The organism is Alteromonas sp. ABH2_165 (assembly GCF_056159945.1).
In genome coordinates, this window is record NZ_JBSWWF010000006.1 from 230,686 (window position 1) to 287,335 (window position 56,650).

Annotated in this window: 61 protein-coding genes (1 of these 61 cut by a window edge); 34 read left to right on the top strand and 27 right to left on the bottom strand. The window is 48.8% G+C overall.

Features of this window, described 5'->3' with window-relative positions:
* Positions 1-132: 132 nt before the first annotated feature.
* The 4 genes from ACXAFQ_RS13405 to ACXAFQ_RS13420 all read right to left on the bottom strand — a co-directional run bounded on the left by ACXAFQ_RS13405 (position 133) and on the right by ACXAFQ_RS13420 (position 6,224).
* Positions 133-1,197, bottom strand: coding sequence for an HD domain-containing phosphohydrolase (locus ACXAFQ_RS13405; RefSeq protein WP_474823143.1), 1,065 nt, complete (start codon positions 1,195-1,197; stop codon positions 133-135).
* Positions 1,194-4,517, bottom strand: coding sequence for a PAS domain S-box protein (locus tag ACXAFQ_RS13410; RefSeq protein WP_474823147.1), 3,324 nt, complete (start codon positions 4,515-4,517; stop codon positions 1,194-1,196). The genes ACXAFQ_RS13405 and ACXAFQ_RS13410 overlap by 4 nt, the downstream gene beginning before the upstream one ends.
* Positions 4,510-5,658 carry an FIST signal transduction protein gene (locus ACXAFQ_RS13415; protein WP_474823151.1) on the bottom strand — a complete coding sequence of 383 codons (1,149 nt, stop codon included), beginning with the start codon at positions 5,656-5,658 and terminating at the stop codon, positions 4,510-4,512. Before ACXAFQ_RS13415 ends, ACXAFQ_RS13410 begins: the two co-directional genes overlap by 8 nt.
* A gap of 116 nt (positions 5,659-5,774) precedes the next feature.
* Positions 5,775-6,224 carry a hypothetical protein gene (locus ACXAFQ_RS13420; RefSeq protein WP_474823155.1) on the bottom strand — a complete coding sequence of 150 codons (450 nt, stop codon included), beginning with the start codon at positions 6,222-6,224 and terminating at the stop codon, positions 5,775-5,777.
* Positions 6,225-6,323: 99 nt separating this feature from the next.
* Between ACXAFQ_RS13420 and ACXAFQ_RS13425 the strand changes: the two genes are divergently transcribed.
* The 5 genes from ACXAFQ_RS13425 (at position 6,324) to ACXAFQ_RS13445 (ending at position 11,264) form a co-directional block, all read left to right on the top strand.
* The gene (locus tag ACXAFQ_RS13425) at positions 6,324-7,421 is read left to right on the top strand and encodes a PQQ-dependent sugar dehydrogenase (protein WP_474823158.1); all 1,098 of its coding nucleotides are present in this window, start codon (positions 6,324-6,326) and stop codon (positions 7,419-7,421) included.
* Positions 7,422-7,618: 197 nt separating this feature from the next.
* The gene (locus tag ACXAFQ_RS13430) at positions 7,619-8,065 is read left to right on the top strand and encodes a DUF192 domain-containing protein (protein WP_070123867.1); all 447 of its coding nucleotides are present in this window, start codon (positions 7,619-7,621) and stop codon (positions 8,063-8,065) included.
* A gap of 35 nt (positions 8,066-8,100) precedes the next feature.
* Positions 8,101-9,450: a lysine-sensitive aspartokinase 3 gene (gene lysC / locus ACXAFQ_RS13435; protein ID WP_474823163.1), complete on the top strand. Its 1,350-nt coding sequence runs from the start codon at positions 8,101-8,103 to the stop codon at positions 9,448-9,450.
* A 42-nt stretch (positions 9,451-9,492) separates the two neighbouring features.
* Positions 9,493-10,200, top strand: coding sequence for a helix-turn-helix domain-containing protein (locus ACXAFQ_RS13440; protein ID WP_474823166.1), 708 nt, complete (start codon positions 9,493-9,495; stop codon positions 10,198-10,200).
* A gap of 125 nt (positions 10,201-10,325) precedes the next feature.
* The gene (locus tag ACXAFQ_RS13445) at positions 10,326-11,264 is read left to right on the top strand and encodes a DMT family transporter (protein WP_474823171.1); all 939 of its coding nucleotides are present in this window, start codon (positions 10,326-10,328) and stop codon (positions 11,262-11,264) included.
* Here the strand turns inward: ACXAFQ_RS13445 and ACXAFQ_RS13450 are convergent.
* The 8 genes from ACXAFQ_RS13450 to ACXAFQ_RS13485 form a co-directional block, all read right to left on the bottom strand.
* On the bottom strand, positions 11,226-11,732 hold the full coding sequence (locus ACXAFQ_RS13450; RefSeq protein ID WP_474823175.1) for a GGDEF domain-containing protein: 507 nt from the start codon (positions 11,730-11,732) through the stop codon (positions 11,226-11,228). The genes ACXAFQ_RS13445 and ACXAFQ_RS13450 overlap by 39 nt on opposite strands.
* Positions 11,626-13,650 carry a HAMP domain-containing methyl-accepting chemotaxis protein gene (locus ACXAFQ_RS13455; RefSeq protein WP_474823177.1) on the bottom strand — a complete coding sequence of 675 codons (2,025 nt, stop codon included), beginning with the start codon at positions 13,648-13,650 and terminating at the stop codon, positions 11,626-11,628. The genes ACXAFQ_RS13450 and ACXAFQ_RS13455 overlap by 107 nt, the downstream gene beginning before the upstream one ends.
* Positions 13,651-13,880: 230 nt before the next feature.
* Positions 13,881-14,696 carry a symmetrical bis(5'-nucleosyl)-tetraphosphatase gene (locus tag ACXAFQ_RS13460; RefSeq protein ID WP_474823182.1) on the bottom strand — a complete coding sequence of 272 codons (816 nt, stop codon included), beginning with the start codon at positions 14,694-14,696 and terminating at the stop codon, positions 13,881-13,883.
* Positions 14,697-14,745: 49 nt separating this feature from the next.
* Positions 14,746-15,123: a Co2+/Mg2+ efflux protein ApaG gene (gene apaG / locus ACXAFQ_RS13465; RefSeq protein ID WP_070123874.1), complete on the bottom strand. Its 378-nt coding sequence runs from the start codon at positions 15,121-15,123 to the stop codon at positions 14,746-14,748.
* Position 15,124: 1 nt separating this feature from the next.
* Positions 15,125-15,946 carry a 16S rRNA (adenine(1518)-N(6)/adenine(1519)-N(6))-dimethyltransferase RsmA gene (gene rsmA / locus ACXAFQ_RS13470; protein WP_474823188.1) on the bottom strand — a complete coding sequence of 274 codons (822 nt, stop codon included), beginning with the start codon at positions 15,944-15,946 and terminating at the stop codon, positions 15,125-15,127.
* Positions 15,943-16,926, bottom strand: a complete 984-nt coding sequence (gene pdxA / locus ACXAFQ_RS13475) for a 4-hydroxythreonine-4-phosphate dehydrogenase PdxA (protein ID WP_474823192.1) — start codon at positions 16,924-16,926, stop codon at positions 15,943-15,945. The genes rsmA and pdxA overlap by 4 nt, the downstream gene beginning before the upstream one ends.
* A 19-nt stretch (positions 16,927-16,945) precedes the next feature.
* Entirely contained in the window at positions 16,946-18,226 is a 1,281-nt protein-coding gene (gene surA / locus ACXAFQ_RS13480; RefSeq protein ID WP_070123877.1) for a peptidylprolyl isomerase SurA, read from the bottom strand.
* Positions 18,227-18,286: 60 nt separating this feature from the next.
* Positions 18,287-20,530 (bottom strand): LPS-assembly protein LptD, encoded by a 2,244-nt coding sequence (locus tag ACXAFQ_RS13485; RefSeq protein ID WP_474823198.1) that lies wholly within the window; start codon positions 20,528-20,530, stop codon positions 18,287-18,289.
* A gap of 367 nt (positions 20,531-20,897) precedes the next feature.
* Here ACXAFQ_RS13485 and djlA point away from each other — a divergent pair, with 367 nt between their 5' ends.
* The 11 genes from djlA to ACXAFQ_RS13540 all read left to right on the top strand — a co-directional run bounded on the left by djlA (position 20,898) and on the right by ACXAFQ_RS13540 (position 31,505).
* Entirely contained in the window at positions 20,898-21,749 is an 852-nt protein-coding gene (gene djlA / locus ACXAFQ_RS13490; protein WP_474823202.1) for a co-chaperone DjlA, read from the top strand.
* Positions 21,750-21,752: 3 nt separating this feature from the next.
* Positions 21,753-22,667 (top strand): site-specific tyrosine recombinase XerD, encoded by a 915-nt coding sequence (xerD, locus tag ACXAFQ_RS13495; RefSeq protein ID WP_474823206.1) that lies wholly within the window; start codon positions 21,753-21,755, stop codon positions 22,665-22,667.
* Between the two features lie 127 nt (positions 22,668-22,794).
* Positions 22,795-23,568: a DsbC family protein gene (locus ACXAFQ_RS13500; protein ID WP_474823210.1), complete on the top strand. Its 774-nt coding sequence runs from the start codon at positions 22,795-22,797 to the stop codon at positions 23,566-23,568.
* A gap of 3 nt (positions 23,569-23,571) precedes the next feature.
* Positions 23,572-25,302 carry a single-stranded-DNA-specific exonuclease RecJ gene (gene recJ, locus ACXAFQ_RS13505; RefSeq protein ID WP_474823214.1) on the top strand — a complete coding sequence of 577 codons (1,731 nt, stop codon included), beginning with the start codon at positions 23,572-23,574 and terminating at the stop codon, positions 25,300-25,302.
* On the top strand, positions 25,295-25,567 hold the full coding sequence (locus ACXAFQ_RS13510; RefSeq protein ID WP_070123883.1) for a hypothetical protein: 273 nt from the start codon (positions 25,295-25,297) through the stop codon (positions 25,565-25,567). Before recJ ends, ACXAFQ_RS13510 begins: the two co-directional genes overlap by 8 nt.
* A gap of 5 nt (positions 25,568-25,572) precedes the next feature.
* Entirely contained in the window at positions 25,573-26,268 is a 696-nt protein-coding gene (gene recO / locus ACXAFQ_RS13515) for a DNA repair protein RecO (protein ID WP_474823220.1), read from the top strand.
* Positions 26,269-26,372: 104 nt separating this feature from the next.
* A complete protein-coding gene (gene pdxJ, locus ACXAFQ_RS13520) occupies positions 26,373-27,116 on the top strand; it encodes a pyridoxine 5'-phosphate synthase (protein ID WP_474823224.1) in 744 nt (247 codons plus the stop codon).
* A gap of 3 nt (positions 27,117-27,119) precedes the next feature.
* Positions 27,120-27,521 (top strand): holo-ACP synthase, encoded by a 402-nt coding sequence (gene acpS, locus ACXAFQ_RS13525; protein WP_474823228.1) that lies wholly within the window; start codon positions 27,120-27,122, stop codon positions 27,519-27,521.
* The gene (locus ACXAFQ_RS13530; protein WP_474823231.1) at positions 27,491-28,864 is read left to right on the top strand and encodes a TRAM domain-containing protein; all 1,374 of its coding nucleotides are present in this window, start codon (positions 27,491-27,493) and stop codon (positions 28,862-28,864) included. The genes acpS and ACXAFQ_RS13530 overlap by 31 nt, the downstream gene beginning before the upstream one ends.
* Positions 28,865-28,888: 24 nt before the next feature.
* Positions 28,889-31,075 (top strand): GTP diphosphokinase, encoded by a 2,187-nt coding sequence (gene relA / locus ACXAFQ_RS13535; RefSeq protein ID WP_474823235.1) that lies wholly within the window; start codon positions 28,889-28,891, stop codon positions 31,073-31,075.
* Positions 31,053-31,505, top strand: coding sequence for a MazG nucleotide pyrophosphohydrolase domain-containing protein (locus tag ACXAFQ_RS13540; RefSeq protein WP_474823239.1), 453 nt, complete (start codon positions 31,053-31,055; stop codon positions 31,503-31,505). Before relA ends, ACXAFQ_RS13540 begins: the two co-directional genes overlap by 23 nt.
* Here ACXAFQ_RS13540 and ACXAFQ_RS13545 read toward each other — a convergent pair.
* On the bottom strand, positions 31,468-32,385 hold the full coding sequence (locus tag ACXAFQ_RS13545) for a type 2 periplasmic-binding domain-containing protein (protein ID WP_474823242.1): 918 nt from the start codon (positions 32,383-32,385) through the stop codon (positions 31,468-31,470). The two genes, ACXAFQ_RS13540 and ACXAFQ_RS13545, sit on opposite strands and share 38 nt — an antisense overlap.
* 287 nt (positions 32,386-32,672) lie before the next feature.
* Here ACXAFQ_RS13545 and rplM point away from each other — a divergent pair, with 287 nt between their 5' ends.
* The 10 genes from rplM to ACXAFQ_RS13595 all read left to right on the top strand — a co-directional run bounded on the left by rplM (position 32,673) and on the right by ACXAFQ_RS13595 (position 40,238).
* Positions 32,673-33,101, top strand: coding sequence for a 50S ribosomal protein L13 (gene rplM, locus ACXAFQ_RS13550; RefSeq protein ID WP_070123948.1), 429 nt, complete (start codon positions 32,673-32,675; stop codon positions 33,099-33,101).
* A 12-nt stretch (positions 33,102-33,113) separates the two neighbouring features.
* Entirely contained in the window at positions 33,114-33,506 is a 393-nt protein-coding gene (gene rpsI, locus ACXAFQ_RS13555) for a 30S ribosomal protein S9 (protein WP_070123891.1), read from the top strand.
* A 494-nt stretch (positions 33,507-34,000) separates the two neighbouring features.
* Positions 34,001-34,630 (top strand): ubiquinol-cytochrome c reductase iron-sulfur subunit, encoded by a 630-nt coding sequence (gene petA / locus ACXAFQ_RS13560; protein ID WP_474823250.1) that lies wholly within the window; start codon positions 34,001-34,003, stop codon positions 34,628-34,630.
* 2 nt (positions 34,631-34,632) lie between these two features.
* Entirely contained in the window at positions 34,633-35,898 is a 1,266-nt protein-coding gene (locus tag ACXAFQ_RS13565; protein ID WP_070123893.1) for a cytochrome b, read from the top strand.
* On the top strand, positions 35,895-36,629 hold the full coding sequence (locus ACXAFQ_RS13570; protein ID WP_070123894.1) for a cytochrome c1: 735 nt from the start codon (positions 35,895-35,897) through the stop codon (positions 36,627-36,629). Before ACXAFQ_RS13565 ends, ACXAFQ_RS13570 begins: the two co-directional genes overlap by 4 nt.
* Before the next feature lie 113 nt (positions 36,630-36,742).
* Positions 36,743-37,375 carry a stringent starvation protein SspA gene (gene sspA / locus ACXAFQ_RS13575; RefSeq protein WP_474823259.1) on the top strand — a complete coding sequence of 211 codons (633 nt, stop codon included), beginning with the start codon at positions 36,743-36,745 and terminating at the stop codon, positions 37,373-37,375.
* A complete protein-coding gene (locus ACXAFQ_RS13580; RefSeq protein WP_170826560.1) occupies positions 37,372-37,830 on the top strand; it encodes a ClpXP protease specificity-enhancing factor in 459 nt (152 codons plus the stop codon). The genes sspA and ACXAFQ_RS13580 overlap by 4 nt, the downstream gene beginning before the upstream one ends.
* A 138-nt stretch (positions 37,831-37,968) precedes the next feature.
* Complete coding sequence (locus tag ACXAFQ_RS13585; protein WP_474823266.1) at positions 37,969-38,679, top strand: spondin domain-containing protein; 711 nt, start codon at positions 37,969-37,971, stop codon at positions 38,677-38,679.
* A 12-nt stretch (positions 38,680-38,691) separates the two neighbouring features.
* On the top strand, positions 38,692-39,396 hold the full coding sequence (locus ACXAFQ_RS13590; RefSeq protein ID WP_474823271.1) for a spondin domain-containing protein: 705 nt from the start codon (positions 38,692-38,694) through the stop codon (positions 39,394-39,396).
* Positions 39,397-39,467: 71 nt separating this feature from the next.
* Positions 39,468-40,238: a winged helix-turn-helix domain-containing protein gene (locus ACXAFQ_RS13595; protein WP_474823274.1), complete on the top strand. Its 771-nt coding sequence runs from the start codon at positions 39,468-39,470 to the stop codon at positions 40,236-40,238.
* Here ACXAFQ_RS13595 and mgtE read toward each other — a convergent pair.
* The 13 genes from mgtE to ACXAFQ_RS13660 all read right to left on the bottom strand — a co-directional run bounded on the left by mgtE (position 40,235) and on the right by ACXAFQ_RS13660 (position 50,343).
* Positions 40,235-41,593 (bottom strand): magnesium transporter, encoded by a 1,359-nt coding sequence (gene mgtE / locus ACXAFQ_RS13600; protein ID WP_474823278.1) that lies wholly within the window; start codon positions 41,591-41,593, stop codon positions 40,235-40,237. The two genes, ACXAFQ_RS13595 and mgtE, sit on opposite strands and share 4 nt — an antisense overlap.
* A gap of 121 nt (positions 41,594-41,714) precedes the next feature.
* Positions 41,715-42,479 (bottom strand): substrate-binding periplasmic protein, encoded by a 765-nt coding sequence (locus tag ACXAFQ_RS13605; protein ID WP_474823281.1) that lies wholly within the window; start codon positions 42,477-42,479, stop codon positions 41,715-41,717.
* A gap of 29 nt (positions 42,480-42,508) precedes the next feature.
* Positions 42,509-42,781, bottom strand: a complete 273-nt coding sequence (locus ACXAFQ_RS13610) for an HPr family phosphocarrier protein (RefSeq protein ID WP_070123901.1) — start codon at positions 42,779-42,781, stop codon at positions 42,509-42,511.
* Positions 42,781-43,626: an RNase adapter RapZ gene (gene rapZ / locus ACXAFQ_RS13615; protein ID WP_070123902.1), complete on the bottom strand. Its 846-nt coding sequence runs from the start codon at positions 43,624-43,626 to the stop codon at positions 42,781-42,783. Before rapZ ends, ACXAFQ_RS13610 begins: the two co-directional genes overlap by 1 nt.
* A 45-nt stretch (positions 43,627-43,671) precedes the next feature.
* Positions 43,672-44,115, bottom strand: a complete 444-nt coding sequence (gene ptsN / locus ACXAFQ_RS13620) for a PTS IIA-like nitrogen regulatory protein PtsN (RefSeq protein ID WP_070123903.1) — start codon at positions 44,113-44,115, stop codon at positions 43,672-43,674.
* A gap of 8 nt (positions 44,116-44,123) precedes the next feature.
* Positions 44,124-44,411: a ribosome hibernation promoting factor gene (gene hpf, locus ACXAFQ_RS13625; protein ID WP_070123904.1), complete on the bottom strand. Its 288-nt coding sequence runs from the start codon at positions 44,409-44,411 to the stop codon at positions 44,124-44,126.
* Between the two features lie 29 nt (positions 44,412-44,440).
* The gene (locus tag ACXAFQ_RS13630) at positions 44,441-45,919 is read right to left on the bottom strand and encodes an RNA polymerase factor sigma-54 (protein WP_474823292.1); all 1,479 of its coding nucleotides are present in this window, start codon (positions 45,917-45,919) and stop codon (positions 44,441-44,443) included.
* Between the two features lie 90 nt (positions 45,920-46,009).
* Positions 46,010-46,735, bottom strand: a complete 726-nt coding sequence (gene lptB / locus ACXAFQ_RS13635) for an LPS export ABC transporter ATP-binding protein (RefSeq protein ID WP_474823294.1) — start codon at positions 46,733-46,735, stop codon at positions 46,010-46,012.
* Positions 46,735-47,304, bottom strand: coding sequence for a lipopolysaccharide transport periplasmic protein LptA (gene lptA, locus ACXAFQ_RS13640; protein ID WP_474823296.1), 570 nt, complete (start codon positions 47,302-47,304; stop codon positions 46,735-46,737). Before lptA ends, lptB begins: the two co-directional genes overlap by 1 nt.
* Positions 47,273-47,836, bottom strand: coding sequence for an LPS export ABC transporter periplasmic protein LptC (lptC, locus tag ACXAFQ_RS13645; protein WP_070123907.1), 564 nt, complete (start codon positions 47,834-47,836; stop codon positions 47,273-47,275). Before lptC ends, lptA begins: the two co-directional genes overlap by 32 nt.
* The gene (gene kdsC, locus ACXAFQ_RS13650) at positions 47,833-48,387 is read right to left on the bottom strand and encodes a 3-deoxy-manno-octulosonate-8-phosphatase KdsC (protein WP_474823302.1); all 555 of its coding nucleotides are present in this window, start codon (positions 48,385-48,387) and stop codon (positions 47,833-47,835) included. The genes lptC and kdsC overlap by 4 nt, the downstream gene beginning before the upstream one ends.
* A complete protein-coding gene (locus ACXAFQ_RS13655) occupies positions 48,387-49,358 on the bottom strand; it encodes a KpsF/GutQ family sugar-phosphate isomerase (protein ID WP_474823305.1) in 972 nt (323 codons plus the stop codon). Before ACXAFQ_RS13655 ends, kdsC begins: the two co-directional genes overlap by 1 nt.
* Before the next feature lie 28 nt (positions 49,359-49,386).
* Positions 49,387-50,343 (bottom strand): calcium/sodium antiporter, encoded by a 957-nt coding sequence (locus ACXAFQ_RS13660; RefSeq protein WP_070123910.1) that lies wholly within the window; start codon positions 50,341-50,343, stop codon positions 49,387-49,389.
* Between the two features lie 557 nt (positions 50,344-50,900).
* Here ACXAFQ_RS13660 and ACXAFQ_RS13665 point away from each other — a divergent pair.
* The 8 genes from ACXAFQ_RS13665 to ACXAFQ_RS13700 all read left to right on the top strand — a co-directional run bounded on the left by ACXAFQ_RS13665 (position 50,901) and on the right by ACXAFQ_RS13700 (position 56,365).
* Positions 50,901-51,701 (top strand): ATP-binding cassette domain-containing protein, encoded by an 801-nt coding sequence (locus tag ACXAFQ_RS13665; RefSeq protein ID WP_474823312.1) that lies wholly within the window; start codon positions 50,901-50,903, stop codon positions 51,699-51,701.
* Positions 51,698-52,474, top strand: a complete 777-nt coding sequence (mlaE, locus tag ACXAFQ_RS13670) for a lipid asymmetry maintenance ABC transporter permease subunit MlaE (RefSeq protein WP_474823316.1) — start codon at positions 51,698-51,700, stop codon at positions 52,472-52,474. The genes ACXAFQ_RS13665 and mlaE overlap by 4 nt, the downstream gene beginning before the upstream one ends.
* 13 nt (positions 52,475-52,487) lie before the next feature.
* Positions 52,488-52,973 carry an outer membrane lipid asymmetry maintenance protein MlaD gene (mlaD, locus tag ACXAFQ_RS13675; RefSeq protein ID WP_474823320.1) on the top strand — a complete coding sequence of 162 codons (486 nt, stop codon included), beginning with the start codon at positions 52,488-52,490 and terminating at the stop codon, positions 52,971-52,973.
* A 72-nt stretch (positions 52,974-53,045) separates the two neighbouring features.
* Positions 53,046-53,705 carry an MlaC/ttg2D family ABC transporter substrate-binding protein gene (locus ACXAFQ_RS13680; RefSeq protein ID WP_474823325.1) on the top strand — a complete coding sequence of 220 codons (660 nt, stop codon included), beginning with the start codon at positions 53,046-53,048 and terminating at the stop codon, positions 53,703-53,705.
* Positions 53,702-54,010 carry an STAS domain-containing protein gene (locus tag ACXAFQ_RS13685; RefSeq protein WP_070123915.1) on the top strand — a complete coding sequence of 103 codons (309 nt, stop codon included), beginning with the start codon at positions 53,702-53,704 and terminating at the stop codon, positions 54,008-54,010. Before ACXAFQ_RS13680 ends, ACXAFQ_RS13685 begins: the two co-directional genes overlap by 4 nt.
* 58 nt (positions 54,011-54,068) lie before the next feature.
* Positions 54,069-54,326, top strand: coding sequence for a BolA family protein (locus ACXAFQ_RS13690; protein WP_070123916.1), 258 nt, complete (start codon positions 54,069-54,071; stop codon positions 54,324-54,326).
* A 14-nt stretch (positions 54,327-54,340) separates the two neighbouring features.
* Positions 54,341-55,603 carry a UDP-N-acetylglucosamine 1-carboxyvinyltransferase gene (gene murA, locus ACXAFQ_RS13695; RefSeq protein ID WP_474823334.1) on the top strand — a complete coding sequence of 421 codons (1,263 nt, stop codon included), beginning with the start codon at positions 54,341-54,343 and terminating at the stop codon, positions 55,601-55,603.
* Positions 55,604-56,140: 537 nt separating this feature from the next.
* The gene (locus tag ACXAFQ_RS13700) at positions 56,141-56,365 is read left to right on the top strand and encodes a hypothetical protein (protein ID WP_070123919.1); all 225 of its coding nucleotides are present in this window, start codon (positions 56,141-56,143) and stop codon (positions 56,363-56,365) included.
* A 47-nt stretch (positions 56,366-56,412) separates the two neighbouring features.
* Here the strand turns inward: ACXAFQ_RS13700 and ACXAFQ_RS13705 are convergent, their stop codons facing one another.
* Positions 56,413-56,650 carry the end of a trypsin-like peptidase domain-containing protein gene (locus tag ACXAFQ_RS13705; protein WP_474823650.1) on the bottom strand. Its footprint extends 764 nt past the window's final position, so 238 of the gene's 1,002 nt are visible here — the last part of the coding sequence; its start codon lies off the right edge, out of view — the gene reads right to left on this strand; the stop codon is at positions 56,413-56,415.

Below are 56,650 nucleotides of genomic sequence, written 5' to 3' on the forward strand. Positions count from 1 at the left end.
TCAAGAATAACACTTAGGTGGAATTAGTCGCCATATTGTCAATTGACCTTGTACTGAACTCAGTAGCTACAGAACGCTTAAATGGAAAAAGTGACTATTTACTGGTTTTAAAATTTCAAAAGCTCCCTATTTTCAGTCATCCACAAACCGCATTGTCAGGGCGGATGAGTTGTGTTGTTCCGACACTTCATCCGCTTTGTGTTTTATCGCCAGAATCTCACTGCGAATCGCCAGGAAAGCGGCCACTAATTCAGGGTCGAAATGGGACCCTGCCTGAGACTGAATGTAATTAAAAGCTTCCTCTTCGCTCCAGGCTTTTTTATATGGCCGCACCATGGTGAGTGCATCGAAAACATCGGCAATCGCCACAATCCTGCCAGACTCGGGAATAGCATCGCCTTTTAAACCTGAAGGGTAGCCCGAGCCGTCCCACTTCTCATGATGTGTCAGTGCCACTTCAGCGGCGAGCTTGAATAATACCGCATCACTGTTGTTAAGGATCTCATAACCAATGCGGGCGTGGGTTCGCATTACCACCATCTCTTCTTCGGTAAGCCGGCGAGGTGCTTTTAAAATGGCATCGGGGATACCAATTTTTCCGGTATCGTGCATAGGCGCTGCAAACTCCAGTAGCTTGGCCCGTTCGGCAGACCAGCCAATGGCTTGCGCCAGTTCACGTGCGTACGCTGCCATCCGCCAGATATGCAGGCCGGTATCATTGTCGTTGTAGTGGCCTGCTGCTGCTAACATGCTAATGGCACTTAATTGGCTTTGTGCCAGCTCCCGGGTACGCATTTCCACTTCTCGTTCGGTCTGTCGCTGTTGGTGCGCCAGAGCAATGTGGGTTTTCACCCTTGCCAGTACCAAGGCGGGTACGATGGGTTTGGCAATATAATCCACGGCGCCCACTTCAAAACCTCGTTCTTCGTCTTCACCTTGTCCGAGTGCGGTAACAAAAATGACCGGAATCCCCGCCGTTTTTGGGTAGGCTTTGAGCTGCCGGCACACTTCCAGACCATCAAGAGCTGGCATCATGATGTCCAGCAGGATGAGATCCGGGGCGGCTTTACCCACAATTTTCAGTGCAATTTCACCGGACGGTGCCACTTTCACCTGATAGTGCTGGATCAGAATGTCTTTGAGGATATCAATGTTTGCTGGTTCATCATCTACTACCAGCACGCTAAATTCTTTCACTGTAAGCTCGTCATTTCTGGTTGCGTCATCAGCGGCCGTAGAAGATCGCCCGCTGCTTCAAAATCATACTGAGATACTTTCTGTATGGCCTGCTTGAGTACCCAGCGATGCGCTGACTGTTGATAATTATTGTACAATTGCTGCAGCGCGTCACCTGCATTAGCGTCGTAATCTTCCAGCAGATGAATAATTGTGCCTAGCTCTGCTGAAATCGGTTGCTCGGGGGCCGTGGTCGTCGTCTCCGGCGACATTACCATTAGGCTGGCCACCGCTTTTTTCACGGTTGTGTCTAACTCTCGTGCAAGCTCGGCTGCCCCGGTCAGTTTGTCTTGACTGTCTGTCAGCTCACTCAGTTTTCTAAACTGTGTCAGTAGTCGGTTGGCACCAATATTACCGGCATGCAGTTTAAGCGTATCGAGTTCTTCATGGGGCAAATCATTATGAAAGGCGCTGACGAGTGCAGACAAATGACTGCCGTAGTGCTGATAAGTTTGGCAGAACGCCAGCAGTGCCAAATCAAAATCATCATGTTTCGACGGTAAGGTGAAATCTTCCGGGAGTACCGATGGGTAACTGATAAAATCATCAAGCGCAGTCAATAGCTCATCGTAGTTAATGGGTTTCGATAACAGGGCGCACATACCGGAATCATGCACTAAATCTGTGATCAGGGCAGGGTCTTCGGTAGACATACAGATAATGGGCACAGTAAGCCCGCTACCCAGAATCAGGCTGACTGCAACTTCCCAACCGGGTAAATCAGGCAGTTTATTGTTGATAATAAGGGCGTCGAAATGTTCATGCTTACATAGCGAAATACAGTCTGCTCCTTGTTTTACGGAGTGAGGTTTGATGCCAGAAGCAGAAAGCTGTTGCGTGAGCACGGTTTGGCTAATGTCGTCATCATCAACAATAAGAATGCGTTTTCCAGACAAACGGTGCTCAATCATGGCGGTTTCTTCCAATGAACGATATCCCGACTGATTCATGCCTGAACCCGTGTGCTCGCTGAGAAAATTGTACAGTGAACTCTGAGTGAAGGGTAATTGCATCACCACAGCCTGATGAAGTCCGTGGGCAGCAAGCAGCTGTCTCATATCTTGCTGATTACCCGATGTCAGAATACGTAATCGGGAATAATCAAGGCTGCGCTGTTTAAACGCATCAGATAACGCTGCCATTCTTGGTGCAGAAATGTTGTCTGCAAGAATTAACAAGTGGGTGGTTTGTTCCGGCAGCGCGTCTGCCTGATGGGTATGGCAAAAGGCATGGGGTACTGCCAGGGTTGTTAAAGTGCCTTCTAGATAATCCATCGCGGCAACGAGTTTGTCATCTAAACAACAGATGGTAAGAAACTGGTGCGCGCCCAGCGATGATAATGGGGCAATATTCGCATTACCTGCGCGTAGTAGCTCCAGCTTGATCACAAATGTGCTGCCTTTGTCGGTTTCACTGTCTACCGCGATACTGCCGTGCATCAGTTCAACCAGGTGACGGGTTATACTCATACCGAGTCCCGTGCCGCCGTATTTACGCGATATCGACGCGTCGGCCTGGGTAAATGGGTCGAACAGATGTTGTAACTGGTCTTCGCTTAAACCAATGCCCGTATCACTGACGCGCAGTTCAGTGAAGATACGGTTGCCGGGCAAGGTTTCCAGTTTTACCGACACCACAATTTCGCCATGGTGGGTAAATTTCACCGCATTGCTTACCAGGTTGTTGAATATTTGCATGAGTCGACTTTCGTCGCCAAGCAACGGCACAGACATGTCGCCATGCATATCGAACAGTAAGAGCAATCCTTTACTGTGGGCTCTGTCCTGAAACATAACCGCCACTTTTTCCAGCAGATCATTAAAACAAAATGGCTGTATGTCTAAATCCGTTTTACCCGCTTCAATTTTGGAATAATCGAGTATGTCAGAAATGATACTGAGCAGGGTGTTGGCGCTGTGTGTGGCTTTTTCAAGGTAGTCTCGCTGTAGCACCGTTAGCGGCGTTTTCAGCACCAGGTGGGTAAGGCCAATAATGGCGTTCAAAGGCGTTCTTATCTCGTGACTCATGTTCGCTAGAAACTCACCCTTGGCGTTGTTCGCCCGTTCTGCCTGGGCAAAGGCATCCCGCATGGCTTCTTCAATGTTTTTACGTTCACTGATATTGCGAAACACGCCTACGTAGCCTCTTGGTGTATCGTATTCGTCAACCAAAGGCACCGCGGTAACCGATACGGGAAATATGCGTCCGTCTTTGTGGGTAAAATAGGTTTCTTCAGAGAAGTAAATCTCGCCGTTTCTAATGGTTTTGAGCAAGGGGCTTTGCTGCACAGGAATAAACGCCCGCTGTGGAGACTGAAACTGAATGGTGTCGTGAAAACGACGGGTTTGTAGTTCTTCTAGTGTCCATCCGAGTAACCGCGATGCTTCTGGATTTAGAAAGCGCGTATGACCAATGAGATCTACCGAGAAAATACCTTCACCTATAGAATCCGTTATGCTCTGATAGAACCGCTGACTGTCTGACAGGCGCGTTTCCAGCAATTTCTGGTGGGTGATGTCGGTCATTATCACCACATATCGAACCGGCTTATCTGCGGTATCGCACACAGGTACTACCGTGGATGACACCCAAAATACGTCACCCTTTTTAGTATGGTTATGTATTTCGCCGTGCCACACTTTGCCACTGTCGGCGGTGTCCCAAATGGACCTGTAGGTTTCTTCGCGGTGATAGCCGCTGCGAAGTAGGTCAAGTCGATTGCCAATCAGTTCTTCTTCGCTGAACTTAGATATTTCACACAACTTGCTGTTGGCGTAAAGAATTTCCCGGTTACTATCGACCACGGCAATGATGGCATGTTGATCGATGGCTTGCCGTTGTATCTCAACTTCACGTAAGGCTTGGTGACGCTCACGGCTCAATTGCGTCATGAGCTCAGCAAGACCACTGAGGTCGCCGCTGTCTTCGCTAAGGGGCGGCTTATCGAGCTCACGGAGCAATGTATTGGCCGTGTGTTGTAAGGCGTTCAATGCTTGTTGTTGGGTAACGGCATCTTGCCGGGCTTGCGCTAATGCCTCGGTAAGTTCTTGCGAGCTCAGGCGGATACTGCGGTCGCGGATTTCCACATCCCGTTGCTGTTGCTGGTAACTCGTATCAACCCGTTTTACAAAGGGGATCATGCCGTTAAGCAAGGTGAGAATAGCGGGAGGTAAGGTGTCGTCTTTTGCGTAACCGGCTAGCTCATCCAGCCAAAGCTGCGCTTCCTCAACAGTACCGAAGCCCATGGTTTTCTTTAGTTGCCTGAACAGAAGCCTATGCATCGGTAGTCACTCCAAATAACGTGACTATCATGGTTTGATTGTGCAGCTTGCATGGGGTGTTGGGAGTGAGCGGCGCAAATTCGCCGTTGGAATAGAATCCGCAAATGGGTAACTGGTTGTCGAATGCACTGCTGAATGCTTCCACTTCCTCTTCCACCTGATCGCCCATGACCACCTTTCTCGCTACACAGCTAACAATAAGCGCAAAGCCAGGTATCACCTGTTCACCCATTCGCGTATTAAATAATTCGGCTGCATCCTCAACATTGCTGATCAAGTCGTTTGTCGATGCATGATTCAGGCGTAGATAGGCGCCTTGTTTGATTTTACCACCAAGAACAAGGCTACCTTGCGATTCGTCAATGCTGTATAGCGCACGCAGCAGACCGGAGGTTTCTTCATGGGAATTCATCAATTCCAGCGGAAACAGCAGACCGGACACGGGCAACTGGCTCGCGTAATCGCCAAGGTACGTTTTATAAATATCCAAGGCCGGTTTGCCGTCGAGTTCATAAAGAATATTGTTATCGCTGCGGGTAACCTGGCGAATAGGGCCGAAAGGTTGCCATCCTCGAATGATGGCTTGCTGAACACGTAGCGGCGACCCGTAAAAACCCACAGCCACCACCTTATCATCACTAATGCCGTGAGGAGTGAGCACGAAAGTTCGGGTGTAACGGGCATAATCACCGGCCATTCCACCGCACACCAATACTTCGTCACCCAGTACTTCATGGATGCCGTTAAACAGTCCGGTAGGCAGGAATTCTGTTCCGCGTGTAAGCAACATAACGGCGCGAAGGTACTCGCTATTTAACGCGGTGCCTACCCGTTGTCCGCAGTCGTGGTAGTGATTATTGTCTACGTTGTCTAGAAAAACTCGCGTTGTTCCTGCTCCCTGAAGATCTATTACGGTAATGACAGCGGTACCTTCAAGGGCATCGGTACCGACAATCTCACCACTGGCGCTGCAGCCCACCACGGGAACATGATGCTGAGAAAGTGCATGTAAAAAGCTCGGGTGAGAGAAAAAGGTCGGGCTGGCAAAAACAAGAATGATGTCGGCAGGCTGCGCGAGCAGGCTTTCGATGACATCGATATCGGTATCGACACTATGAATAATCCGTTGAGTCACTTCCATGAAATAGCACCAGACTAAATGCGTTCGGGGTTACGCTTAAATTTAGTGTCAGAATCAGCTTTATGCCATTAATTTTATTAAATATACGGCTATATTCTATAACTTTGCGAACAAGGTTAGCGGTGAAGGGCGGGACGAAAAATCCGCAAAAAGAGGGCGCCGCCGCAGACGCCGGCTATTATCTGCAAAGCCAGGCCTAAAACAGAGCGGGTTCCAGCAATAAGATGAAACTGAAAAAGCTGTTCCATTAGCAGTAACATCACCAACATGGCAACACCGGTTGCAACAGGAACGAGGGCTCGGCGAGCAGAAAACCGGGCGGTGATAAAGCCAGTTACCGAAAGAGAAACAAACAAAGCCGCAGCAATCAAGCTTCCGTAAATGGGCAGCAAGCCGACAATGTCATGCAAAGTTGACGATGCTAACGTTGCTACATCGATGCTCACGCCCAGCCCTGCCAACGACAGCAGTACCATCTGCGTGTGAGATACACTGGCAAGAATATAGGTGACCAGCCAGGCGGGAATGAATGCCCGGGTAAATGAGGTTGCGGTAGCTAAAGGCATGCGTTGATTCGTTGTGTGTTTCACGTCATAGTGCTGCTTTTCTGGTCGGCATCTTTTCACGACAGCGCGTAGATCTCAAGAAGGAGTTGAATACACATCATGACATTCTGGGCATTTCACCGTTTATTATTGCTTTTGGGGGTACTGGTTTCGTTTGCATCGACGGCACAATCTCACACCTATCAAGCAAAGAAAATGTCAGTGTGGTCACTTAATCAGCCATGGGCGTTAACGCAACTGCCCGACAACAATTGGTTAGTGACAGAACGTGACGGCCAGGTCGTCATTACGGGGGGCGTAGAAAGCCTAGTTCGCATACCGTTGGCGCTGCCAGACCTGTATGTTGCCGGGCAGGGCGGATTACTGGATTTGGCGCTGTTTGCTGATTTTGACGAATCCGGAAAAGTGATGCTGACGTTCTCGCAAGGCACCGAAGAGGCGAATCATCTGGCGGTGGCCACCGCCGTGTTTAACGGCAAAAGCTTTTCCGAGATCTCTGTTATTCTTACCGTTTCGCCAGACAAAGACACGCCGGTTCACTATGGTGGTAGATTGGCATTATTGCCAGATGGCACCTGGCTGGTAACAACGGGTGATGGTTTTGATTACCGTGAAGAGGCCCAGCGGCTAAACAGTATGTTAGGTAAAACATTGCGTTTTCATGCCGACGGTTCAGCACCTGAAGATAACCCGTTTACCCAGCAGGCCCCTTATGTCTTTACCTACGGGCACCGTAACCCGCAAGGTTTGGTTGTAGATACCGCAAGTGGCGCTATTTATGAACATGAGCATGGCCCCGACGGTGGTGACGAAATCAATCTACTAACACCGGGCAACAACTATGGTTGGCCGGTGGCGACTTTCGGCACGGATTACTCCGGTGCACAGATATCGCCATTTACCCGTTACGCAAATATGCAGTCGCCCCGGGTAAACTGGACGCCTTCTGTGGCCCCTTCTGCAATGGCGATTTATCGTGGTCAAATGTTCCCGGAACTTAACGGGCAATTGCTGGTTACAACGCTAAAAGCGCAGCAATTATTGGCGATAGACCTTTCCGCTACGCCTGTTCAGCAAACCGCCCCGTTTGCTACCATAAATCAACGTTTGCGCGATGTGGCGATAGGTCACGACGGGGCGATTTATGTGCTCACAGATGGCAAGGAAGCCAACATTTTGCGTATTGCTCCGCGCTAGTAAATTACGCTTTGATTGCCAACCCCGAGAACCTTCGCTGTTGCCTTTTCGGCACTGGCGAAGAGTAAGTTTACCGTATTGATCATTCCAACATTGAATGTTGCCTGACATGCCGTATAAACTAGCAGGCCGGACACCTCAGGGGCCCGGTTTTTTATGCGTATTTTTCTACCCCACGTTTTCACAAGGAAGACAGAATGAAACCATTAATGGTTCTGCGAAATCTGATGCTGGTGTCTTGTCTGGCGCTGGCTGCTTGTCAGAGTGCTGCCGACGAGCCCGTTACCTTCGAACAGGCAACCATTGTTGCTGGTGGTAAAAGCCTGAGTGTTGAATATGCCAAAACGTTTGAGCAACGGGCGCAGGGACTAATGTTCCGCAAATCACTGTGTGATGATTGTGGTATGTTGTTCCGCTTCAATCCGGCACGTATGGCCAGCATGTGGATGAAAAATACGTTTGTACCTCTGGATGTAGCATTTATCGACGGGAACGGCGTAATTACCGATATAAAACCGCTGGAGCCACATGACTTAACGTCTGTGGGATCTTCAAAAGCGGTAGAATTTGCGCTGGAAATGAATCAAGGGTGGTTTGCTGCGAATAACATCAGCGTAGGCGACCAAATCAAAATCAATTACTAAACCAACCAGTCGTTGGTTAAAGCTCGGAGAAAATCGTGTCGAATTCTCTTAATATCGCCAAGTTTGGCGGTACCAGTGTAGCCACCTATCAGGCTATGAAAAATTGTGCTCGCATTGTGGCGGGTAACGAAGCAACCCGTATTGTTGTTGTTAGTGCACAGGCCGGTGTGACCAATCACCTGGTAAGTATTGCGCATGCGCCGCTAACCAGCGAGCAAATCAAGGACACTTGTCAGGCGATCATTGATATTGAAATGGCCGTGCTGAACGAAATTAAAGACAAGGCTAGCGTAGCTGACAAACTGGAAGATTTGTTTGAAGAGTTACGTGGTCTGGCAAATCATGAAGAAATTCTTCATCGTGACGACCTGAAAGATCAACTTCAGTCTATGGGCGAACGCATGTCGTCGCTGCTGTTTAGTGCGGTATTGGCAGAAGAAGGGGTAGACACCTTAAACTTCGACGTACGTAAAGTGCTGCGTACCGACAGCGAGTTTGGTGAAGCTGCACCCCAAATCGACACCATTGGCGAGCTTTCAGAACAATTGTTACGTCCTGAAATTAGCAACGCCATCGTGGTTACCCAAGGTTTCGTGGGGGCTAATGAAGAAGGGAAAACCACCACTTTAGGTCGCGGTGGTTCTGACTTCACGGCGGCATTGCTAGCTGAAGCATTGAATGCTGATAGCTGCGAAATCTGGACTGACGTGACGGGTGTTTACACCACAGACCCGCGCATTGTACCTGCGGCTTATCCATTACCGGAGCTGAGCTTCGAAGAAGCCGCGGAAATGGCCACGTTTGGTGCCAAAGTACTGCACCCGGCCACCATGGAACCAGCACTGCGTAAAGACATTAAAGTGTTTGTGGGTTCTAGCAAAGAGCCAGAAAAAGGCGGTACTTGGATCATGCGCGACTGCGACAATGAGCCACCACACCGCGCGATTACCCGCCGTAAAGAGCAGGTAATGGTAACCGTGAAAACACCGAAAATGATGTACGCACAAGGCTTCCTGCAACAGGTATTTGGTATTATTGCCAAGCACAAGCTCAGTGTTGATTTGGTCACCACGTCTGAAATTTCAGTCTCGTTTACACTGGATAATCCAGCGAACTCTGTGGCTCAGCGTTTGAACAAAGAAACCATCGCCGAGCTGGAAACCATCTGTGATGTGAAAGTGGAGAAAGGTTTCGATCTTATCACTGTTGTGGGTAACAACATGCAAACTGCAAAAGGGGTGGCGAGCCGTATTCTTGGTGCGGTAGACGACTTCAACCTGCGCATGATTTGTTTCGGTGCTAATCCGCATAACCTGTCTTTCCTGGTGAGTGAAGAAGACAGTTCTGCCATTGTTCAGCATCTGCATAAAGAGTTGTTCGAGTAAGAATAGTTAACGGGTAGCATTGGCTACCCGTTTTTGTTTCCTATGTCAGATTCCCTCTCCATTCGTTCTTACAGCAAACAAAAGGTGGGTCACACCCACGACTTCCATCAGTTGGTGTTACCGCTTCGTGGTGTCATAAACATTGAGCTGGCCGGATTCAGCGGCAAAGTGGCGCCAGGAGAATGTGTGGTGATCCAGGCCGGTGAGTTACATCATTTCACATCGGAAACCGAAGCGCGTTTTGTGGTGGCAGACATGTTTTCGCTGCCAGAAAATCTTTGTGCAGCGTCGTGGCTGGTATTTACCATCAGTCAGCCACTTAATCGCTATTTACAGTTTATCGAGACCCAACTCGAATATCAGGTAGACTCGTCATTAGAAAAGCTCACCTTCGATACCTTCACCAGTTTATTGGCGGCACAACGAGTAGCGCAAACCCGGGATCGACGGATCAGTGCTGTGGTCAGTTTTATCGATGACAATATTGGCAGTGAGTTGGATATTGGCACGCTGGCTCGCATCGCCTGTTTAAGCGCAACTCAGTTTAAAAAGTTGTTCCGGGAACAAATGGGCGTTTCCGCCGGACATCATGTAACCGCCATGCGTATGGAAAAAGCCAGGGCGCTGCTGATCCACACAGATTTGCCTGTTCAACGGGTAGCGGAAACGGTTGGCTACCACGACTTATCTGCGTTCAGTCGCCGCTTCTCAGTCCATTTTGGTTTACCACCCTCGAAGCTGTTTAGCTGAAAGTAGCTCCGTAAAAATTCTCAGTAAGTGCGTCTTTTTAACCTGAGAAAGCGTCTTATTAGCAAAGATGTTGGTTCTCTATGGCGATACTATATTTATTCTCCAAAGGGGATTCAGGAATTATCGTGACTAATCAGCATAATCATGCACTCGGGCTTTTCGCTATTATCATCGCCAGTTTTATGTGGGGCACAACGGGCACGGCGGCCAGCTTTGCACCCGACGTGAGCCCGTTAGCCATAGGCGCCATCGCCACCGGCGGAGGCGGTTTGCTCATGTGTCTTAAAGCTCTGCCTCAACTGCTGAAACAACGACACATACTCTTCCAACATAGCAAAATTGTTTTGCTGGGGAGCCTGAGTGTTGCCATTTATCCGCTGGCATTTTACTCCTCCATGCATTTGGCCGGTGTGGCAATTGGCACCGTGGTTTCTATAGCCAGCGCGCCCTGTTTTGCGGTTTTACTTGAGTGGGTATTAAACCGTAAGCCCATAACGGCAAAATGGATTGTCAGCTTTATTCTGGGGGCAACAGGTATCCTACTGTTGGCAATGGGTAAACCTGAAAGTGCCGAGCTTGCTGCCACCGCTGAGCAGCGAGAGTGGGGAATTGTATTAGGGCTTATTGCGGGCCTTACATATGCCGCCTATTCCTGGGCGGGCAAAGCCCTTATTACCCGCGGCGCATCATCTGGGGTATCCATGGCAAGTCAATTTGGTGTATCAGCCTGTTTGCTACTGCCATCACTGTTATTTACCGGTGACAACGTATTTGCGTCTGCTAACAATGTTTCGGTGGCTTTGTACATGGCAATATTGCCTATCTTCGTCGGCTATCTGCTATTTGGTTTTGGGCTGAAATCGGTGGATGCCAGCTCGGCAACACTGATCACACTGCTCGAACCTGTGGTTGCCACTATCTTGGCTGTACTTGTTCTTAACGAGCGCTTTTCGCTACTGGGTTGGGGCGGAATTGTGTTAATCGCGGCCTGCATTGGCGGACAAATAGTTAATAGGCCACCGGCTTTATTCCGTCGCCGATACGCTTTCAGGAATGTGCGCTGAAAAAGATAGGTCACTCAGCATGTAGCAATCCCGCCCCGATGATTTTGCTTTGTACAGTGCATCATCGGCACGCTTTAGTAAGAAATCGGGGGGTAGGGGTTCGCCACTGCGTTGACAGGCAACGCCAATCGACAGGGTGAGAATTTGCTTTGAATCGTTTCTGCCTTCATGGGGGATAGCAAGGCGACGAATTTCGCCCAATAAGGTTTCCGCCACTTTACTGGCTGCAAGTATAGAGGCTTCTTGCAACACAATCAGAAACTCTTCTCCGCCATACCGCACCACGAGATCAGAGTTTGCCCGGGAATTGAGCTGGGAATGCGTGCGCCACCCCGTTAAAGGTGGCGCCGGATAGACATTTTTAAACTTTAAACTGACGGATAGATTGTTGCAGTTCTTCAGCAAGGCGGGCCACTTCCGAACTCGACTGAGACGTTTGTTGTGCGCCAGCAGTGGTTTCTTCAGCAATACCTACGATACTTTCAAGCTTCTCACTGATTTCTGCTGAAACCGTGTTTTGCTCGCGGGCAGACTGTTCAATTTGCGTACTTACATCGTAAGCTTTGCGTACTGCGTCAGAGATAACATCCAGCGCTCGTGTGGCGTTGTCAGTTTGCTCAACACAGATAGCAGTTTGCTCTTTACCCTGATTCATTACCGCCACCGCTTTTTCAGCACCAGCTTGCAACACTTCGATCATAGCGTTAATTTCTTGCGTCGATTGCTGCGTACGAGATGCCAAAGTGCGCACCTCGTCTGCAACTACCGCAAAGCCTCGACCTTGCTCACCAGCACGGGCCGCTTCAATGGCCGCGTTCAATGCCAGCAAGTTTGTTTGATCGGCAACGCCGCGAATAACATCGAGAATACCGCCAATGCTGGCGCTGTCTTGATGCAGTTTATTAATGACTTCGGCGGCTTGCTCAACATCCCGGGCCAGTACTTCAATAGTGCGTTTGTTCTCAAGAGAAATTGAACGTACATTTTCCGCTTCGCTGTCTGCATGACGAATTTCGTTAAGCGTGTCTTCGGCGCTCTGACTTACCACAATAGACGTGCTGTGCATTTCTGTTGTTGCTGTTGCAACCTGAGCAATCTGCGACTTCTGATCTTGTATCGAGTGCGTTGTTTGGGTAGTAACAGTAGATGTTTGCTCAGAGGCTGCGGCAAGCTGTTCAGCACGAGTATTAATGCCAGTGATCAAGCTTTTAAGGTTGCCAATCAGCTTATTACAGTTTTTCGCCAGTTGACCGAATTCATCTTCAGCAGAGTCATCAAGACGGCGGGTAAGGTCGCCAGAAGAGGCAACATTCAGTAACTCGTTAACGCTATTCAGCGGGCGGGTGATAGCAATAACCGTCCAGTAACCGATGACCAGGGCGGCAGCCAGTGAAGCCAGCGCCACAACAATCACGATGGTGTTGCCTGAGGTCACCTTAAACGATACCTGCTCGTCAATTTCTGCAGCTTTCTTATCGGCTTGAGTAAGCAGGTTTTCAAGGGCGCTAATGCCTTCCTGACTGTTTGCATCAGAGCGAGACAGGGCTTGCTCAGCCGCATCACGGTATTCTAAACGAGAGCGTTGCAGAGCCAATACACCGTCAGAACCGGTAATGGCGTCAATGGCATCGTCAACCAGCGTCGAAATCTCATCCAGTGTACCCGTGGTATCTGCACCTGCTGCGGTACCTTGAATTTGGTTCATCATTTCACGAACACTGGTAACAATAAGCTCTACTTCATTACCGATAACGTCGGCACGAACGAGAGTTTGTGTTTTTGCATATTCGTTAGCCACGGTAATGAGTTCAAGCAGGCGGCTTTCTAATTCGCTACCAATTTCAGCTGATTTTTGTAGCGCAGCACTACGTGCTACTTCATCAGATTCGGAAAAGTCCAGTAGATAGGTAGAGGCGTCATCGGCATTGTCTTCTAAGTCACCAATCTTGTCGCTTATGGCATTACGCATTTCCATAAACTGTCGGTGACTGGTGTACATTGCTTCTACATTTTGAATGTATTGCTCGTAGGCGCCGTTTACCTGCTTAAGGCTGGCAAGCATGGCAGAATCATCCGCCAGTACGGTTTCCAGCTTTTTTAATTCTGTACTGAAATTGGCTTTACTATTCGTGAAGTTATCGTACTTGCTTTCAAGGCCATCCACGCTTTCTTCAATGTAAGCCTCGAAGGTAACGCGGCCCATATTCAGGAAGCTGGCTTTTAATGCATTACTGCTGGTAAGGGTGGGAACCGCTACCTTATTCACTTCATCAACCGCCGATCCCACAGAATTGAGGTTAATGAAAGAAGATGCACTGATTATAACTAATAGCAGGCTTATTGTGGCGAAGCCGCCGATAATGCGCTTGGCTACCGTGATTTTCATATGAACTCCTGAAACACAGTTTTATTTATAGTTTTAAGTAATCAGTTGTGTTCATGGTGACTGATACCTGAGGTGCTATGCGCTAATAACTATAGCGCATTATTCTTATCGGCCGAACATTCCGCTTGTTTAGTCGAATAACCGATTAGTAAGTTTAATTGTAAACAAAAATTAGACTAAAGACCTATAGGAATCAGTTTTTTACGTTGTTTGTTTTAATACAGAGGTATTTAAGGTGTCACATTGATGAGTGTGTTCGACGGAATTCTCATTGCAGTCAGGCTGTTACCCCATACGTACCCGGTATCCAGTGCAACAAATTGATTGTTCCCCGTTACGCCCTCAAGCGCTGCCCAATGGCCGAAAATAATACGCTCGCTGGCAGCGAGTGATGCATTCTCAACTTCAAACCAGGGAGTCACCGACGAGGGAGCATCCTCAGGATGACTTTTGCAGGCAAATTCGAGGTGGTTTTTCTCTTGTAAAAACCGCATGCGCGTACAGGCATTAATGATAAAGCGCAGTCGCGACGTGCCTTTTAACCCTTCTTTCCATTCGGTGGGAGAATTGCCATACATCTCTTTTAACAATGCAGGCCACTTATCACTTTTTAATACGGTACTGACTTCGTTGCTCAGTGAAAGTAAGGTTTCCGGCGACCACTTGGGGTAAAGGCCGGCATGAACGATTGTGGTGGTCTCATCGAGGGCAAGCGCCAACGGAAACTGGCGATACCAATCGATGATATCTTTTAGTTTTTTACTGGCCAGAAGAGGCCCGAGACGGTCACTTTTTTTCGCAGACTTAATGCCCTGAGACACCGCCAGAAAGTGCAGGTCGTGATTGCCAAGCACGGTGTTGAATCTGTCGCCTAAGTCCATCAGATACTTGATCGTCGCGTAGGAGTCTTCGCCGCGGGCAATTAAGTCACCTACTGCAATTAATCTATCGCGCTTTTCATCGAAGTGAGCTTTTTCAAGCAACGCCATCAGGCCGCCGTAGCAACCTTGAATATCGCCCACAATCAACGTCTGCGAGTCTGACATGCTGGCATCCTTATCCGTTGGAAGCGGTGCCAAATTTTGACACCGTTTTTTAGTTGATCGCGTTAGGTACGCTTAGACTGAAAATATTGATCGGCACGCGAAAGCGTTCACCGTCTTCATTTTCCATTTCGTAGTGGCCCTGCATGCTGCCTACGGGAGTATCAATAAGTGCACCGCTGGTGTATTGATACTCACTGGCTGGGTCGATAAGCGGTTGTTTACCCACAACGCCTTCACCCTGTACTTCGGTATTTTTACCATTGCCATCGGTGATTAACCAGTAGCGACTGAGCAATTGTACCCGCTCGTCACTCTGATTGCGGATTGTGATGTGATAAGCAAATGCGTATTTATCTGGGCCATTTGCCGGATGATCAGGGATGTGTTTCGCTGAAACTGAAACCAAAATACCAGGAGAAGCCGACATCTCAGCTTTCTCCGTCCCGGTCTGCTACTAAATTTGCCACTGCCGCAAAATCAGCCAGAGACAAGGTCTCAGCACGAGCAGTTGGCGATAAACTCAGTGATTCCAGTTCAGCTTCAGTCACCCAGTCACCCAAACTATTACGAATAGTTTTGCGGCGTTGGTTGAATGCAGCTGCACACACCTTTTCCAGTAAGGCAACGGATTTCACCGCGACTGGCGGGGTGGCATGTGGCACTAAACGTACCACGGCTGAATCGACCTTCGGGGGCGGCTTAAATGCACCAGGCGGTACATGCAGCACGGGGATCACCGCACAGTAATATTGTGCCATTACCGACAAACGCCCATAGCTCTTAGAGCCCGGCCCAGCGGCAAGTCGGTTTACCACTTCTTTTTGCAGCATAAAGTGCATGTCTTGCACTTTGCCGCTAAAGCTAAAGAGGTGGAACATTAAAGGGGTAGAAATGTTGTAAGGCAGGTTGCCGAATACCCGTAATTTGCCTTCAGGGTTTGGCATTGCCGGTAACAAATCGGCAAAATTGAGTTTCAGGGCATCCTGCTCAACAATGGTCAGTTTACTGCCGTGAAAAGGATGATGACGCAGGCGTTCTGCCAGGTCGCGGTCGAGTTCAACCACGGTAAGGCGCGAAACCTCTTCACACACCGGATCGGTTAAGGCGCCAAGGCCGGGGCCGATTTCTACCAGGTTCTCACCATCAACGGGATTAATCGCACTAACGATATTGCCAATGACATAGTCGTCATGCAGGAAGTTCTGGCCAAAACGCTTACGCGCGGTGTGGCCTAAATGTGTTTTACTCATTGCTGCCTGTTCGCTAATTCAATAGCTTTATGCATTGCTTTTGTGAAACTGCCCGCATCTGCTTTTCCGGTACCCGCGAGGTCGCAAGCAGTACCATGATCGACAGAAGTACGGATGAATGGCAGGCCAAGGGTGATATTCACCGAGGCGCCAAATCCTTTAAACTTAAGTACCGGCAGTCCTTGATCGTGGTACATCGCTAACACGACGTCGGCGTCGTCGAGATATTTAGGCTGAAAAATAGTGTCTGCGGGAAGCGGACCTACCAAATCTAAACCTTCCTCACGTAAGTCATCTAGAGCCGGGATAATGGTGATCAGCTCTTCTGATCCCAAATGCCCGCCTTCACCGGCGTGTGGATTTAGCCCGCATACGTAAATACGCGGTTTGGTAATGCCAAACTTCAGTTTCAAATCGGTGTTAATGATATGAATCACTTTGTGCAGGCGCTCTTTTGTTATCGCCTTAGACACATATTCAAGCGGAATATGTGTGGTGGCTAGCGCTACATTCAGGCCTTCAGTCGATAACAGCATCACCACATCAATGGTGTTTGACTGGTAAGCGAAGTATTCGGTATGTCCGCTGAAAGACACACCGGCTTTGTTGATAATGCCTTTGTGAACGGGGCCTGTTACTACCGCATCAAAGCCTTGCTCCATATTGGCGTGACACGCCTGGCGCAGGGTTTCTACTACATAGTGCCCATTATCGCTGTCTAGCTCGCCGGGTACCACATTCACTGCAGTATCGATTTGCTGCAAGTACAGCGAACCCGGCGTCTGAATGGCGTTGTTCTCGGCATCGAAAGGAATCAGCTCTAGCGGCAGACCTAGAAGGTCTGCCCGGGCTTTCAGCATGGTGCCGTCGCAAAATACCACAAGCTGCGCATCCCATTGCTGCTGTGCTAGCTGAATGATGAGGTCAGGACCAATGCCCGCTGGCTCACCTGGCGTAACTGCTATTCTTATTGGCGTCATCGTTTATCTCGCCGTTATATTATTCAACAACTTCAATGTAAGCAGTATCGCGCATTTCACGCAACCAGGCTTCAGACTCTTCTTTAAACTTACGATTGAACAGCAGTTGATAAGCTTTGTCTTCTTTACGTTTGTCTGTGGCATCGTCAATACGGCGATCGATAAGCTGCATTAAGTGCCAACCGAATTGTGAACGAACAGGTTCACTGTACTCGCCAGGCTCAAGGCCAGCAAGGGCTTCACGGAAAGCTGGTACATAGTTGTTCGGATCAGACCAGCCAAGCTCACCGCCTTTTAACGCTGAACCCGGATCTTCAGAATGTTCTTTAGCCAGTTCTGCAAAGTCAGCGTCACCGTCGATAACTTGCTGACGGAATTTCTCCAGCATTTCTTTGGCTTTCTCGTCACTTAAAATAATAGAAGGTTTAATGAGAATGTGACGGGCGTTCACTTCTTCGATGGTGATTTTCTCGATACCACGGGTATCTTTAATTTTCAGGATGTGAAAACCCGCACCACTACGAATAGGACCAATCAACTCGCCTTTTTCTTTACCCTGAACTGCTTCAGCAAAAAGGGTAGGCATAGAATTAACGTTCATCCAACCCATATCACCCCCTTCCAGTGCGTTTGAACCAGAAGATGACGTGATGGCAATTTTGGTGAAGTCGGAACCGTTATTCAGTAATTCAATAACTTTATCTGCACGGCTACGAGCGCTGGCTACGTCTTCATCTGTGGGGCTTGATGGCAGGCCAATCAGAATGTGGCCTAAGTTATATTCGGCTTGTTCTGCGCCTTGTTGGTCCATCAGTTTAACCAGGTTACTGATTTCCTGAGGCGTCACGTAGACACGACGGCGAACGTTGGCACGGGTTACTTCACCAACAATCAGTTCTTCACGAACGTCTTCGCGGTAATCGTCGTAAGCAATGCCTTGTTGCTCTAATTCATTGCGCAGGTCATCGATGGTTGCGCCCTGTTGCTGGGCGATGTTTGTAATGGTTTGCTCCAGTTGCGGGTCGCTAACCTGAACACCCATACGCTCGGCCATTTGCATCTGCAAGCTCTTGGTGATCAAACGCTCGATAGCCTGGGTACGAAGCACGCGGTCGGAAGGCAGGGCCTGGCCCTGTGCTTCAGCGTTGCGCTTTACTTCATTGACCAGAGATTCGATTTCACTTTCCAATACCACGCCCTGATCGACGATTACGGCCACCTTATCTAATGAAACAGATTGAGCCAAACTCATAAATGAGCACAGGGCACTGATACAAATCGCGCGAATAATGAACTTCATAATTACTCTTTTTATCGGTTTATTCTTTGCTAACAGCAGACATATCTGTCAACTGGCGCATTAATTTAAACTATATGGCTGTCGGTAGCCAAATAATCCGTTCGACAACATGTTATTGCTGGTACCACTGGAACCCATTCCTTTGAAAATGAAATTCAGCGATATGCCGGAGTCAAATTCATCAATTGACTGTGCACCATCTACAGCGTAACGGTTACTCAGCTGACGCTGGGCAACAATTTGAATGGCCCAACAACAGGATTCATATTGAAAGCCAACGTAGTTTTCCACACTGCGGTTGCGATCAAGATCGCGGTAAGTTCGACCAACTAATTGCCATCTGTCAGACAACGGCCAGGCAGCAGACAGTCCCACTTGGTCAATTCTTTCGCTTGAGAGTTCCCTGACATAGCGGTGGGTTAACTGAATTAATTTGTTGCTGCTCTCGCGATATTCAAATGTTGTGCTGGCACGTTCGACTTTATCCGTTTCCGTAGCGATTTGAAAATCGGTGTGGAAGAACCAGTCGTCAGTCATTCGCCAGTCAAACTCGGCGGCCAGCGCAGAACGGTTGCCTTCACGAATAGCAGAGGTGACCCGGTTGTCATCGAGATAGAATATCTGACCCACACTGAGAACAAATTGTTCCCGGTTGGTTTCATCCAGTAGGCGACTGGTTAATGCAACGGTCACTTCGTTGTTATCGCTAATTCTGTCGAGGCCGGTGAAATCCTGCCCACGGAACAGGCCTTCCACGTCGGTTAACCACAATGTGGTATCGTAAAAACCAATGCCGCTTTGATCTTCATAACTGGTGTAAAGATACTGCACGCGAGGTTCTAGCGTCATCGTATGATTATCGCCAAACCAGCTGTCTTCGTTTTCAAAATACAATGCGCCGTATAGCTTACCCTGAGTTAAGGTGCGGTTTACTGTCTCTTCCAGTTCAGTATTTTCGACGTGATCTTGCTCGTAGTAAGTGTTTAGTACACTGGCTTCTGCTGAGAACTCACCCCATTGGCGTTGAAACGGTACTCGAATGGTAGGCGCCGTGTGAAAACGCATGGCGGTGGGCGCCGTGGCTGACTTACTGTCGAACCAGGCCAGCTCAGAGTTCAGTTCTAATTCCAGGTACTTTGCCAGTGGCAACTCATAATTCAGTTTGGCTTCTGGTAACGCCCGGTAGGTGGTTGGGTAGTCGCCGATAATTTCGAAATCACGCACATGGACAGAGAACAGCAGTTCATCGGAGAAGTAATTAATACTGCCGGTACGGAACAAATGCGTATCTGCCCGGTTGTAGAAGTCACTGCCTAAATCCACAATGTAGTTGTCGTCGCTGATGCCATTAACGTTAACCGACGCCATCCAGTTATCTGCGAAGAAACCTTCATGAGAAATGCGATAGAAATAGCGATCAGGGTTGCTGGCCATATCGTTGTCTTGGGGCAGGTATTCCAGGTTTAACTGGCTGTAGCTGTCTGCTGACATATGACGAAATTCTGATTTCAACTGCACGCCGCGCTTTGACATCACCCGTGGCGACAACGTGAGATCGTAGTTCGGTGCTATGTTCCAGTAGAACGGTTGCTCGTAATCTACTCCAGTGTTGCTGGAGTTAGAAATTTTCGGGAACAGGAAACCGGTTTGACGCTGGTTACTGATGGGGAAAGCGAAATACGGCATGTAAAATACTGGCACATTGCCTAAATAAAACCGGGTGTGCTTGGCTTCGCCCCATGGTCTGCCACGACGAATATTAATTTCAGACGCTCTAATCATCCATTCTTCACCGCCTTCTGGGCAGGTGGTGAAGCTCACGTCTTTTAACACCAAACCGTCTTGCGCGTTTAATGCAATGGTGCTGGCATCACCACGACCAGTGGAGTTATTCAGGTGGTAAATGGTGTTCGACATGGTCAGGCTTTCATCGGTGGAATCCACATCGACACTGTCTGAAGCCACATGCACCTGACTGTCTTCATAGACCACATCGCCCTTGGCGAATAATTGTTGCCCGTTGTTATTGATCTGCGCCTGGTCTGCACGAATGGTGGCAGAGTCGGAAATAATATCCACGTTGCCAGAAAACAGCGCCACCTCTCGCTCAATAATTTCTGTTCGATTGGCTTCCACTTTTACCTGGCCGGCAGGCATGAGTTTGCTGCTTGAAAAAGTGACAGCAGGTACCGGACAAAAAGCGGGTTGCTCTTGGCTATCCTGAGAGGTTGACTGCGATTGCTGCGCCAGCGCGGAGGAGCTGCTGATTGCCGCTAGCAGAAAAGAGGCACAGGTTTTTTTCATGTGTTGATGGAGGGCCTGTTTCTTATTTCACAACGGATTGTGAGGGTGTCCTGAAATTCGGCAAAGTCCGTAATCGGGCATAGTGCCATAAAGTGACCAATTCTAAGCACTTCTGTGCGCTGAGCCAACCGCCAGAAGCAAAAAAGATGAAAGTTTCTGCGAGTTTGACCGTATATCTTCCTTAGCTGGTTTAATAACGGCAATTCGACGCCATATATCATGGCTCATCAAGGTAATAATGCACCCAGAGTATCTACTTGTCTTAGCGCGGCCTATTCTGCGCGGGGACAAATGCGGCTATTAACTTACCAGCCAATCTTATACAGTGTTCTGGTACTTTGCGGGATTAATTCAGGAGAACGGTAGTATGTCATTTTGGGGAAAAATCCTCGGTTTTGTGTTCGGGTTTATGTTCCTGAAAATTCCCGGCGCAATCATTGGCCTCATCGTGGGGCATTTTTTTGATAAAGCCTACAGCCAGGATTTCAATCAACTGGGCGGGTTCGGCCGTTTCTTCACCGACCAGTCTGGGGTAAAACAACAAGCGGTATTTTTCCATGCGCTGTTTTCGTCTTTAGGTCATCTGGCTAAATCAGACGGTCACGTAACCGAGCGCGAGATTAAAATTGCCACGCTGCTTATGGATGACATGAAGCTTGCGGGTGATGCTCGACGGGAAGCGCAGCAAGCATTCCGGGAAGGAAAGTCCTCCTCTTTTCCTTTGGCGGACACGTTAAAAGGGTTGGTTGAATCTTGCCATGGTCGCCGCGACATATTGCAGGTGTTCCTGGAAATTCTTATTCAGGCGGCTTTTGCCGACGGCACGCTTTCTACACCCGAATACAAAGTGCTGGAGAAAGTCGCGTCGATTCTGAATTTCAAACGCCAGGAACTCGACTTCCTGATTTCTGCTTACGAGGCCGAAATTCGTTTCCGTCAACGTGGCGGGCAGGGCGGTGCCGGCGGTCAGCAAAGCGGTCACCGTGCACAATCTTATTCCGATACCCAAAGTCTGGAAGATGCCTACAAAATTATTGGTGTGAGTGAGTCAGACGACGAGAAAACCATCAAGCGGGCGTATCGCAAGCGCATGGCGGAACACCATCCTGATAAACTGGCGTCCAAAGGGTTGCCGCAACAAGCGTTAGATATCGCCAAAGCGAAAACCCAGGATATCCAAGCCGCTTACGAACTGATTAAAGATAAGCGCGGGTTCTAAGGTATGGCCAAGGCGGTACTGAGTGACGAAAACCAGCAGCTTATCGATGAATTCATCGAAATGCTCTGGTTGGAAAAAGGGCTCAGCGAACATACCCAACAGAGTTACCGGACCGATCTCACTAAATTGGCGCTGTACTGTCAGTCAGAAGAAAAAACTAATGATATTAGTCTGTTGATGATGGAATCGGTGCAGTCATATTTGCTGCATCGCCGCGATATGGGGTTATCTGCCCGCAGTACACAGCGTGCCATGTCAGCCATGCGGGCTTTTTATATTTATCTTATTGGTAAACACGTGCGCACCGACAATCCGGTAACGCAGATCCCCAACCCTAAATTACCGAAAAAATTGCCAGCGTCGTTAAGCGAACAACAGGTTGACGACCTGCTTAATGCGCCTAATCCAGCCGAGCCGGTAGAGTGCCGCGATAAGTGCATGTTGGAAGTGTTGTATGCCACTGGCTTGCGGGTGTCTGAACTGATTGGTCTTCGTCTTGATCAGGTAAGTTTGCAGCAGGGCGTGGTGCGAGTAACCGGTAAAGGCAACAAAGAAAGACTGGTGCCGTTAGGTGAAGATGCCATTGATTGGATTGAAACCTACATGAAAACGGCCCGGCCGGAACTGCTGAAACATCAAACCGATGTGCTTTTTGTTAGTTTACGTGGCGTGCAGATGACCCGCCAAACATTCTGGCACCGGATAAAATACTATGCCCAGGTGGCGGGTATCGATCAGCATTTGTCGCCACATACATTGCGCCATGCGTTCGCAACCCACTTGCTAAACCATGGCGCCGATTTACGTGTGGTACAAATGTTGTTAGGCCATAGTGATTTATCCACCACCCAAATTTATACCCATGTGGCAACCGAACGATTACAGAATTTAATTCACACCCACCATCCTCGGGGGTAATGCGGTGAACGTCGTAGGTATTCTTTCAGATGCCTTTCCGGCGTTTAACTTTATGCTAATATTGCGCTAACTAAGCATAATAGTCAGTTTCAGATGGGCCAGGTAGCCTGTTCAGCAAGGAGTTTTCATGAGATTTAGCCATCACGCAGTGATGCTCGCCCTTGGTATTGTATTATCAAGTGGTTGCTCGGCAGATGCCGAAACCAAGCAAGCCGGTGAAACACAAACCGCCACACCAGTGAATGAAACAGCAGAGCAGGCCGTTTACGATACCGTAACGGGCGTGGTGGGTGTGGAACCCGATGCAATTGCCAATTCACAAATCGACGGTTTATTACAGGTAACCGCAGCTAATCAGGTGTTTTATGTCACTGAAAAAGGTGACTACATCATGTTTGGTCACCTGTTCGATGTGAATGCCGGCATGAAAGACGTGACAGAAGTGGCGCTGGGTCAAGTGCGTCTGGACGTGATTGCGCCATTCGCTGATCAAGGCATCGAATTCAAAGCTGAAAACGAAAAGCACGTGATGACCGTGTTTACCGATTACTCCTGCGGGTATTGCCAGAAACTGCATCGTGAAGTCGAGGAGCTTAACGACGCCGGTATCACCGTGCGTTACCTGGCATGGCCTCGTCAGGGGCTAAACACGCCAAATTACGACAATATGGTTGCCATTTGGTGCTCTGACGATCCGCAGCAAGCGTTGAACCGCGCAAAATCAATTTCGAATCCTACGTTCCCTAAAGCCGATTGTGATAACACAGTGGCAGAGCAGTTTGTTGCTGGACGCCAGTTAGGTATTCGTGGCACGCCAGCGATTATTTTTGATGACGGTACCATGTTACCGGGCTATAAACCTGCCGCAGAGCTTATTGCTCAGTTTGCCCGTTCAGAGTAAGTCATGTCGTTACCCATCGTTAGACGCCAGCTTTGCTCGGCGTCGCGTTTAAGTACTGAGTTACACCCTGTGCTCGACAGGGTGTATCGCGGTCGGGCGGTTGAAACGGTTGATGAGCTCGACAACGCCCTAAAACAACTTTCCCACTTTAATCTGCTAAAAGGCATCGACGATGCCACGCACTGCCTTATCAATGCCATTCGTCAACAAAAGCGGGTTACCATTATTGGTGACTTCGACGCCGATGGCGCTACCTCTACGGCCGTGTGTATGCTGGCGCTAAAACAGCTTGGCCTGCAATCGGTGAATTATCTGGTACCGAACCGCTTTGATTTTGGCTACGGCCTCAGTGAGCAAATTGTGGAAGTGGCTTACCAGCAGGGCACTGATATTCTGCTTACGGTAGATAACGGCATTGCTTGCTTAGCTGGGGTGACAAAGGCGAAGTCTTTAGGGCTTGAAGTGATAGTGACCGATCACCATCTCCCCGGAAATACACTGCCTGATGCTGACGCCATTGTGAATCCTAACCAGCCTGGATGTCACTTCCCATCGAAGAACCTGGCCGGTGTAGGTGTCGCGTTTTACCTTATGCTGTCTTTGCGATCTGCAATGCAAAAAGCCGGTATGTTCAATGAAATACCCGCGCCGAATCTAGCCAACTTGCTGGATATCGTGGCGGTGGGCACGGTGGCCGATGTAGTGGCGCTAGATAAAAACAACCGCGTATTGGTGTATCAAGGCTTGCAGCGCATTCGCAGTGGGCATTGTCGCCCGGGCATAAAAGCCCTGTTCGAAGTGGCGAATCGCAATAAACCATTGGGTTACCTCACTTCCACAGATTTAGGCTTTGTGATTGGCCCCCGTTTAAATGCGGCAGGGCGGCTGGATGACATGGCACTGGGTATAGAATGTCTGTTATGTGACGACGCAATTCAGGCCCGTCATATGGCGGCAGAGCTAGATAGACTCAACCTGCAGCGGCGCGCCATCGAAACAGAAATGAAAGAAGAAGCGGAAGCCGCGCTGGAATCAATTTCGTTAGGCGACGCCTTGCCGCCAGCGTTGGTACTGTATCAGCCTCATTTTCATCAGGGCGTTATCGGTATCGTGGCTGGCCGGCTTAAAGAAAAGCACCATCGGCCTGTTATTGTGTTTGCCATGCAAGATGAAACCACACTGAAAGGTTCAGCCCGTTCCATTCCTGGTCTGCATATTCGCGATATTCTTGATGAAGTGAATACCGGCTGGCCCGGTGTGATTGATAAATTTGGTGGCCACGCCATGGCGGCAGGACTCAGTTTACCCGCCGATGCCTTGCCTGCGTTTGAAAAAGCGCTGCAAACGGTGGTGTTACGACACCTTGAGAATATTGACTGCGAAAAACAAATTTTGTCTGATGGCGAACTGGCCGCTGATGAAATGGATCTCACCCTTGCACACGCATTGCGTCAGGCTGGGCCATTTGGTCAGGGTTTCGATGCGCCTAAGTTCGACGGTGTGCTGGATATTGTTGATCAGCGCATGGTAGGCGAGAACAAGAACCACCTCAAAGTGGTGTTCCGCAAAGACAATGGCGAGGAAATCGACGGCATCGCTTTTGGCGTAGACACCAATGTTTGGCCGAACGCCGGTATTCTGCGTGCTGAAGTGGTGTATCAGTTAGACATTAATACGTTCCGCGGGCGCGAATCTGTGCAGCTATTGGTTGAGGAGATCGCGCCCCGTGACTGACGGCAAGGCCCTTACCGACAAACATCGCGACCTCACCCACAGCGAAAATCTGCGGGTGATCTCCCATGTTCAACGGGAAGAGGGTGATTGGGTGCGACACACTCTAATGATTGAAGGCGTAGACGTGCCGTTTATTTTCCGTCGTAAGCAGCAATATCAGTCGTTAAAAGGGGCGCGGGTAAACCTTACCTATTACCGGCAGAGTGAAGAGGTCGCCGGCATTGAATTTGAAACCATGAAAGTGGTGCGGATCAAGCGGAGCTAACCGGTATGTCGCAGTCGGAATGGCTGGATGCTTACGTGCTTCACCGTCGTCCCTATCGGGAAACCTCTTATATTGTGGATTTTTTTACCTTACCACAAGGTAAAGTGAGCGCCGTGGCGAAAGGCGTACGTAGCAGCAAAAACGACCGCAAAAGCCTGCTCCAGCCCTTTCGCAAAGTGCGTGTTCAGCTTTCAGGCAAAACCGATTTAAAAAATCTACGCACCATCGAAGGCGACGGCCCTGTGCCCATGCTTTCCGGAAACAGCCTGTTTTGCGCCATGTACCTCAATGAAATTCTTAACCGCGTGATGCCCGCTGGTCTCGCTAGTGATACCGTGTACTTGCAATATCAGCATGCGCTCAATGCCATTGATGAACAGCCCGATATTGAAAAAATCCTCCGCGAATTTGAGTTCGCCTTACTTGAAGAAATGGGCATGTTGGCAGACTGGTTTTCAGACGGTATCAGCGGCGAGCCAGTGGAAGAGAGTGGCTGGTATTTGTACTCGCCGGAACAAGGCTTTGTCACCTGCCATCAACGTGATCACAAATACCGCTTACCGGGTGCAGCGTTACTGGCATTGGGCAATGGGGAATGGAACGATGTGTCGCGCCGGGCTGCGAAACTTATTAATCGTCAGGCGCTCCATGTCTTGCTTGGCGGCAAACCGCTAAAAAGCCGGGAATTGTTTCGCAGTTAAACACCATTGTGAAATGATTTTCAGCAACCACTTAGCGAGTTTTTTGCTACAATCTTCGCACTTCCTGGCTATCACGCTATTTCAGTTCAGAGGCACAATAATTCATGAAAGACATCCTGTTAGGCGTTAATATCGATCATATCGCTACGCTTCGTAACGCCCGTGGCACCAGTTACCCCGACCCGGTGCATGCAGCCGACATCGCCGAGCGTGCCGGTGCCGATGGTATTACCGTGCACTTGCGTGAAGACCGTCGTCACATTAAAGACAGAGATGTGGAAATTCTTGCCCGCACTATTAATACCCGCCTGAATCTTGAAATGGCCGTGACCGATGAGATGCTGGACATTGCGCTTAACACGCAACCCGCGTTTTGCTGTTTGGTTCCTGAAAAGCGTGAAGAACTCACCACGGAAGGCGGCTTAGATGTGGCTGGCAATTTTGATGCGGTGAAACATGCCTGCGATGTACTCGGCAATGCCGGTATTGAGGTGTCACTGTTCATCGATGCCGACGAAAAGCAAATTGATGCCGCGGTAGAATGTGGTGCGCCGTACATCGAAATTCACACCGGCCAATATGCCGAAGCCAAAAACGAACGGGAACAGGAAGTGGAACTCGACAGGCTACGAAAAGGCATAGCCTACGCCGCGAAGAAGGGCCTGAAAGTCAATGCGGGTCACGGCTTGCACTATCACAATGTGAAGCCCATTGCGGCAATTCCTGAACTGATTGAGCTGAACATTGGGCACGCTATTATTGCCCGCGCAGCGTTTGATGGCCTGGAAAAAGCGGTAGCCGATATGCGTGCACTCATGATTGAAGCCCGCGCTGGGAGTGCTAAGTAAGTCATGGCCATTGTGGGAATGGGCACCGATATCGTTGAGATAGCCCGTATTGAAGAAGCGTTATCCCGATCGTCGCGGTTAGCACTTCGCGTGCTTACGCCAACGGAAATGACGCTGTTCGAAAGCAGCAATGAGCCGGTGCGTTATCTTGCCAAGCGGTTTGCAGCGAAAGAAGCGGCTGTTAAAGCGTTAGGAACGGGGATCGGCCGTGGTATCGGCTGGCATCATATTGAAGTGTCTAACGATGAACTTGGCGCTCCTAAACTTTCTTTTTCAGATGCCTTCGCACAGCGCTGCGAGGCACTTGGCGTGACTCACAGCCACATTTCCATTTCTGACGAACAACATTACGCCACCGCAACGGTGATCCTTGAATGCCTGCGACCCGCGGGCAAAGAGGGTTAAGCATGGTCAGTATTTATAAACCGGCTAAAAAACCGAAGAAGCAGCCCAGCGCAAAAACCGTAACCATTGAGTCTATGGACATGAATGGACAGGGCTTTTGTGGGCAGAGCGCGTCTAAACAGGGAAGTCCGGTACTCTTTGTTGATGGCGCGCTTCCCGGCGAAACCGTAGAAGTGGCAGTAACCCAGAGCCAGAAGCGCTTTAGTCGTGGTCGCGTGCGCAAGGTGCTGCAAGCCAGCGCTGAACGTCGTGATCCGTTCTGTCCACTCATCAACACCTGTGGCGGCTGCCAGCTTCAACATGTCGATGCTGATGCGGCCCTTGATATGCGACAGCAGGCCATGGACAGTTACTGGCAGAAACAGTTTAACGTGGCCGATATTCCCTGGCAGCCTGCGATTACCGGCGAACGCCGTGGTTATCGACGCAAAGCGCGTCTGGCCGTAGACGCCCGCAACGACGACAAATTCATCATGGGGTTTCGTCAGGAACAGGGCAAAAACATCGTTAATGTAGACCATTGCCCGGTGCTCAGAGACGATTTGTCTGCGCTGATAACCCCGCTAAAAAGTGTATTCGCAGGACTACCTGGTCGTCGCCACATTGGTCACGTCACCCTCACTGGTGGCGATAATGTGAACGCGGTGTCGGTGCGTATGGTTAAACCGGCTAATTCCGCCTTCAAACATGCGCTGACCGAGTTTGCTAAGCAAAACCAGATTAATGTCAGTATTGATGGCCCTGATCAACACCAGTGTTTGTATGAAGTGGCCCCCTTAGTCTGTCACACTGAAGATGAACTGGTGCTGACACCGTCTGATGACGATTTCATTCAAGTTAACGGTGAAATGAATCGTAAAATGGTGACGCAGGCCATGCATTGGTTGAACCCGCAGGCGGGAGAACGTATTGCCGACTGGTTCAGTGGACTGGGCAATTTTTCTCTTTCGCTAGCAACGCGCGGCGCCCAGGTGCAGGCCGTGGAAGGCGTGGCCGAAATGGTGCAACGGGCGAGAGAAAATGCGTCAAAGCAGGGCGTGAACAATATAGATTGGCTACATCTGGATCTGTCTGACGAAAAAGCCGTACAAACTGCGTTGGCAGCCGGATTCGACAAAGTGCTTATCGATCCTTCACGTGAGGGGGCTTATGCTGTTTGCGAAGCGTTAAGCCAATCTGGCATCAAATCAATTTTGTATGTTTCTTGCAATCCGAGTACGCTGACAAGAGATGTGCAGTGCCTTCTGTCTGCCGGATACGCCATCGAGCAAGTGGGACTCATAGAAATGTTCCCGTATACGCGGCATCTGGAAGTCATGATGTTACTAACGGATAACCAATAAGAAGTGAAAGCGAGTTGATGTGTTATGGTATCAACACGGAAAGTACACGAGCCGGACAGACCGTCCTTTGAAGCCTGGCTGGACAGCCTGTCGCTAAGTGACACAACCAAAGAAAAGCTGAAAGCAGTTTCGCACATGCCTGATCGCCTGCTGGTGGGTCAGGAAATGGTGGAAATTCTCCATCAACTGAATATGGACGACGCAACCTTGCAGGCTGCGCTGGTGTATCCTTATTGCGAAATGCATCACCTCTCCGAGGCCGACGTGTTAAGCGAATTCGGCGAAGAGATCAGTGACCTCATCAACGGTGTTCGCCGTATGGACGCCATTAAAACGCTGCACAGTCGCCGTCGCAGCGAATCTTCTCTTTCGATGCCCGACGAACAGCATATCGACAGCATTCGTCGTATGTTGCTGGCCATGGTGGAAGATGTTCGTGCTGTGGTCATCAAAATGGCAGAGCGGATTTGCGCCCTGCAACAAGTGAAAAAAGCCGACGAAGAAACCCGGGTGCTGGTAGCCAAAGAATGCGCCACCATTTATGCACCGTTGGCGAACCGTTTAGGTATTGGTCAGTTGAAATGGGAACTGGAAGATCTCGCTTTTCGCTATTTGCATCCAAAAACCTATAAAGATATTGCAAGTCAGCTAGACGGCAAGCGTAAAGAGCGCGCCAGCTACATCGAAAATATCGTTACCGATTTACAGGATCTGGTCGACCGGGAGCACATTAAAGCCGAGGTTTACGGCCGTCCTAAGCATATCTACAGCATCTGGAAGAAGATGCAGAAAAAGCATCTTACCTTCGAGCAGCTTTTCGATATCCGCGCCGTGCGCATTATTGCCGAGCGACTTCAAGACTGCTACGCAGCGCTGGGTACGGTGCATGCTAACTACAAGCACATACCGAAAGAATTCGACGATTACATCGCCACGCCGAAACCCAATGGTTATCAGTCTATCCATACGGTCATTGTAGGGCCCGCCGGGAAGCCGGTAGAAATTCAAATTCGCACCCAACAAATGCACCAGGATGCAGAGTTAGGTGTGGCGGCGCACTGGAAGTACAAAGAAGGCTCCACCGGTAAAGCGTCGGGGTACGACGAGCGAATTAACTGGTTACGCCGCATTCTGGCGTGGCAGGAAGAAGTGGCGGAAAGCGGCGATTTGGTGGAAGAACTGCGCAGCCAAGTCTTCGACGATCGCGTTTATGTATTCACGCCAAAAGGCGATGTGGTGGACTTACCTCAAGGTGCCACGCCGCTGGACTTCGCTTACTACATTCACAGTAACGTAGGGCACCGTTGTATTGGTGCCAAAGTAAATGGCCGCATCGTGCCATTTACGTATCAATTGCAAAGCGGCGACCAGGTCGAGATCCATACCGGCAAAGAGCCGAATCCAAGTCGCGACTGGATGCACCCAGGCCTGGGTTATGTGCATTCTTCCCGTGCCCGAGCCACCATTCATTCGTTTTTCAAAAAGCAGGATAAAGAGAAGAACCTCCAGGCCGGTAAAGAGATGCTGGAGCGCGAACTTGCCCGTGCGCATCTGCCGGTGAAAGTGCCTGTTGAGGCCTGTGAGAAGTACAACCTGAATCATATTGATGATCTCTTTGCCGCTATCGGTGTGGGCGACATTCGTGTGATGACAGTAGTGAATCACATTCAGAGTCTGCTTGAACCGCCTGCACCTGTGCCGGAGGAAGAAATCAGTCCGAAGGTGAAAACCCGTCGTAACGCCGGTGCCAAGGGTAAGCAAGATACCATTGTGATTGAAGGTGTTGGTCACCTCATGAGCCAGTTGGCGAATTGCTGTAAGCCGGTACCTGGCGAACGTATTATGGGGTATATCACTATTGGGCGGGGCGTGAGCGTTCACAAAGAAAACTGTGATCAGTTGCAGCATTTGCTTGAGCAACATCCTGAGCGACAAATTGAAGTGAGCTGGTCGTCCGATCTTAATGTGGGCTTTGAAACCGATATTGATATCTTCTGTAGCGACAGAACCGGTTTGCTGCGTGATATCACCACGGTATTGGCCAACGAGAGTGTGGCGTTGTTAGGCGTAAACAGCTTAAGTGACAAGTCCCGTCAGACAGCGCTGATTACGATATCTGTGGAAGTCTCCGACAATCAGGTATTGGCCAAGGTAATAGCCCGTTTGCAGCAGCTAAAAGGTGTGGTAGATGTCAAACGAAAAGCCCGTTAGTCCTTCGACGTCGTTCTTTTCCGCGCTGGACAGCGAGCCGACATCTCCGCTTGAGTATGCTTGTTCGCTGCAACAAGCATGCGCCAGCGTTGGCTTCGACTGGCCCGAAATGCCACCGGTGCTGGATAAAGTCAGAGAGGAAATTGACGAAATCCAGCAAGAACTGGATTGCGAGCCGGTCAATCCAGCTCGTTTGCATGATGAAATCGGCGATGCCTTTTTTGCTTTGGTAAATTTAGCCCGCCATGCGGGCATTTCGCCCGATGACGCCGTGGCAGCCGCCAGCAATAAATTTCGCCAACGTTTTGAATTGGTCGCAGCTTTGGCCGAGGCCGATAAAGGCAGCATTGGCGATTACTCCCTGGAAGAACTCGAAGCATTCTGGGGGCAAGCTAAAGTTTCGCTACAGACAAACCCTCAATCTCGCTGATCAACGCCTCGGGGTGCGAAATCCAGTTCGCATGCTTTAACTGGTAAGAAAGTACGTTAGACGCTAACCGGTGCACGCGCCGCTTTTTATCCCGCGCCATTGCCCAACCTTGTTTGTGATGAGGGTAGCGATTAAATATTTCGACTAACTCGCCGCTTAAAAGCAAACGCTTAAGACCTTCCTGTAATCGCTCCTGCAATTCCGGCTTGTTCGGATTCACAAAAAAGTACTCATAGCTGGGGTAAACCAGCAAATGATTCTGCTCAATGGTTAGCTTTGGGTTCTCGTGGTAGGAGAGGTCGCGGAATACTTCGACAACGTTTCGGGGGAAGTAGTCAACAATGTCTTCTTCCAATAAGCGATACATCGACGAAAACCACGAACTCCAGGATATGCCCTGCACAGCAAATTCGTTGTGCTTTAGAATTTGGGTATCAGGCCAAAATGTCCCTTGTACCGACGACATGGTTTTAAGCCTTGCCAGGCTAAGCTGAGCAGGGAAATCTTTTTGGCGGTTATCATGAATAACAAATACCCGGTGTCCGCCAAGGCCTTGCAGTAAAGGAAAACGCACTGGCAGCAATTGCGATTCAAGTTCATCGGTGGCGACGCACCACATAATGTCGCTTTCACCGGCCTTTAGGGTTTGTATTTCCCGGTTTTGCGGTAAGGGAACAGGGAAGGGGGTGAGTGTAACGGCACCATAATCGTTTTCCGTCACCCGAATGGCCGCATGCAATACTTCAATGTGGTAGCGCCCGTATTCCGGGTCTGAAAAGGCCTGGGTATAAAGGTACTCTTCGGCCAACGCGGATTGCCCTGTAAACAGCAGCAACATGGTGAGATACATTCTGACTGAAAGGCTCATTTTACGTTTCATCGCATTTATTCTTCGTATTCTTTGCATAATAACGTTTGCGCAACATCCTCAACTAAATGTAGAACACAAATTAGATAAATCCAATATTTCTGAAAAAAACCTATTAATTTGCCTGCAGGGGTTCGCTTTTTGCCCAAAACCTGTATAATTCGCGCCCTGCCCAGTTACACCCACCTTTGGGAAGGTGGAAGAATCAATGGGCTCGAAGGGGTCCGGTCATTGATTTTAATTAGATTTCCGGGGGTTCCGGTAATCTGTAACGAAGAATTTTTCGGGTGATTTTAGAAATGAAAACTTTTGTTGCTAAGCCAGAAACGGTACAACGTGACTGGTACGTGGTAGATGCCACTGACAAAACTCTTGGTCGTCTTGCGACTGAAATTGCACGCCGTCTGCGTGGTAAACATAAAGCTGAGTACACTCCTCACGTTGATACTGGCGATTACATCGTTGTTATCAATGCAGAGAAAGTGACTGTAACCGGTAATAAAGCGAAGGGCAAAATGTACTACGCGCACACTGGTTACCCAGGTGGTCTGAAAGAGACAAACTTTGAAAAACTGATCGCTCACAAGCCAGAAATGGTTATCGAGAAAGCAGTTAAAGGAATGTTGCCAAAAGGTCCTCTGGGCCGTGAAATGTTCCGTAAAATGAAAGTTTATGCTGGTGCAGAGCACAAGCATGCCGCTCAGCAACCACAAGTTTTGGACATCTAAGGAGCATTTGACATGGCAGATACTCAATATTACGGCACAGGCCGCCGCAAAAGTTCTACTGCTCGTGTGTTCCTGCGTCCAGGTACAGGCAGCATCGTAGTTAACAAACGTGCTCTTGACACATACTTCGGTCGTGAGACTGAGTGTATGGTTGTTCGTCAACCACTTGAGCTGGTAGAAATGACTGAAAAGTTTGACGTATACATCACTGTTAAAGGTGGTGGTTCTAACGGTCAAGCTGGTGCAATCCGTCACGGTCTGACTCGTGCTCTGATGGAGTATGATGAAGCACTGCGTCCTGCACTGCGTAAAGCTGGCTTCGTTACTCGTGACGCTCGTCGCGTTGAACGTAAGAAAGTTGGTCTGCATAAAGCACGTAAAAAGCCACAGTTCTCCAAGCGTTAATTCGTTTATTACTGTTGCAAAAAACCCGGTCATGTACCGGGTTTTTTTTATCCTCAACACCCCCGTATTAAATTCCCTTCAAAAAACAATCTTATCCCGGCAGTAGTCTATACTGAAACTCGAATCGCAAGATGAGAATAGCCACACAATGGGTGTTGAAATTAAAAGGGAGCTCTGCGTGTATTTTGTACAGCGGCATGTTAGCTTAACATTGTGTTAAAAACTGACCGTCGGCAAAAATTAAGCAAAAGACCGTTTTTTTCTCAGGACTTTGATTGAGCGCAGGTTATCGTTTTTTAATCAAAGATAAAACCTTGTAAGAATAAGGGCTTTTCACTTATCATCTTCGGTCGAAATTATAATAATGCATCGTGAAACTCGACGCTAACCCGCGTCAGCAGATGAAATCAAGACAGGCCGTCAGGTATTGTTCGTAATGCTATTGTAAAAATAATGCGACAAGCCTGAGAGAATCCGAATCTGGAGAATTGTGGATGAGTAACGTATCAGTAGATGCAAAAGACTCTGCACTCAACGCACCTCAGCAAGACAATACACGTCGCCGTTTTTTAACGGTCGCTACGTCGGTTGTTGGCGCAGTGGGCGTTGCGGGTGCGGCAGTGCCTTTTGTTACTTCCTGGAATCCGAGTGCGAAAGCCAAGGCGGCTGGTGCTGATGTTGAAGTTGATATCAGTGCTATCGAACCGGGTCAGCTAATCCGGGTGATGTGGCGTAGCAAACCGGTCTGGATTGTGCGTCGAACACCTGAAGTATTGGAAGAGCTGGCGACACACGAAGATCAACTTCGCGATCCCAATTCAGAAGCAGAACAACAACCTGCTTTTGCCCAGAACCGCTATCGTTCTATGAAAGACGAATATCTGATTTTGGTGGGGATCTGTACTCACCTGGGTTGTTCTCCGCAATATCAAAAAGACGGTGCATTCGAAGAAGCGGTTGAAGGCGTACCTAACGGTTTCTTTTGCCCGTGTCACGGTTCCAAGTTCGATATGGCCGGCCGCGTGTTTCAGGGGGTGCCTGCACCACTGAACCTGGTAGTGCCACCTTACCAGTATGTTAACGACACCACCGTTATCATTGGTTCCGAAGCGGAGGCAGTATAATCATGAATGCATTTCTGAATTGGATAGAGCAAAGAATCCCGATGATGCGGGTGGCGAATATGCACGCCATTCAGTATCCGGCTCCGCGAAACATGAACTTCTGGTATGTGTTCGGTTTCCTCGCCACCATTGTGTTGGTGAATCAGATTGTTACCGGCATTTGGCTAACCATGAACTTCAACCCAACCTCGGAAGGCGCGTTCTTCTCTGTTGAATACATCATGCGTGAAGTCGACTTCGGTTGGATTATTCGCTACATGCACAGTACAGGCGCATCGGCGTTCTTTATTGTGGTGTATGCACACATGTTCCGCGGCATGATTTATGGTTCTTACCAGAAACCCCGTGAATTACTGTGGGTGTTCGGTATGTTTATTTACCTGGCGCTTATGGCTGAAGCCTTCATGGGCTACGTGCTGCCTTGGGGCCAGATGTCATACTGGGGTGCACAGGTTATTGTATCCTTGTTCGGTGCCATTCCGGTTATCGGCCCTGATTTGGTAATTTGGATTCAAGGTGACTACGTTATCTCAGGTGCAACCCTTAATCGCTTCTTTGCTTTGCACGTTATCGCACTGCCGCTTGTCATTGTTATTCTGGTATTCCTTCATATTATTGCGCTGCACGAAGTGGGTTCTAACAACCCAGACGGCGTGGCCATTAAGCATAAAAAAGGCTCACTGCCAGAAAGTGAAAAAACCAAATATCAAATTCACGAATACTACACCAGCAAGTACGACATTGCTGACGACGTAGTGCCATTCTTCCCGCACATCGTGCTGAAAGACCTTGTGGCCTTCTCGGTATTCCTGTTTGTGTTCTGTTACATCATGTTCTTCGCGCCGGAAATGGGCGGTAAGTTCCTGGAGCATCCAAACTTTGAGATTGCGAATCCGCTGAAAACCCCGGAACACATCTTCCCGGTTTGGTACTTCACGCCTTTCTACGCCATCTTGAAAGCGGTGCCTAACAAACTGATGGGTGTATTGGCCATGTTCGGTGCTATCGCCGTACTGTTCGCACTGCCATGGGTAGACCGTGGTCGGGTGAAATCATGGCGTTATCGTTGCGGTTTGCACAAAGTCAATCTGCTGGTATTTGCTGTTGTGTTTGTATTCCTGGGTTACCTGGGCGGCACACCACAGGAAAACTGGAAGATCATCGCGTCTCAGGTTGCGACTGTGCTGTACTTTGGTTTCTTCGTCGCACTGTTCTTATACAGTAAAAACGAAAACACTAAACCTGTACCTGCGAGGATCCCGAAATGAGAAAAATAATGTTGTTACTGGCATTCCTCGTACCGGGAATGGCGATGGCTGCCGGTGGAAATGTACATCTTGATAAAGCGCCAGTCGATCTTACCGATAAAGCTTCAATGCAGCGCGGTGCCAAAATTTTCATGAACTACTGTTTGGGCTGTCACTCGATGCAGTATCAGCGCTATCAGCGAACGTTCACGGATTTAGGCATTCCTGACGAAATCGGCCAGGAAAACCTACAGTTCACCGGCGAGAAGGTAACCGACTATATTACCCGCTCTATGCCAGAAGAGTCGGCGGCCACTTGGTTTGGTGCTGCGCCACCAGATTTAACCCTGGTAAACCGTGTTCGCGGCTCCGATTGGATTTACACCTATTTGCGTAGCTTCTACGTGGATGAGTCCCGTCCTTTCGGTGTAAACAATCTGGTATTTAAAGACGTAGGCATGCCCCATGTGCTGCAACCGTTGCAAGGCACACCACGCCTGGCGCATGAAGAAGTCATGATCGATGGCGAGCAAAAAGAGCAGTATGCGGGGATTAAAACCGATGGCGATGGGGCATTAACGCCAGAAGAGTACGATCAAGCAATTGCCGATTTAGTTAACTTCCTCGCCTACAGCGGCGAACCCTTCCGTTTGCAGTCTGAAAGCATCGGAAAATGGGTATTGGCCTTCATTGTGGTGTTATTCATCTTTGTTTATCTACTGAAGAAAGAATACTGGAAGGAAGTGCACTAATTTGAGTTAATTTGTGTATAATACGCAAGGGGGCATTCCGCCCCCTTTTTTAGTAATTGTTTTTGGTCGGTTTTTGACCATAAACGGTAATATCTCTCGACGGAGGAAAATGAATGGCCGTAGCCGCGAATAAGCGTTCAATTATGACGTTGTTCTCAGATACCATCGACATATACAGCCACCAGGTGCGTATTGTGTTGGCGGAAAAAGGTGTAGGTGTTGAAATTAGCTACACTGATCCGACTAACCTGCCTGAAGATTTGATCGATCTGAACCCCTACGGTACGGTACCAACCCTCGTCGATAGAGAGTTAGTTCTATACAAATCTCACATCATCATGGAATACCTGGACGAGCGTTTCCCGCATCCGCCGTTAATGCCGGTTTATCCAGTATCCCGTGGTCAAAGCCGTCTGATGATGCACCGTATCGAGCAAGACTGGTATTCACTGGCAGGTCGTATCTTCCGTAACGAAGGCGACGTAGAAGCTGCGCGCAACGAATTGCGTGAAGCATTGCTGTCTTTGGGTCCTATCTTTGCTGAAATGCCCTTCTTCATGAGCGAAGAGTTCAGCCTGGTAGATTGCTACCTGGCGCCGCTGTTATGGCGTTTACCAGCGCTGGGTATCACCCTGACTGGCAACGGTAGCAAAGACGTAAATGCTTACATGAACCGCATTTTCTCACGCAGTTCATTTAAAGCATCGCTGACCGATCAGGAACGTGAAATTCACAATCCATTATGAGTAAAATGACATCCAATCAGCCGTACCTGTTACGCGCTTTTTACGAATGGATTGTTGATAACGACCTTACGCCCTACATTGTTGTTGATGCAACACTACAGGGCGTAGAGGTACCTCAGGAATTCGTCAAAGACGGACAGATCGTACTGAATGTATCACCATCCGCCTGCGTGAATTTCACGATGGATCTCGATGCATTGTCGTTTCAGGCTCGCTTCGGCGGTCAGCCTCGCCAGATTTATCTGCCTTGCTATGCCGTACTGGCTGTTTATGCCAGAGAAAACGGTGCAGGTACCGTTTTTGCGGTAGAGGAAGACATGCAATTGCCAGAAACCAGCGGTAAAGACGAAACCGACACCCTGACAGCACCGTCTGCCGATGTGTCTGACGGTGATTCAGAAAATGCACCGGTACCGCCTAAGAAAGGCAAACCCAATCTAAAAGTAATTAAATGAAAAATCCGGCTTCTGCCGGATTTTTTATTTCTGTGTCGTGATCAGAACACCGCCATATTGTGATGGTTCTGTGAGAATACGGCGATAATTCTTCCCCATCATGCAATCTCACCTTTGAAGAAAACGGAGAGTATTGCAATGAAAGCCCCCTCACTACAAAACACCCTGCTCGTTACTGGATTGTTTACCGCCTCTTTTGCACAAGCTGCAGAACTAGAGATAACCGTTGAAAACCTGACCCGTGGCATTGCCTTTACGCCCATTTTAATTGCCGCACACGATATGGAGAGTCATTTATTCGTTACCGGAGAAATGGCAAGTACCGAACTTCAGGCTATGGCGGAGGGGGGCGATATTTCTGGTTTAGAAATGGTAGCAACCTCGGTAGCGGCTGATGTGGCTACCAATCCGGCAGGTGGACTGCTAATGCCAGCCATGTCCACAACCACCATGTTATCGACAGAACAAATGAATACCCAGCTAAGCCTGGTGGCGATGTTGCTGCCCACAAATGACGGTTTCGTGGGATTGGATAGCTGGACCATTCCGGAAACACCGGGTACTTACAGCGTTTACCTGAATGCTTACGACGCTGGAACAGAAGCTAATGATGAGGTTCGTGGGAGTGGGGTACCTGGTGAAGCGGGTATGCCGGTTCCACCGCCTCTTGAAAGCATGATTGGCATGAACGGAACCGGTGTCACCGCGAGCATTACCAATGACACGGTACACATTCATCCTGGCAATATCGGTGATGCAGAAATAGACGGTGGCACCAGCGACATTCAGAACACGGTGCATCGTTGGTTAAACCCTGTCGCAAAAGTGACCGTTGTGGTTTCTGAATAGGAGGGGGAAAGCATGACTATTCGATTATTGAGAATGAGTGCCGCTACGGCATTATTGATCATGCTGGCTGCATGTTCTGATGATAACGATGACAGTGTCACTGAGGTGCCAGAAGAACCGGAGATGCGTACTTTTGAGGTGAGCGTGTTCAACCTTTCGGCCAATCAGCCCTTGTCTCCCATCGCGGTAATTGCCAGCGATGGCGGCATGTTATGGCACACCGGCGAGGCCGCTTCTGACGGGCTTGAAGCACTGGCAGAGGGCGGTGACAACACTTTGCTTATAGATGCTGATTCCACGCTGGGGGCAACAAGTGGTGATGCGCCCCTAGGTGCAGGTGAAAGCGAGATGCTCACACTTTCTCTTGAAGCCGGAAGCGAGACAAGCATTAGCGTCGCGAGCATGCTGGTAAACACTAACGATGCGTTTTCTGGGATCACCGGTGTCGACCTTACAACCTGGGCGGTAGGAGAAACGAAGACATATTTACCTGCAGTTTATGATGCTGGCACCGAGGAGAACACCGAAATGGCAGGCACAATTCCAGGCCCTGCTGATGGTGGCGAAGGCGTCAGCGAAGGGCGGGAAGCACTCGACGCGGTAACGATGCACAGTGGCGTGGTTACCGCAGATGATGGCCTGCCTGACTCTGTGCTGGACGGTTCTCATCGATTTGCGAACCCGGTTATGAAAATAATCATTAGTCGGGTGGAATAAACTGCATTTCCTTCCGGTCTGTCTAATTACTTAAAAAAAATTAAGCAATTAGGTAACAGGCCGGAGGGAAGATGATTCTGTTATATCAGCATGATCAGGCGCAATTGCGACATATTCGGCGCAATATACAGCAGATTGGACAGCAATGTCAGAGCTTCGACTCGGTGGAAACTTTGTCGGCGGCGTGTTTACATCACCAAATCGCGATTATCGATTTAGAAATACCGGGGCAATGCTGCTTCGATGTTTGCCAGCAGTTACGAAGCCAAAACCCGAAAATGTCTTTGATTGCTGTCACTACTGCAACCAGTGAAACCGACCATATATTGGCTCTGGAGCTAGGTGCCGATGATGTTATTACGCTACCGTGTCACGACAGGGCTTTTCAGGCCCGGGTGAAAGTACAATTACGTCGAACCACGCCGGTATCTCATTCCTCTAAATCTGTTTCTTCCGTTGTCGAATGCCCTTCTTCCCACCAGAACAATGACGTACTGCAATGTGGCCTGTTACAGCTGAATATAAAAAGTCACGCTACTTTTATAGGCGGTGAGCCGTTGGCACTCACAGCCACGGAGTTCGCTTTGTTAAACCACTTCATGACACATCCAAATCAGGTATTTACCCGCAATCAGTTACTTAATGCCGTGTGGGGGCATCAATTGGAGTGCTATGAACATACCGTGGTTTCTCATATTAATCGGCTTAGGGCGAAGTTGTCTTGTGATAAACAGGTGGCGGCCATGGTTGAAACGGTGAGGGGCGTGGGTTACCGGTTAACATCGCCGGTAACCGAAGCAGCGCAACAGCGCAGCCGATTTTCGGTGGCTGCTAGCGCTTAAGTAAGCAGCAGGGTTGCGGTGCCAAGGAAAGCGAAGATACCCACTACATCGGTGATGGTGGTTAAAATTACGCTGCCGGCGAGGGCTGGGTCGATCTTCAGGCGTTTCATGATCATTGGCAAGGTAGCGCCAGAAAGGGCTGCTGCTATCAGGTTCACCATCATGGCGAAGGCGATAACCACACCCAGCATAAGATCTTGTTTCCATAAGCCGATTACCGACGCAATTAACACCGACCATATCACGCCATTCAGAAAGCCGATGGCCAGCTCTTTACTTACCAGCCAGCGGGCGTTGCTGCCATTAACATGACCCAGTGCCATACCGCGAATAACCAGCGTTAGAGTTTGGTTACCGGCGACACCACCCATGCTGGGTACAATGGTGTTCAAAATTGCCAGCACAGCCATTTCACTGAGGGTATCTTCGAACAAATCGCTCACCGCCGCGGCCATCAACGCGGTAACCAGGTTTACCGCCAGCCACACAGAACGACGTTGGGTACTTTGCCAGACGGGAGCGAAGGTATCTTCTTCGTCATCAAGACCGGCCATACTCATCATCGAGTGTTCCGCGTCTTCCCGAATAATATCGACCACGTCATCAATGGTGATTCGCCCTACTAGACGCTGTTTATCGTCGATTACCGGAGCAGACAGCCAGTTGTAGCGCTCAAATAGGCTAGCGACTTCATCGTCGGGCATGTTCACCGGAATGGCTTCAGGGTCGTCGTCCATAACTTCGGACACGGTATCGTCAGGGTCGGCAGTAAGTAATCGGGCAACCGGCACCAAACCAACCAGGTTATCGGTACGGTTCACCACATAAAAGGTATCGGTGTTTTCAGGCAAGTCGCCTTTCAAGCGCAAGTAGCGCAACACCACATCCACGGTCACATCAGGACGCAAGGTAATGGTGTCGGTATTCATGATGAAACCGGCGGTTTCTTCTCCGTAGGACATGGCCTGTTCAGCCCGCACTCTGTCTTGTGCGTCCATGGATTCAAGAATACCTTGCAGTACCTCTTCTGGCAGGGAGCTTAGGGTTTCTGCCAGGTCATCGGTGTCCATCTCTTCAAGCGCATCAACCACTTTTTCCGGCACCATCTTGCTGATAATGCCGTTACGAACGTCTTCAGACAGTTCTTCTAAAATGTCGCCGTGGAAATCACCGTCGATGAGCTCCCACAATTCATCACGGGTTTTAGTTGGGCTGGATTCAAGGATTAACGCTACATCACTGGCTGGCAGCTCGTGAAGCATCTTGCGCACCGACACGAAACGGCCGTCGGTCAACGCTGCATTAAGCGCCCTTAACTGGCTTTGTGGTGATTTGCTTTCGAGTGCTTCTGCCACGGAAATCCTTTGAGAAACAAACAGGGAGATTGGCGCTTAGCATACCGCAGCCCGCTTATGCTGTCATCGTGTCAGAGTATGATAAAACCATATAAATACAGAATAAACGGCCAGTTGGCTGTTATTTAAACAGCGTGTGGCTCGTTGGTCGTTCATTGAGGTAACTCTGCAGCACCTCATTGAATTGGCTGACAAACTCGGGTGACACGCTGTATTTACTGAACATGAAATGAACGTTTTGCTTTTGGATAATCGCGTTACCTAGCGTTAATGCAATATCATTTGAGTCGGCGGTAAACTGTAATACTGCCGTGTCATCCAGAATCAAATCCACACGTTCACGCTTAAGAAAAGCCAGTCTTCGCTTTACATTTTCCAAATGGATAAGCTGATTGGGAAAGCGTGAAGCGATTTTCTCTTCAAACTCACTGCCATACCAGCCGCTGGTATTGAGTGCCAGCGTGCGCCCTTCGCTTAACAGTTGAAACAGTGTTTTTCCCGCAAACTCGCCTGCGCGCTCGGGAATATACGCGAAGCCGATAAACTCAGCGCGATACGGTATCGAGAACAGGTTATTACGTTGTCTGTCTTCGTTACGCGCGGCGCCGACTACGATATCAATGCCACCCCGGGCAATTTGTTCACCAACCCGTCTTTCAGGGAGCGGATAGCTTTGTAATTCGTAGTGCATGTGGGCGAGTATCTGTTTTAACAGTTCGTAATCTTCGCCGGTAAGCACATCATTCTGGTGGTAAATATAAGGCGGCCAATGTGCCGCACTGATCCCCAGGGTAGGGGCATTGTCTTCAGCGGCATTGATTTGGGGAGTACAAACTAATATGGCCAGCATGCTGAACAGCAGCTGGGTAACACTTCTAACAGACACGTTCAATTCCATTTGTTGTGAGTGTGCGATCACTCGTCTTCGTTAAACCTACCGGCAATTAGCGCTTCTACAGCATCCATTGCTGCTTCTGCGTCTGGCCCTTCAGACACCACGACTACCTGTTCGCCTTGATGGCTTTCCATCATCATTAATCCCAACACGCTATTGGCATTGGCCTGTTTGTCACCTTTGTGCAAGGTGACTTCAGCATCAAACTGATTGGCCAACTGAACCAATTGGGTTGCCGCTCGGGCATGCAAACCGAGTTTGTTTACAATTGTCAGTGATTTCTCTACACGCATTACTTACTTTGCTCACGGTGCCTGATTTGTACATCAGGGTGGTTTTCACGGAAGTTCTTTGCCAGCGATTCTGCTACGTAAACAGAACGATGCTGACCACCGGTACAGCCAATGGCAACGGTAACATAACTGCGATTATTGCGCTCGAGGTGAGGCAACCAGGTAGTGATTAGGTTCTGGATTTGCCAGATAAACTTCGTCACGATGGGCTGAGAGCTTAAGAATACCTGCACAGGCGCATCAAGGCCAGTAAGATGTTTTAAGTCTGGCTCCCAGTGTGGATTGGGAAGGAAGCGGGCATCAAACACGTAATCAGCATCTTTTGGAATACCGTGTTTGAAGCCAAACGATTCGAACACCAGTACGAGTCGGGAGCTTTTTTTTCCAAGAATACGCTCACGGATGAGTTCAGCGAGCTGGTGAATACTGAGTGAGTCGGTATCAATATTGAGGTCGGCACGCTCAGCAATAGGGGCCAGCAGCTCTTTTTCTGTTTGAATGGCATCCGACAACGATTTATTCAAACGTGCCAACGGGTGCAAACGACGGGTTTCGCTGAAGCGTTTCAGCAGCATGTCGTCGCCCGCATCGATATACACGATGGTAACGGTCCAGGATTCTGGCAAGTAATCGAGAATTTCCACCAGTTCGGCAGGATCTTTAGGCAGGTTACGAACATCAATGCTCACTGCAACCTGCTCGTACTCGTCGGCGACGGTATGGGTGAGTGCAGGGAGTAGATTAACCGGGATGTTATCTACGCAATAGTAACCGAGGTCTTCCAGCGCCCGTAATGCGACGGATTTCCCTGAACCGGAACGACCACTGATGATAATGAGCTTCACGTTTTTCTCCTGAAATACCGTGTTAACGCAGGCGTTTACAATAACTTACTGTAATGCGCGAATAATATCATCACTTGTATCAGCTTTTCGGATACTTTTTATTGTCTCTTTATCGCTAAGCTTGCCAGCAACCATGGCGAGCGTTTGCAGGTGACCGTCAGTTTGTTCCTGCGGTACCAAAAGGGTGAAGAAAATATCGACGGGTTTATTGTCTATGGCATCGAAATTAATGGCTGGCGTAGTGGTTACGACAATGGCAATCACTTTTTCGAGTCCGGCAAGGCGACCATGAGGAAGCGCGATACCATTACCAATACCTGTGCTGCCCATGCGTTCACGTGCCATTAGAGCACTTAACACCGTGGCTTCATCGATATCTGCGTTGTTTTTAGCGGCAATCCCACTGATGATTTCGAGAATGCGCTTTTTACTATTGCACTGGACCGCACATTCAGTGCGATCCAGGCTAACTATGGCTTGTATATCCATGAATTCAATTAATGCTTTTTAAGCTTTTCCTTGTGTTTCAGAACCTGCCGGTCGAGCTTATCTACCATGCTGTCGATAGCTGCGTACATGTCCTGATTTTCGGAAGAGGCAAAAACCTCTGCGCCACTGAGGAAAACCGTTGCTTCTGCTTTCTGATTAAGTTTTTCGACATTCAAAATTACGTGCACATTCGATATGTGGTCGAAGTGACGTTCTAGTTTACTGAATTTCGTATCGACATAGGTACGCAAAGAATCTGTGATCTCAACATGATGACCAGTAAGGTTTATTTGCATATTTCGTCTTCCTTATTTTGAGCAGCCCATTAAATGAGGCTTTTGCGTTGGTTAGACGGCGGGATCGATAGGGACTCCCGGTACTTTGCTATTGTTCGCCGGGCAACCATGATGCCTTGATCGGCCAACAACGAAGCAATCTTGCTGTCGCTCAGCGGTTTGCTTGGCTTTTCAGCCGCAACCAGCTTTTTAATCAGTGCGCGAATCGCTGTGGATGAACACTCACCACCGGACTCTGTGGCCACGTGGCTTGAGAAGAAGTACTTCAACTCAAAAATGCCTCGAGGCGTATGCATGTACTTCTGGGTGGTAACCCGGGAAATGGTTGATTCATGCATATCTACCATTTCTGCGACATCGTTCAGCACCATTGGTTTCATCATTTCAGGGCCATGCTCAAAAAAGCCCATTTGTTGCTGAACAATGCAGTTCGCTACTTTAAGCAGGGTGTCGTTACGGCTTTCAAGGCTCTTGATAAACCATTTCGCTTCCTGCATATGAGAGCGAATAAATTGTGAATCGCTGCTATTGCGGGCCTTACGGCTCATTGCGGCGTATTGTTGGTTAACACTTAACTTCGGCAGGCTGTCTGGGTTGAGTTCTACTACCCAACGGCCGTTTTTCTTCGCCACAGAAACGTCTGGAATAACGTATTCTGGTTCCTTAGTGATAAGTGCACTACCCGGACGCGGATTCAGCGTTTGCAGTAGACGCATAGCTTCACGAAGCTGGTCTTCTTTCAGGCGCGTTTTCCGCATCAGCGTACGGTAATCTTTGCTGCCAAGTAAATCGGCGTGCTCTCTTAACAGTAATCTGGCTTCTTCCAGCCAAGGGGTATCGGGGGCGTATTGCGTTAATTGCACCAACAAACATTCTTGCGGTGTACGCGAGCCAGAACCGATTGGGTCGAACAATTGGATGCGCTTGAGTACGCATTCCACTTCATCTTCTTCTACCGGCTCTTCCATGTCTTCACTGTTCACGCTTTGCAGAATGTCTTCCACGGTAACAGTGAGGTAACCCGATTCATCAATCGAGTCGATGATGGCCAGCGCGATAGCGCGGTCGATGTCTGAGAAAGGCGTTAGGCGCATCTGCCAAAGCAGATGGTCTTGAATATTTTCGGTGGTTTCACCTTGGAATATTTGCTCGTCATCACCGCCGGCAGGACCGGGGGCAGGCGCAGAAGACGCAGAAATGTATTCGTCCCAGGTGCTGTCGAGAGGGAGTTCATCGGGCAGGTCATTTTTTTCCAGCGCTTCGCCGGTATCCATGCTTTCCGAGGCTGACGCAGATTCAGGCATGCTGTCGTCGTTATCGAGATTATTCTTCTCAACAACATCGTTGTCTGAACTGTCGTCCACTTCCAGCAGCGGATTAGAATCCAGTGCTTCCTGAATTTCCTGTTGTAAATCCAGCGTCGACAACTGCAATAGTTTGATCGCCTGCTGAAGTTGCGGCGTCATTGTCAGTTGTTGACTAAATTTTAGCTGTAAAGATGGTTTCATCTACGTCTTATATTAACTCTGCAAAAAGTATCTGGCTAAAACGGCGATTTATTATTCTTAAATTGCGGTTTGTTATGCCCGATAACTTAACTATAGCCTGAATTGCTCACCTAGGTATACATCTCGAACTTTTTGATTACTTAATACCTGTTCTGCGGTGCCCTGAGCAATCAGTTCTCCATGACTGACGATATAGGCTTCTTCACAAACATCAAGGGTTTCCCTTACGTTGTGATCGGTAATCAGGATGCCTATACCTCTGTCTCTTAAATGTTGAATGATCTTCTTTATATCATTAACCGAAATTGGATCAACTCCGGCAAAGGGTTCATCAAGCAAAATAAATTGTGGGTTAGCTGCTAAGGCTCTGGCAATCTCAACCCGGCGGCGTTCACCACCCGACAAACTCATACCTGTACTATTACGTATATGGTTAATATTAAATTCATCAAGTAGCGCGTCGGCTTCTTCTTCACGCTGATGGCTTTTTAAATCCTTACGGGTTTGCAAAATAGCCATGATATTTTCATGTACCGTGAGCTTTCTGAATATCGATGCTTCCTGCGGCAAATAGCCAATGCCGCGACGTGCACGCTCGTGCATTGGCTCGTGAGTCAGCTCATTTTCGTCGATATTAATTTTGCCTTTATCCAGTGGCACCAATCCTACAATCATGTAAAAGGTGGTGGTTTTTCCCGCACCATTGGGGCCCAACAAACCCACAATTTGACCGGTAGACACAGAAAGGCTTACATCGCGCACAACCTGACGAGATTTGTACGACTTAGCCAAATGGCTCGCGGTTAACGTGGCCATTACTGATTGTCACCTTCGTTGTCATCGCTTTTCTTTTCGTCTTCAGACAGCCCTTTTACGGTTTCTGGCTGAAATACCGTGGTAACACGACCACTGCTCGAGCTGTCACCGCCGGTGGCAAGAAGCTGCTCTTTGCCCATGTCATAACGAATGCTATCGCCTTGAACCATGCTGCTATCTTGCTGAATTTGAGCCTGACCTTGCAGGGAAATGAGCTTACTGGCAACTTCGTAACGAATTTCATTGGCGCTGGCTTTTACCTGTGCACCATCGTCCATGGTTTGTGAATAGCTGGCCGGTTCGCCATAGGCCACAAACACTTCTTTACCGTCACCGTCGCTAGCAATAACCTGAACTTCATCGGCGGTAATCACCAACGAACCCTGGGTAATCTTCACGTCTTCTTTAAAGGTAGATGTTTTCTTCTTGCCGTCAATGAACTGCGACTTCGCATCAACTTTAATTGGCTTGTCGAAATCTGTGTTGTCGGCCAAGGCTACTGTGGGCATTACAGCAACAGAGATCGTTGTTATCAGGCTAGCTGCCAGGGGAATAAATCGTTTGAACATGATCTATCAACTCATATTGTTGGGTACGCAGGTTTGCATTAAAACCATTGCTTTTGATGATGGTCTGAACACCGCGGATATCAACAGGTTGATCGGATGTCATCGTTTTATCATCCAGATTAACCTTAATGAAATCAGTTGTAATGGTCTGAACGAACTCGTCAGGATTCAGACTCTTAATCAGCACATTATCTTCTAACTGAATGAGATCGTCATTATATAATGTGCCTTTATCTGCGGTTACCTGCCAGGGAGCTTCATTTTCCGCAGCATAGACAGTGTATTTGGGTTGACTGAATAACACAAAGCCAAGCTGGTCGTAATGTTCCATTGAAGCGGCGTACACCTCATGATTCACCTTACCTTCATCGTTGTACAAGGTGGTGGTGAGGTTTTTGGCCTTATAAGCCGGGCGTAACGCGCTATCACTCATCGACTGAGCGGGTTTTTCATCTTCGGCCATCCACACGGGCATGTACATCAACAATGCCATCACAAACAGTGCGGAAATACTGAGGCCTAATCGATTCATACACTGGCACCGTGAATAATATCCAGCGTACCCACCGCTTGCATAATCACATCACACACTTCACGCACAGCGCCGTAACCACCAGGCTTCGTGGTGATCCAGTTCGCTTCACGGGTAACCGCAGGGTGGGCATCTTTAACGGCAATTTTGGTTTCAGCGTACTTGTACATGCCTAAATCTGGCATATCGTCGCCAATGGCCGCCACTTGTTCGGGGCTAAGGCCAAGCTTCTTGCATAAATCGGCCATGGCATCGGCTTTGTTTTCCTGGCCTTGAATGATGTGTTTAACGTTCAGCGCTTTCATGCGGTTTTTCACAATGGCTGAGTCGCGACCGGTAATCACTGCCACTTCAATACCGCTGTTAATCAGCGCTTTAATGCCATAACCGTCGCGGGTGTGAAAGGCTTTCAGCTCTTCTCCGTCGTTGCCGAGATAAATACGGCCGTCAGAAAATACGCCGTCTATGTCGCAAACCAACAGTTTGAGATTCTTCAGCTTTTCAAATCGCTCTTCACTGATAACGCCGTAAAAGGTGACTTCATGTCCCATTAGAGCACTCCTGCTTTCAATAGCATATGCATGTTGAATGCGCCGACTGGTTGCCTGTTTTCATCGACAACCATAAGCGCGTTAATTTTAAACTCTTCCATCAGGTTCAATGCTTCCACTGCCAGCGTTTCGGCGCGGGTTGTTTTGCCGCCGCGCGTCATCACTTGGGCTACCGGCGTAGAATGAATGTCGGTTTTCGCATCCAGAATGCGGCGCAGATCGCCGTCGGTAAAAATACCCGCGAGCTTGTTGTGTTCGTCAGTGATACCTGTCATGCCCAGGCCTTTGGAAGAGATTTCCAGCAGCGCTTCAGAGATGGTGGCAGACGATGACACCAAGGGCAGTTCATTACCCGTCATCATAATATCACGGACTTTTAATAACAGTTTACGGCCAAGGCTACCGCCAGGGTGCGACAACGCGAAATCGTTTGACGTGAATCCTTTGGCGTCCAGTAACGCAATGGCCAGTGCATCGCCCATCACCAATGTGGCGGTGGTACTCGATGTTGGCGCTAAGCCTAATGAACAGGCTTCTTTTTCCACGCTGATGTCTAGTACCACATCGGCATGTTGCCCCAATGAACTGTGGGCGCTGTTCGTCATGGCAATAACTGGCACGTTTAAGCGCTTCACTACTGGCAACAAGTTAACCAGTTCGCCGGTTTCGCCTGAATTGGAAATAGCCAACAGCACGTCAGACTCACTAAGCATGCCCAGATCACCGTGATTCGCTTCACCAGGATGCATAAAGAACGCCGGTGTACCGGTGCTTGCTAGGGTGGCGGCAATTTTGCGGCCTACATGACCGGACTTACCCATGCCACTTACCACCACTTTCCCTGTGCAGCTTGCGAGCATCGCGCAAGCGGCTTCAAAGGTGGAATCTAAACGCTCGGTAAGGGCGGAGATCGCCTGAATCTCAATATCGATAACCCGTTTAGCCGAGGCAATATAGCTAGAATTATTCATTTATCCGTTTTCGCTTGTTCGTAAATACTTACCCGAATAGCCAGTACTGATAACCAAGAAAGCATAAAACAAAAATAGCACCTTCAAGGCGACCAAGTTGTCGCTTACCGATGAAATTAAAGCTTAAGAAGAACAACAGCACGGTAAGGCCAAACATCACCCACATGTCACGGTTGTACACGTTCTCATCTAACGGGCCTGGCGCAATTAACCCTGGCATACCAAGCACTGCCAACAGGTTAAAGATGTTCGAGCCAATCACGTTACCTAATGCTAAATCACTTTCACCTTTCAGCACGCCAGCAATACTGGCGGCCAGTTCGGGTAAGCTGGTACCGAGGGCAATAATCGTCAGACCAATCACCAGGTCTGAAATTCCAAAGAAGTGGGCGATATCTACGGCCGCTTCTACCATGAAATGTGCGCTTAACGGCAACAATACAAGTCCCACGCCTACCCAAAGTACCGCCGAGCCGGTATTTACGCCTTCGGGAATTTCGCTGTCGGTGTCTTTTACCAGCGGGTCTTCTTTATCTACCTGCAGTGAAATCCAGGCCATAGCGGCGAGTACGAACACAAACAAGCCGAACAGAATCATACCTTCAAAGTGCGCTAACTTACCGTTATTAAGGAAGAACATGGCAAGAACGGTAACGCCAAGCAATACCGGAAATTCGCGTTTGAGGGTAGAGGAAGACACCACTAAGGGTTTTACCAGGGCAGTGATACCCAGTACCAGGGCTACGTTGGTAATGTTTGAACCCAGCGCATTCCCCACCGCGGTATTCATATTACCGTTCGAGGAAGCAATGGCAGAAACCACAATTTCAGGAGCAGATGAGCCCATAGCAACGATGGTTAAACCAATCATCATGGGTGAAATGCCAATATTTTTCGCCAGTGCAGAGGCGCCGTACACAAAGCGGTCAGCACTCCAGCTAAGTACAGCAAGTCCCAGCAGGAAAATGCAGATAGAAAGTATCACAAGTTACCATTCGTCTTTTGTTTTTTCGGATTGTCGCAAAAAGCGCGGCATTTGCCTATGCTTTCGATAGAATACGCACGTTTTGCATAATTCGATGTTTAAAATCTATTCGAAATGGAAAAAGCGAAAGCCCGGTCAGGTTATTGAGGGGGAACCCCTTAAACGCGGCGTTCGTTGATGTATTCAATCTGCGATATTTCTATTGTTGACCTGTATCAGCATTATCAGTGTGATGAATCCCCGATTTAGTAAAAAAATGTCAGCATAGCGCATTGTTTGCTGTGTGCTTGTATGCTGCGTGATGACAACATTACGTTTATGACATCCGACTTGTTTTTGCGCTGTTTGGCGCGACATTTGCTGAATGTTAGATTATTTGCATGTTAAGCCGGGCAATAGTCCAAACTTACATACGAATAATCGAAAAATGCGAACACAACTTGTAACTTTTTCGTCTTTTGTCGGAATTAGTAAAAAACGTACAATGACCTCATAGTGGTAAAAGCCGCAACATCTGGCTCAGTAACGAATCTGAAAGGAAGGCAAGTCTTCAATATATGGGAAATTTAGTAGAAATAGACAACATGACATTCCGTCGCGGTGAACGCGTTATCTATGACGGTGTGTCGATTGTTGTCCCCAAGGGCAAGATTACCGCGGTAATGGGGCCTAGCGGAATAGGTAAAACAACGCTGTTAAAACTGATCGGTGGTCAGTTAGCGCCTGAAAAGGGTGATATCCGTTTCGACGGTGACAGCATTGTTTCGATGAGCCGCAGCGAGCTGTATAAAACCCGTCGCCGAATGAGCATGTTATTTCAAAGCGGCGCGTTATTTACCGACATGACAGTGCACGATAACGTAGCCTTTCCGCTGCGTGAACATACCAAGCTAGATGAAGATATTATCAGCACTATTGTCGCTCTTAAGCTACAGGCTGTGGGCTTACGTGGCGCTGCGCAAATGAAACCGAGTGAATTATCCGGTGGTATGGCCCGTCGCGCGGCGTTGGCCAGGTCTATTTCCCTCGACCCCGATCTCATTATGTATGACGAACCGTTCGCCGGTCAGGACCCAATCTCCATGGGTGTGCTGGTAAAGCTTATCCGCGAACTTAACGATGCACTGGACCTTACCAGTATCGTGGTTACCCACGATGTTACCGAAGTACTCACCATCGCCGATTACATCTACATTCTTGCCGATAAACGTATTATCGGGCAGGGCACAGCAGACGAAATCAAAAACAGTGATTCTGCGCTGGTACAGCAATTTTTGAAAGGCGAAGCCGACGGCCCGGTGCCGTTTCATTATCCTGCTGCCGAGCTCAACGAAAGCCTGTTTGGAGGTAAAGCATGAACTTCTTCCAACAGGTTGGGGCAAATACACTGGCCCGTTTAACCGCTATTGGCCGCGCCGCACTTATGCTGTTTGGTGCCATATTCGCGATGCCGTCGCTGAAAAATATCCCGCTCACAATTCGTCAGGTTTACGTGGTGGGTGTGCAGTCGCTGCTTATCATTGTGGTATCGGGGTTGTTTATCGGCATGGTAATGGCATTGCAGGGCTATACCATTTTGGTTGGCTATGGCGCAGAGGGCAGCTTGGGACCCATGGTGGCGTTATCGCTGCTGCGTGAATTAGGCCCTGTGGTTACCGCGCTATTGTTTGCCGGACGCGCCGGTTCTGCGTTAACCGCGGAGATTGGCTTAATGAAAGCCACAGAGCAGTTATCCAGCCTTGAAATGATGGCCGTTGATCCACTTCGTCGTGTGGTCGCGCCACGCTTCTGGGCCGGTTTGTTTTCCATGCCTGCACTCGCCATGATCTTTAGTGCTGTAGGTATTCTTGGCGGCCACTTAGTAGGTGTTGACTGGCTGGGCGTAGATAGCGGCAGTTATTGGTCGCTCATGCAATCCACCGTAGAACTTCAGAAAGATGTCATAAATGGGGTATTGAAAAGCCTCGTGTTTGCCTTAGTTGTGACCTGGATTGCCATTTTTAAAGGATATGATTCGGTTCCGACATCAGAAGGCATCAGTAAAGCCACGACGGAAACCGTTGTATTTTCATCATTAGCAGTATTAGGGCTGGACTTCGTGCTCACCGCCCTGATGTTCGGAATAGAGTAAGTAGAGAGTAAACATGAATAAACATAAAACGGAATTGATGGTTGGGGTGTTCGTAGTACTAACAGTCGCGGCTGTTTTGCTACTGGCGCTGAAGGTGGCCAACCAAACCATGACCAGTTCAGGTGATACCTACCAACTCTATGCGAAGTTCGACAATATCGGCGGCCTGAAAGAGCGTTCCGCCATTAAAGTGGGCGGTGTAACCATAGGTCGCGTAACCGATATTCATTTAGATAAAGAAGATTATACCCCCGTAGTAACGTTGAGTATTTCTACCGATTATGAAGGGTTCCCAGAAACCAGCTCGGTTTCTATTCTGACATCTGGCTTGCTAGGCGAGCAGTACGTCGGTTTTCAGCCAGGATTTTCTTTCGACGGTATTGAAGAACTGAAAGACGGTGACTATCTACAAGACACCAAGTCGGCGTTAGTGCTGGAAGACCTGATTGGACAATTCCTGTTCAATCGCGGTGGTAACGACAGCAACAACGGCGAGTAATTGAAACATTTTTTATGTGTCGCGGTCTTTATTAATGCGGCACTCAGGATATTTAGTTTAGGAGAAAGACAGTTGAAAAAGTTCTTTTTAATTGCCGGCGTATTGATTGCCAGCCTGTTTAACGTAGCGCAGGCGCAAGAAATAAACGAACAAAACCCATATGAGATGGTGAAGGATGTCGGTAATCGCACCTTCGACCGTATCAAAAACAGCCAGGATGAAATTAAGAAAGATCCTGAAGTATTACGCACCATCATGAAAGAAGAACTGCTTCCTCACATCGATTATCAATTCGCAGCATTTAAAGTACTAGGTCGTTACTTTACCTCACTGCCTAAAGATAAAATGCAGGAATATGTACAAGTTTTCAGACAGTATCTGATCACCACCTACGCGGTAGCCATGGGGTATTACGACAATCAAACGGTTACCTTTGAGCCGGAAGCCGATTTCGCGGGTAAAAAAGCAGTAACCGTGCGCGCCATCGTGCAAGACACGGGTCGTCCAGATATCAAAGTGGCTTTCCAAGTGCGTAAAGATTCAAAAACCAATGAATGGAAAGCGTACGACATGTCTGCGGAAGGTATTAGCCTGCTAGACAGTAAGCGTAGTGAGTTCGAGCCTATCTTACGTCAGGAAGGTATCGATGCCATCTTGAAACTGATGCGCGAGAAAATTGAACAACCCGTGGGCGAACAGGTACAGGAAGCTCAACAAAAGGAAGATGCGTGAATCTATTTCAGCTAGGTGAAAATGGTATTGTGCATATTCACGGTAACCTCGACCGTGATACACTCGCTAAAAATTGGTGGGACATGTTAAGTGCCACTGAAAAGTCCTCTTTGGTAAAGGAAGGGCGATGCGTTCTTGATTTAGGGGACGTGGAGCGAATCGACAGTGCCGGGCTTGCCTGGTTGATCAACGCAGTGCGCGACGGCAAGGCAAGCAATGTAAATGTTGTACTTGCCAACGCGCCGGAAAAACTGCTTAAGCTGGCTAAAATCAGCGATGTCGACACCCTTTTGCCGGTAGAGTAATTTTCCCGTATCCCGACGGCATGGCCGTCTTCAAAGTTAGCGAATTATTGGCGAAATTATGGAATTAGCAGAAATCGAAGCGTTATTAAAAGAGAAACTGAACCTTGCAGAAGTGCATGTGAAAGGTGAAGGGTCTCACTTTACGATTATTGCTGTAAGCGATAGCTTTAGTGAAATGAGTCGGGTTAAACGTCAGCAAGCTGTTTATGGCCCACTGCAAGACAAGATCGCCGACGGCTCAATGCACGCCATTTCAATTAAAACCTTTTCCGAAGCAGACTGGCAGCGTGAGCGTCAGTTCCATTTACCCCAGTAAGGTTTCCTTCTCCTGTGGATAAACTCATAATTAAAAAAAGCCCGCCTCTGAATGGTGAGGTGCGCATAAGCGGTGCGAAAAATGCGGCATTACCGCTGCTAATGACGCCACTGCTGACCGACGACTTATGTCGTTTCACCAATGTGCCTGCATTGCGTGACATTAATACTACCACGGCACTGCTTAAAGAACTGGGTGCTGAAGTGGCGCGCCCGGGTGCTAATGAAGTTACTATTAATGCTTCAACATTAAATAGCGTAACCGCGTCGTACGACCTGGTGAAAACCATGCGTGCTTCTATCCTGGTTCTAGGCCCGCTGCTGGCTAAGCAAGGTAAAGCCAACGTGTCGTTACCGGGTGGTTGTGCCATTGGTGCACGTCCGGTGAATCTTCACCTTTCTGGCTTAGAGTTGATGGGCGCGAAGATTGAAGTCGACGAAGGTTATATTCGTGCTGAAGTAGATGGCCGCTTGAAAGGCGCGCGCATTTTCATGGACATGGTAAGCGTTGGCGCGACAGAAAACCTGATGATGGCGGCAGCGCTGGCAGACGGCACTACCGAGCTTGAGAACGCGGCCCGCGAACCGGAAATTGTCGACCTGGCAAACTGTTTGAATCAGATGGGCGCAAAGGTAAGTGGTGCGGGTACCGACCATATCACCATTGAAGGCGTTGAAACTTTGAATGGCTGTGATTACCGTGTGCTGCCTGACCGCATTGAAACCGGTACGTTCCTGGTAGCCGCTGCGGTATCTGGTGGTAAAGTAAAATGCTTAGACGCCGCGCCAGAAACCCTGGAAGCCGTGTTGAATAAACTCCGTCAGGCCGGTGCAACCATCACTACAGGTGATGATTGGATTGAGCTGGACATGGAAGGGCGTAAGCCAAAAGCGGTTCAAGTTAAAACCGCACCGCATCCTGCTTTTCCCACCGATATGCAAGCCCAGTTCATGACATTAAACTGTGTGGCAGAAGGTACGGGCGTGATCACTGAAACGATTTTCGAAAATCGCTTTATGCACGTGCCAGAGCTGCAACGCATGGGCGCAGAAATCTCTCTGGAAGCCAACAGTGCGTTGTCTAAAGGCAGTTCGCGACTAAAAGGTGCGCCGGTAATGGCCACTGACCTTCGCGCTTCAGCCAGCCTGGTGATTGCCGGTTTGGTGGCTGAAGGCGAAACTCACGTTAGCCGTATTTATCACCTCGACCGGGGTTATGAATGCATTGAAGAAAAGCTGAATGGCTTGGGCGCAGATATCGTGCGTGTAAAAGAGTAAGTTTTACAGTAAATAGCAAAACGCGCAGCAATGTGTGTAGTTTAAGAAAAATGATAAATGGCGCTATTCCCTATTTAGGAACAGCGCCATTTTTTTATGTCTACGGGGGCGTTCATCGGCGCAAACCTGACGAATTGGCTAATCTGGTCTATCTTGTTATTGAAGGTTTCAATTATGGGGCAGAACGTACGAGGGCACCATGTACACACCACAAAAGTGCAGTACGCAAAATTCATTAAATTTTAATGAATTACTGGCTCGGCCTGTCAATTATTTACCGTTTATGGTACATATACCAAAGTCTGAGTTGTTGTTTTCTTTCAGGGAACCTTCAGCAAAGATGAAAGGAAATAAAAATAAAAGATCCAAAGGCACTAGTATAACGGTAAAAGAGGTAGACAATACTACCCGAACACACCTCGTACGCAGTGGCCTGACGAATCCATTTCAATTTGTTTGTATCGACACAATACAAGATATGTGGTTCAGGGAAGTGTCAAAAATAATGGATAGAATTGATTTTATTGGGGTTCGCGCGTGAGTATTTCTTTTTCGCTTAGTCAGCAACTTCGGCGTGTGGTGAGCACAGATCCGAAAGATGCCATACCTGCTGTACTGTTCAGTCTTATGGTGGCAACGATTGTTTTTATCGGAGAGCCGCCTTATGCACTGGCCAAAGAGTCCAAACCGGACAATACGGCGCAGGCAGGCATACATTGCAAAGATGGTAGCCAATGTGAATACATAAAAAACCGGAGTTAACTCCGGTTTTTTTATGTCTGCTAATTTGTCATCTTTGGGAAATACGCTTAAGGTGCCGCACCTAACTCAGCCACTTCCGCTGACAGCATAATGTTCTCGCCATCGCGGCTAATATTCAGTTCCAGTGTGGTTCCCGGCACGGTTTCGGCAATCATATCTAGGGTTTTCGATGCGCTTTTTAATTGAATGCCATCGATAGCCAACAGCACATCGTTTTTACGTAAACCCGCTCTTTCAGCCGGTGAGCCTGTGGCCACGGCCGTTACGGTAATGCCCGGCGCTCCG

Bases quoted from the DNA above. Each gene is read 5' to 3' on its own strand.
- ACXAFQ_RS13665 (WP_474823312.1), top strand. From the start codon at position 50,901: ATGGGAAATTTAGTAGAAATAGACAACATGACATTCCGTCGCGGTGAA.
- recJ (WP_474823214.1), top strand. From the start codon at position 23,572: ATGTCGTTACCCATCGTTAGACGCCAGCTTTGCTCGGCGTCGCGTTTA.
- mlaD (WP_474823320.1), top strand. From the start codon at position 52,488: ATGAATAAACATAAAACGGAATTGATGGTTGGGGTGTTCGTAGTACTA.
- ACXAFQ_RS13580 (WP_170826560.1), top strand. From the start codon at position 37,372: ATGAGTAAAATGACATCCAATCAGCCGTACCTGTTACGCGCTTTTTAC.
- ACXAFQ_RS13460 (WP_474823182.1), bottom strand. From the start codon at position 14,696: ATGTCAGACTCGCAGACGTTGATTGTGGGCGATATTCAAGGTTGCTAC.
- ACXAFQ_RS13655 (WP_474823305.1), bottom strand. From the start codon at position 49,358: ATGAATAATTCTAGCTATATTGCCTCGGCTAAACGGGTTATCGATATT.
- mlaE (WP_474823316.1), top strand. From the start codon at position 51,698: ATGAACTTCTTCCAACAGGTTGGGGCAAATACACTGGCCCGTTTAACC.
- surA (WP_070123877.1), bottom strand. From the start codon at position 18,226: ATGAAGTTCATTATTCGCGCGATTTGTATCAGTGCCCTGTGCTCATTT.
- acpS (WP_474823228.1), top strand. From the start codon at position 27,120: ATGGCCATTGTGGGAATGGGCACCGATATCGTTGAGATAGCCCGTATT.
- relA (WP_474823235.1), top strand. From the start codon at position 28,889: ATGGTATCAACACGGAAAGTACACGAGCCGGACAGACCGTCCTTTGAA.
- recO (WP_474823220.1), top strand. From the start codon at position 25,573: ATGTCGCAGTCGGAATGGCTGGATGCTTACGTGCTTCACCGTCGTCCC.
- ACXAFQ_RS13585 (WP_474823266.1), top strand. From the start codon at position 37,969: ATGAAAGCCCCCTCACTACAAAACACCCTGCTCGTTACTGGATTGTTT.
- rsmA (WP_474823188.1), bottom strand. From the start codon at position 15,946: ATGAGTAAAACACATTTAGGCCACACCGCGCGTAAGCGTTTTGGCCAG.
- rplM (WP_070123948.1), top strand. From the start codon at position 32,673: ATGAAAACTTTTGTTGCTAAGCCAGAAACGGTACAACGTGACTGGTAC.
- ACXAFQ_RS13500 (WP_474823210.1), top strand. From the start codon at position 22,795: ATGAGATTTAGCCATCACGCAGTGATGCTCGCCCTTGGTATTGTATTA.
- ACXAFQ_RS13630 (WP_474823292.1), bottom strand. From the start codon at position 45,919: ATGAAACCATCTTTACAGCTAAAATTTAGTCAACAACTGACAATGACG.
- ACXAFQ_RS13430 (WP_070123867.1), top strand. From the start codon at position 7,619: ATGAAACCATTAATGGTTCTGCGAAATCTGATGCTGGTGTCTTGTCTG.
- ACXAFQ_RS13410 (WP_474823147.1), bottom strand. From the start codon at position 4,517: ATGCATAGGCTTCTGTTCAGGCAACTAAAGAAAACCATGGGCTTCGGT.
- rpsI (WP_070123891.1), top strand. From the start codon at position 33,114: ATGGCAGATACTCAATATTACGGCACAGGCCGCCGCAAAAGTTCTACT.
- djlA (WP_474823202.1), top strand. From the start codon at position 20,898: ATGTCATTTTGGGGAAAAATCCTCGGTTTTGTGTTCGGGTTTATGTTC.
- ACXAFQ_RS13610 (WP_070123901.1), bottom strand. From the start codon at position 42,781: ATGCGTGTAGAGAAATCACTGACAATTGTAAACAAACTCGGTTTGCAT.
- ACXAFQ_RS13425 (WP_474823158.1), top strand. From the start codon at position 6,324: ATGACATTCTGGGCATTTCACCGTTTATTATTGCTTTTGGGGGTACTG.
- petA (WP_474823250.1), top strand. From the start codon at position 34,001: ATGAGTAACGTATCAGTAGATGCAAAAGACTCTGCACTCAACGCACCT.
- pdxA (WP_474823192.1), bottom strand. From the start codon at position 16,926: ATGACGCCAATAAGAATAGCAGTTACGCCAGGTGAGCCAGCGGGCATT.
- apaG (WP_070123874.1), bottom strand. From the start codon at position 15,123: ATGTCGGCTTCTCCTGGTATTTTGGTTTCAGTTTCAGCGAAACACATC.
- kdsC (WP_474823302.1), bottom strand. From the start codon at position 48,387: ATGGGACATGAAGTCACCTTTTACGGCGTTATCAGTGAAGAGCGATTT.
- ACXAFQ_RS13415 (WP_474823151.1), bottom strand. From the start codon at position 5,658: ATGGAAGTGACTCAACGGATTATTCATAGTGTCGATACCGATATCGAT.
- ACXAFQ_RS13440 (WP_474823166.1), top strand. From the start codon at position 9,493: ATGTCAGATTCCCTCTCCATTCGTTCTTACAGCAAACAAAAGGTGGGT.
- ACXAFQ_RS13455 (WP_474823177.1), bottom strand. From the start codon at position 13,650: ATGAAAATCACGGTAGCCAAGCGCATTATCGGCGGCTTCGCCACAATA.
- hpf (WP_070123904.1), bottom strand. From the start codon at position 44,411: ATGCAAATAAACCTTACTGGTCATCATGTTGAGATCACAGATTCTTTG.
- lptA (WP_474823296.1), bottom strand. From the start codon at position 47,304: ATGTTCAAACGATTTATTCCCCTGGCAGCTAGCCTGATAACAACGATC.
- ACXAFQ_RS13595 (WP_474823274.1), top strand. From the start codon at position 39,468: ATGATTCTGTTATATCAGCATGATCAGGCGCAATTGCGACATATTCGG.
- ACXAFQ_RS13590 (WP_474823271.1), top strand. From the start codon at position 38,692: ATGACTATTCGATTATTGAGAATGAGTGCCGCTACGGCATTATTGATC.
- ACXAFQ_RS13540 (WP_474823239.1), top strand. From the start codon at position 31,053: ATGTCAAACGAAAAGCCCGTTAGTCCTTCGACGTCGTTCTTTTCCGCG.
- ACXAFQ_RS13485 (WP_474823198.1), bottom strand. From the start codon at position 20,530: ATGAAAAAAACCTGTGCCTCTTTTCTGCTAGCGGCAATCAGCAGCTCC.
- ACXAFQ_RS13420 (WP_474823155.1), bottom strand. From the start codon at position 6,224: ATGCCTTTAGCTACCGCAACCTCATTTACCCGGGCATTCATTCCCGCC.
- ptsN (WP_070123903.1), bottom strand. From the start codon at position 44,115: ATGGATATACAAGCCATAGTTAGCCTGGATCGCACTGAATGTGCGGTC.
- ACXAFQ_RS13530 (WP_474823231.1), top strand. From the start codon at position 27,491: ATGCCTGCGACCCGCGGGCAAAGAGGGTTAAGCATGGTCAGTATTTAT.
- sspA (WP_474823259.1), top strand. From the start codon at position 36,743: ATGGCCGTAGCCGCGAATAAGCGTTCAATTATGACGTTGTTCTCAGAT.
- lptB (WP_474823294.1), bottom strand. From the start codon at position 46,735: ATGGCCACGTTAACCGCGAGCCATTTGGCTAAGTCGTACAAATCTCGT.
- ACXAFQ_RS13690 (WP_070123916.1), top strand. From the start codon at position 54,069: ATGGAATTAGCAGAAATCGAAGCGTTATTAAAAGAGAAACTGAACCTT.
- xerD (WP_474823206.1), top strand. From the start codon at position 21,753: ATGGCCAAGGCGGTACTGAGTGACGAAAACCAGCAGCTTATCGATGAA.
- pdxJ (WP_474823224.1), top strand. From the start codon at position 26,373: ATGAAAGACATCCTGTTAGGCGTTAATATCGATCATATCGCTACGCTT.
- ACXAFQ_RS13565 (WP_070123893.1), top strand. From the start codon at position 34,633: ATGAATGCATTTCTGAATTGGATAGAGCAAAGAATCCCGATGATGCGG.
- lptC (WP_070123907.1), bottom strand. From the start codon at position 47,836: ATGAATCGATTAGGCCTCAGTATTTCCGCACTGTTTGTGATGGCATTG.
- ACXAFQ_RS13545 (WP_474823242.1), bottom strand. From the start codon at position 32,385: ATGAAACGTAAAATGAGCCTTTCAGTCAGAATGTATCTCACCATGTTG.
- ACXAFQ_RS13570 (WP_070123894.1), top strand. From the start codon at position 35,895: ATGAGAAAAATAATGTTGTTACTGGCATTCCTCGTACCGGGAATGGCG.